Source organism: Huijunlia imazamoxiresistens (assembly GCF_037132455.1).
Lineage (GTDB): Bacteria > Bacteroidota > Bacteroidia > Chitinophagales > Chitinophagaceae > Flavisolibacter > Flavisolibacter imazamoxiresistens.
The window spans coordinates 1-57,671 of the sequence record NZ_JBBBEI010000001.1; the positions used below are offsets into that span (position 1 = coordinate 1).

The window sequence follows — 57,671 nt, forward strand, 5'->3', positions numbered from 1 at the left end:
AGTGGCTTCGTTTGATAGATCAAAGCTACGCCGCTAAACCGGGCAGTAAAGGTTGGTTTCGGTGAACACGGCAGAGCAGGGGTTGAAACCGGGCGCATGCACCTTTTTTTGCATACAAGGCCGGTGAAACCCTTTTTTCCGGGGTTGAAAAAGAAATAGCTGGACGCTTTTTCAAGGCATCCAGCTATTTATATAATATAGTTTATTGTATTTTAATTGTTCAGCTCTTACCTCGTAGTTATTTACGCTACCTGGACGAAGTTCCGGCAATCCAGCTGCTGTTCCCCGTACCAGCGGTAGGCGACCAACTGGCCGCCTTTGGCGATGCTGTAGTCGAGGCAGGCCACGTTGGGCGCCTGCAGGAGCGGGGAGGGGCCCGACAGCCAGTAGTGGCCGAAGAAAACCGGCGGCGCATCCGCGGGATAGCCGGCAAAGGCCGCAAGACCTTCCACGGGTTTTTCCCTCAGCTCGTCGTGGCAGTTGAACAGGAAGTTGCCGTAGCAGGCCCCCGGGGCCTCCATCCACCATTTGATGCGCGCCCGGGTACGGTAGTGGCCGTCCTTGTCGGCAAAGGCATGCTCGGGCGCCAGCGACAGCTCTTTTCCCTTCAGCAGTTCGTTGATCACTTCGTGTTCCATTGTTCCCTTTTCGTGCGAGCCGATCAGCAGGGCTTCGGACAGGGTGGCATGGCCCCGGCCTTTCAGCCAGCCCACATGGCTTTCGTCCCAGCAGGCGTGCACCGCCCGCAGGCCCGGAAGGTCGGCAAACAGGGGCAGCGTCCGGAACCAGTCCAGGTACGAGCGCCAATCTCCCAGGTGGTCGGCGAACTGTTGCAGGGTGGCTGCGTGCTGCTGCCGGTGCTTTTCGTTGTGCCGCCGCAGGTGGGTACCCCCGGGTACTTCAAAGTCGTAAGCCAGGGCATTGTATTCGTGGTTACCCATCAGGGCCAGCCCTTTGCCGCCTTCCACCATCTGCCGGATAAGGTACAGGGTTTCGCGAATAGCCGGCCCGCGGTCGATATAATCGCCGGTAAACAGGGCCGTCCGCTCCGGGTGTTGCCAGCAACCGTTTCGCCGGGTATATCCCAGCCGGGACAGCAGGGCCTCCAGGGCCGGTGCATGCCCGTGCACATCCCCGATAATATCGTACATGTTCGTTATGGGTTTTGGATAAGAAAAAAGAGGTCGGCCCTGCACGGGCAGGTTGCCGGCAGGCCGGTTGCTAAAATAAGGACTGCCGACCAGTATACGTGGTGTAGCCGGGAAATCCCCCCTGGATTTGCTACAAATCCTGATGAGCTTTAAGTAAATTTAGAGACCCAAACCAACGAACATGAAAGTCCTCCTTTTCGTGCTGTTCCCCCTTGCCTCCTGCGTCACCGCCCACCACGTCAGCACCAGCCATGTACCCCCGCTCTACGAAGGCGCCCATACCGTGCTGCTGGTGGAGCGGCTGCCCGGTGAAGCCCAGGCCAACCACCGGATCAGGGAACTGCTGGCCCAGAACTATCCCTTCCGCTACGAGATCGCTTCGCGGGCGGAGATCTTGCGCAGCCTCAGCCTTTACAGGGATACCACGGTCTACCGGTTTGCCATGCTGAGCAATGTTTCGGAAGGCACAACGCTGCGCTCCGCCAGCCTGGTGCAGGACCACTCCCTGGTCGACTACCATATATATGACCGGGCCACCCGGGTGCATTACCCGGCCACGGGCTACCCGGCAGCCTTTGCCGAAGTGCCGTTTGAAACCCTGATGAATACGGTGCTGAAAGCCCTGAAGGAACGGGCGAAGAAGAGTCCCGCCACCCCGGCCTATTCGGTGCGCTGAGGGGACCGTTCTATAGAGTTAACCCGGCCGCAAGCCAAAAGGCCTGCAGCCGGGAGTTAAGGAGCGGGCGGCTGGAGGAAGGCCGCCCCGGTGGTTTTTCCCGGCCGCTCCCCGGTCCCGTGGTCCGGAAGAGGGGAGTCACTCCTGCCTGCCGGCCGGCAGCCCGAAGCAGAAGCGGAATAAGGTTTGTTGCAGCAGGGAAGGGGCCTTCCTTCCCGCCAGGGCGGAAGAGCGGGGGGTGTATTTCAGGGTGAGCAGGTCCGACCCGCTGACCCGGCCGGTACTCCGCCCGGTAATGTACACGTTGCCCCGGGCGTCCACCGCCAGGGCGGCGGCCTTGTCCTGCCCGTTGCCGGTCCCGGCAAAGGTTTCCGACCACAGGCGGTTGCCCTGCGCATCATACATCACCGAGGCGAGGTTGCCGCCGGCACCCAGCCCATCGGCCTGCCCGGTGACGTAGCAGTTTCCCTTCCCGTCCAGGGCCAGGGCCGTAGCCCCGTCGATGGAATTGCGGGAGCCGTTGAACCGCCGTACCCAGCATTCGTTTCCTTCCGCGTCATATTTTATGGTGGCATAATCGGCGCTGTTGGTGGTACCGTCGGCCTTGCCCGTTACCCACACGTTCCCCGCCGCATCCACGGCCAGGGCGGTGGCCTCGTCATAGCCATTGAGCGGGCCGTTGAACCGCCGGGCCCACACTTCCCGGCCCTGGTAGTCGTATTTTACGGTGGCGTAATCCGCCCCCGTTTCGCAGCCATAGCTTTTCCCTGTTACATATACATTGCCCGCCGCGTCTACGGCCAGGTCCCTGGCCGCGTTGCTCCAGCCGCCCCTGCCGGCATAGCGGGCTGCCCACAGCTGTTCGCCCCGGGCGTTGTATTTCAGGGTGAGGTAGGTGGAGGCCTGGTCGCCCAGTTGTCCCGAGCCGGTGACATATACATTGCCCGCGGCGTCCACGGCCAGGGAGGCGGCCCGTTCCATGCCGCCGGCCGCGCCGTTGTAGCGGGCCACCCATTGCTGGGCGCCGTTGCGGTCGTATTTGATGGTCGCATAGTCGCGGTTGTAGTGGTTGCCTTCGCTGCTGCCGGTAACATACACATTGCCGGCCGCATCCACGGCCAGGGCCACGGCGATGTCGTTGGTAGCAGACGGACCGTTGTAGCGGGCTACCCATTGGAGCCCGCCGTTACGGTCGTATTTGATGGTGGCAAAATCTTTTTCGGAGGCGCTGCCGTAGCTGGCGCCGGTTACGTACACGTTCCCCTGCTCGTCGGTAGCCACGGCGGTGGCTTCGTCGTTGCCGTTGCCGGGTCCGTTGTAGCGTTTTTCCCATTTGGGACTGCCATCGGCATTGTAGCTGATGGTCAGGTAGTCGGTAGTGCCCTCGCCGGCACTGTTGGTCAAAGCGGTGGCCCATCCTGCCGCTGCCACCGTGCCGGAGGGATGTACGGCCAGGGCGGTGGCTTCTTCAGCCCCGTTACCCATACCGCTTTCCCTGCCTGTCCATTGCCGGCGGCCTTCGGCCGAATATTTTACCAGCAGGAAGTCGTCGCCGCTGCCCTTGCCGGCGCTGACGCCCGCCATGTACACGTTGCCGGCGGCGTCCACCGAAAGGGCCAGCCCGGCATCCCCGCGGCCGGCAGGGCCGTTGAAGCGGACCTTCCACTGGCAGGCGCCCTGTGCATCGTATTTAAAGGTGGCGGCATCGCCGTTTTCCGGCTCGCCCGAGGGGGCGCTCCGTCCCGTTACGTAAACGTTTCCTGCCGCATCCACCGCCAGGGCCGCGGGTTGGTGCCAGGCGTCTCCCGCCGCATCGCTCTCGTGGCGGGCCGTCCACAACAGGGCGCCGACGCTGCTATAGGCCACCAGTGCCATGCTGGAAGCCGACTCGCTTTCATCACTGGCGCCGGTTACGAACACGTTGCCGTTCCGGTCCGCAGCCACCGCCAGGGCGGCATCGGTCCCGTTTTGCGGACCGTTATACCGGGCCGTCCATAACTGCCGGCCCGAAGGATCGTATTTAACGGTAAGAAAGTCGGAGGCCGAGCCCCTGCCTTCGCTGGCGCCGGTGACATAGACATTGCCGGCGGCGTCCACGTCCAGGGCGGTGGCCTGGTCGTAACCGTTCGCAGGGCCGTTGACGACCTTTTCCCAGAGCAGGTCGCCGGCAGCCGTGTATTTCAGGGTGGCATAGTTGCCTTCGCTGGTGCCGGTGACGTATACATTTCCCAGGGCATCCACGGCCAGGGCGCGGGCTTCATCGTCCTCGCCGAGGGCACCGTTGTAGGTGCGTACCCACTGCTGGCGGCCGTCGCGGTCGTACTTCACCGTGGCATAGTCGGCGCCGGAGGCCTCGCCGGCACTTCTGCCGGTGACATATACATTTCCCCGGCCATCCACGGCCAGCGCCAGGGCTTCGTCGTGGCGGCCGCCGGCGCCGTTGAAGCGGGCCGTCCATTGCTGCAGGCCGTTTTTGTCGTATTTGATGGTGGCGTAGTCGCCCTGTTCGCGGTAGTCGTTGCTGGTGCCGGTAACATATACATTGCCGGCAGCGTCCACGGCCAGCGCCAGCGCCCTGTCGGCGCCATTGGCGGGACCGTTGTATTTTTCCCGCCACAGCAGCCTGCCGTTGGCGTCGCGTTTGACGATCGCATAGTCGGCGCCGTTTTCGGCGCTTTCGATGGTGCCGGCAGTGAGCACGTTGCCCCAGGCATCCAGGGCGGTGGCGCAGGCCTGGTCGGCCGATTGGAGGCTGGCGGCATTGTAACGTTCCGCCCACTCGCGGCTTAATTTATTCGCGGTAAAAAAGAATTGGTTAAAGGCCAGGAAGGGAAGCAGGAAGAGGCATCCCGACAATAGTAGCAGGGACCATCGGAAATCCTTTTTCATGGCATTGAATTTTTGGTTCAGGAGGTGCGGGTGTTTCCGGGGCAGGTGAAACAGAGGGTTTCCAACGGGAAGTGGCTGGTGGTAGAAGTTACAAGGGTGTGGATGGTTCGGTTAGGTTGCGGAAAGAATCGGTTGCCGGGGCGGACCGGCCCTTTTTCAGGAATGGGAAAGTTGCGAATGGAAGTTCAAGGTAAACAAAAAGGATCTCTGCAAAAAGCTCAGCCGTACAAATTAATTCAAAAGTTATTTTGCGGATACGGGTTTTTGCTGAGGGTGACCTGGGTATTCCGGGGTAAGCCGCTCTCTTCACGACCTGCAAAAAAAATCCCCTCACGTGGAGGGGAATTTTTTTGCAGGCCGGGCGGTTGACAGCAGTTAGTTGGCGGCCTGTGTTTTCTTAGGGATCGGATCAGATAACGGATATAAATGATTGCAGCACAAAGGTACCGGTGCTCCGGGCACCGGTGCGGAAGAATCGGTGGAACCGCTCAATTGCCCGTCAGATGCCGCCGGCGCTGAGGCCTGCCCGTAATATCCTTCCAACTTCCTATCTTGAACGCATGGAAGCAACCCACACAAGCCGCCGTTCTCCTTTGCTCCAACAACTGGAGGAGGCCGCTGCAGGTTTATTTTTTATCAGCGAATCGGATTACCCTTTTGAAACGGTTTTTTGGGAGGAGGCCGGCCCGTTGCCGGAAGAAAAATTAAAGGAGCTGGCCGGCAAGGGTCCGGACGCTGTGGTGGAGCAGGTGACGGCCGACTATTTTTTCCGCAATGCCGTTACGGTGCCTCCGGGTGCCGATCCCGGCCAGCAGGAAACCGCCCGCCGGTTTGCCCGCCTGCTGCAGGTATTAAAGGAGGCGGTGTCGGGGCTGGTGGTCTACCGCATCGGCCGCATCCAGGTCGATGCCTTCCTGACGGGCCCCCTGGCCGACGGCAGCGGGTACGGCGGCCTGCGAACGAAGCTGGTAGAGACCTAGGTTAATGGGCAGGGCCGTTGTCGACCCGCGCTTCCAGGGAAGCCTGCAGCCTGGCGGGCAGGGCCGACAGCAGGTCGTAGCCCGTGGCCGTTTCAAGGGCGTCGACCGAGGTGCGGTAGCGGCTCCAGTCGGCATCGATGGTATGGGTATTGGGGGTGTTGACGGCAATCACGCGGGTGGCTTCCGTTACCCGCTGCAGGTCGTCGGTTCCCTGGGGCAGCACCACGATCACTTTCCAGATGCGGTTGGGTACCGTGATCTTGCCGGCGGCCAGGGTGGTTCTGACGCCGTTGCTGCCGGTGCCCCCCGTGCCGGCGACGCCCATAATGATATAGAGTTCGTTGCCGTCGTCCACCAGCTTGCGGCAATAGCTTTCCAGGTTGGCCCAGGTGGTTTGGTTGTTGTTGGGGGCCTGCGGGATCATATTGGTCATCAGGAAGGTGGCGGCATTGTCTTCTTCCGTGCGGGTGCGGTCGGCCGAAGGGCAGTTGTGGCCGCGGTCGAAGCCGCTGCCGGTATAGTCGGAGGTTTGTACGCGGTACCAGCCGCCGGGCAAGGTCAGGTCGGGGCGGAAATTGTCCTGGCGGGGCGCACTGCCCAGGGACGATGGGTCGAGGCGCCAGCTGACCCAGTTGGGGGTGCCCCGTTCGCGGTTATAGGAAAGGGCGTACTGGGGCTTTACCATCAGGTAGTTAGAAAAAATGGTGGAGTCGGCGACGGCTTCGCTGGGATTGCCCAGGGTAAGGTGTACCGAAACGGGAGAAACCGGCGGCTGGCCGGACTGCTGTTTGCGGCAGGAAAGGACCAGTAAGGTAACGAACAGTACCCAGCACAGGGCGGCGGAATAAAAGGGCTTTCTCATAGACCGAAAGTAGAAAAACGAAGATGCGGCAAAATCGCTGCATCTTCAACTTTTTACTTTGGGGAACTCCAAAGGCGGCGTTAAAAAAATGCCGTTTATTCGGTGGCCACCACGAAGGTGATCGGTTGCTTGCGGTAGGCATTCACATTGTGGCCGTTCTGGAGGGCGGGGGTCCAGCGGGTGGCTTTTTTCATCACCCGGATGGCTTCTTCCTCCATGCCGAAGCCGTGGTTGGTGAGCGCCCGGATGTCGCTGACGGCGCCTTGCTTGTCCACGATAAATTGAATGATGACGGTATAGGAGCCTTCCGCCGCCCCATTGTCTACGGGCACGCTGGCATTCAGGTTTCTTCTGAGGAACCTGGCCCATTCGGCGGCACCGCCGGGGAATTCGGCCTCAATTTCCACCTTGGTCATAACGGTTTCCTCATCGTCTGCCTTTGCCGCCGGGGCAACAACAACGGACCTATGGTCTGCCACCGGTGGCACCGCCGCGCCGACGTCGTCTACTCCGTCCACTTTCATAGTACCGATCCGGGCGTCATTCAGGTCGTCCATTTTCGGGGGAACGTCTGTTTCTTTCACGTCTTTGTCGTTGGTGATGACCGGGGGCGTGAATATTTCCATTTTCACCTGGGGTACTGATTTTTGCACGGGCGGCGGCGGGGGGGGCGGTGGTTCGGGTGTTTTTTCCTTGGGGGTCATGTCTACCTCAGACAGCGTAATACCATCTGTCTGGTTGATGGTATGCGTACCGGCATTCATCGCCTGGGAGATGTACAGGGCGGCAAAACCGCCCAGGATAAGCCCTCCTGTTACCAGCAGGGCCAGTTGAATGCGTTTGTTGTAGGAGCGGCGCAGCTCGTAGGCGCCGTAGGTTTTGTTGCGTTCCTCGAAGACCAGGTCCAGCAGATCGGCAGTTAAGATTTTGTTTGCTTCCATACGTGGTTTTCCTGTGAGATGCCGCGGTGAGAAGCTTCCATAAATTGTTTTTGGGAAAACTTTTGTGTGGAAAATTGAAAGAAACGTTAGGTCCGGCTAAATGAGGCGCGTGACCCTCAAGTGTTTAAAGGCTCGTGCTTTGATACCCTGCCACAGACCCGACAAACTACAAAAGTCTTAAAGACTTTTGTAGTTTCTTCCGGGCAGCGAAAAGCATCTTCATATCTGTAAAAACTTTAGGGTCACGCGCCTCATTCCGCCGGACCTAACGTTTCTTTCAAGTGTAATGAATGGCAAGGCGGAATGCAGCGCCTATAGATTTTTGTAATAGCACGCCGAACTCTTCGAAGAATTGGAAATATTCGAGACAAACACTCGCTGAGCCCCCTTTTTGCGTGGGCCTGCCGGCCCGGTCTCGCCCCAGGCGAGAGGGCCGGCTTGAATTTTTTGGTTCTTTTTGTTTCCAAGACAAAAAGAACAAACCGCAGCTTCGGTACCCGAAGGAAGAATTCAAACTAAAGACTATTTTTCTCTCTCCCCCAAAAAAACAATTCTAAATTGAGCCGGGAAAAAACCAAAGAAAATTGATCGTTTATGCTTCATCGTCAGGTGTACCGGATGCCCAAAGCCGGTTCCATTAAAAACCTCCGGCTGCAGACAGAAGTGCTGGAAGCTCCGGCTCGCGACCAGGTGTGCGTTCGGGTACATGCCATAGGGCTGAACTTCGCCGATATCTTTTCCATGCAGGGACTGTACCCCGCCACCCCCGCCGGCTCCTATATCCCCGGCCTGGAATTTTCCGGCGAGATCATCGCCCTGGGCGAAGGCGTCACCGACTGGAAGGTGGGCGACCGGGTGATGGGCGTCACGAAGTTCGGCGCCTATGTCTCGCATATCAACATCCACTTCCGCTACGTGGTACCGCTACCCGCCGACTGGGGCTTCGAGCAGGGGGCGGGTTTCCTGGTGCAGGGCCTGACTGCCTATTATGCCCTCACGGCCCTGGGCAACCTCCAGCAGGGCATGACCGTTTTGATCCACAGTGCCGCCGGGGGCGTGGGCCTTATGGCCAACCGCATCTGCAAAAAGTTCGGAGCTTATACCATCGGCACGGTGGGCCGGGCCGGCAAGGCCGATTTCCTGAAGCGGGAAGAAGCCTATGATGCCGTCATTGTAAGAGACAAGGAATTTGCGTCCCAACTGCAAGCCGCCCTGGGCGGCCGTCCGCTGCTGCTGGTGATGGAGTGCATCGGCGGAAAGATACTGGCGCAGGGCTGGAAGGCGATGGCGCCGACAGGCCGGATGGTGGTGTACGGCAGCGCCAGCTTTGCCAGCCACGGGCCGGCACCCAACTACCCGCGGCTGCTCTGGCATTTTTTGCGGCGCCCGAAGATCGACCCGCTGCGCCTGCCCTCGCAAAACAAATCGCTGCTGGGGTTTAACCTGATCTTCCTGTACGAACAAACCGACCTCATGCACCGGATGCTGGCAGGCTTGCAGGAGCTGCAGCTGCCACCCCAGCATATCGGCCATGTCTTCGGCTTCGATCAGTTGCACGAGGCCATCCGCCTGTTCCAGAAAGGCGAAACGGTGGGTAAGGTGGTCGTGCGGGTAGAGGCTTAGCGGTTTCCGTTTTTTTCCGTCAGGTACTTCCAATAATGCCGGGGCATGTGGCGGAGCTGCAGGCTGGTGTTTTTCCGGGCGGCGATGTTGACGCTTTTAAAGTACTGGCGCCAGAGCTGTTGGTAGAGTTCCTCGGTTTCATCGTACAGGGGGGCGGGGTATTTGCCGTTGCCGGAAGTTTCCGAAAAGGCCACTTCCACCTGCTGCACTTCCTGCCCGTCATAGTGGAGGCCGTACCTTCTTTTCCCATCGTAGATCAGCCAGTGCTGGTCGGCATAGCGGGCGGCAAAATGCGGGGCGATAAGGGGCAGCACGTTGCAGTTCGGTTCAATGAGGGCATAATACAGTCCGTCGCCCGTTTTTTGAAACCGGACAAAGGCTTCCATGCGGTGCTTTTCCTTCCACACTAATTTAGCGGCCCCCGTAAGGGCCAAAACAGCGGGATGGCTGAAGTCGGATTCCATGGAAACGGCGGAGCGGAAGGCATACTGTACGTACTGCAACAGGGTGGTTTCGATGCCTGCTTCCTCGGAAAGAAAGGCCCGGTACAGGGCCTGCAGGGCGTCGGCGGACAACTTTTTCTGCAAACCCTTCCACACCCGGTCGCGGTGCTCCTCGCTGAAATGAACGGTATGGACTTTTTCGAAAATGTTGCCCCGGAAATTTTGCGGCGTACAGATGGTGACCTCGTCGAACTTGTAGTCGTACACGTCGAATACGGCGCACAGCCAGCCTTCGAAGCTGCCGTCATAGAGAACGGTTTGCATATCAGAATAAGCGGAGCTGGGGTGAGTAATTGGGCGCAAACTTGCTGCGGGCCCCGGACAGGATAAAGGACCGGATCTGCTGCGGGGTGTAATCGGTGAGCAGGGGCAGGGCGCCTTTCAGCTGGACGAAATAGCGGGCACGGCTGGCCGCGATGTGGAACTTGGAGAGGTGGTCCCAGGTAAGGGTGGCAAAGCGGCGGGCTTCCACGATCTTTTTGGCCGACCCGAGGCCGATGCCCGGAATGCGGCGGATCAATTCGGGGTCCGCCCGGTTGATGTCCACGGGAAACTGGTGCAGGTTTTTCAGGGCCCAGGCCAGCTTGGGGTCAATCTGCATGTCCAGGTGCGGATCGTCGGCGGACACGATCTCGTCCACCGTAAAGCCATAATAGCGCAGGAGCCAGTCGGCCTGGTAGAGGCGGTTCTCGCGCACCATGGGAACCGGGGTGCCCGGGGCCGGCAGGCGGTTGTCGGCGCTGACCGGCACGTAACCGGAATAATACACCCGCTTCAATTGCATTTGCTTGTAAAAAGCATCCGACAGCTTCAGGATCTGCCAGTCGGTTTCGGGGGTGGCGCCGATCACCATCTGGGTGCTTTGGCCGGCAGGGGCGAAGAGCGGCGCCTTTTGCAGCACTTTCTTTTCTTCGCGGTTGGCCAGGATCGCCTCCTTCAGCACGGTCATGGGCCGGATCATGTCGGCCCGCTTCTTTTCGGGCGCCAGCAGCTGCAGGCTTTTTTCGGTGGGCATCTCCACGTTCACGCTGAGGCGGTCGGCATACAGGCCGGCCTCTTTGATCAGCTCTTCGCTGGCGCCGGGGATCGCCTTCAGGTGGATATAACCGTTGAAGCGGTGTTCGGTCCGCAGCTGTTGGGCAATGCGTACCAGCCGTTCCATGGTATAGTCGGCGCTTTTGAAGATGCCGGAGCTGAGGAACAGTCCTTCGATATAGTTGCGGCGGTAAAAGTTCAGGGTGAGGTCCACCACCTCCTGCACCGTAAAAGCCACCCGTTTGGTGTCATTGCTCCGCCGGCTGACGCAGTAGGCGCAGTCGAAGATGCAGTGGTTGGTTAAGAGGATCTTCAGCAGCGATACGCAGCGGCCGTCCTCGGTAAAGGCATGGCAAATGCCCATGCCTTCCGCATTGCCCAGGCCTTTGTTTTCGTTTTTTCGTTTGCTGCCGCTGGAACTGCAGGATACATCGTATTTCGCCGCATCCGCCAGCAGCGCCAGCTTCTCTAACACGCGATCACTCATAGAAAAAGATGAGCAGTAAATATACTAAATAATTTAGTAATCAGGTTGTTAATCGTTCTTTCCTCCCAGCCAGGCATGGAGGGCCAGGGCCACCCCGTTGGTCCAGCCGAAGCCGTCCTGGTTGGCATAGCTGCCGCCGCCACCGGGCAGGGCCAGGTTCACCACGTTGTACTTTTCCATCAGCTTTCCTTCCCGGCGGAACACTTCTTCGTTCAACTCCAGCCACCGTTGGGCGATGGTGCGGGCCAGCTCATGGTAGCCATACCGGTCCAGCCCCATGACCGCCAGCCACTGCAGGGGCGCCCAGCCGTTGGGGTAATCCCATTGCTCGCCCGAGGGGGTCAGCGTAGTGACCAGCCCCCCGGGATATAGAAACTTTTCGCCCAGGATTGGGGCGATGGCGGCCGCCTGCTGCGGGCTGGCCAAGCCGAAGAACAGGGGATAGACCGTGGCCAGGGAGAGGACTTCATTGGGCGTGCCTTTTACAAAGTCGAAGTCGGTAAACAGGCCCCGGGCTTCCTGCCAGCAGTAGCGGTGGACGCCTTCGCGGCGGGCCGCCGCCAGGGCGGTATAGCGGTCGGATTTTTCTTTATGTCCCATAAAGTCGTGCAGCTGCGCCAGCTGCTGTTCGGTGGCATACAGCAGGCTGTTGAGGCAGACCGGCACCATCTGTTCGCACCGGACGGTTGCCCGGTTGCGACCGTCGGCCAGCCAGCGGCTGCTGAAATCCCAGCCCGACTCGCAGACCGCCCGCTGGTTGCGGTAAAAGGCCTTCCGGTCCGCTTCGGGCAGCACCGAGGCGGCCCGCCATTCCTTGTCGTAGGCCTCCGCCCGGGGCAGGGCCACCTCCCCGCCGTCATAACGGTTCAGCACAATGCCTTCCAGGCGTACCGACTTGCCCGCAACGGGTTGACCGGCCGTTACGGCCGCGGCCTCCCCCGTCCAGTAGCGGTATTCCTGTTCCAGGGGCGGCAGGAATTCCAGCACGGAGGGCAGGCCGTGTTTTTGGGCATAAGCCTGGAGCATGGCGGCAAAAAAGGGCGGCTGCGAACGGGAAAGGAAATAGGTGCGGTTGCCGTTGGGGATAAAGCCGAAGCGGTTCACCAGGTAGGCGCAGTTGCGCAGCAGGCCCAGGGCCAGGGCGTCGGCCCCGCTCTCGAGCAGCCCGATAAGGGTAAAATAGCTGTCCCAGTAAAAGAATTCCCGGAACCGGCCGCCCGGCACCACGTAGGGGTAGGGCAGGGGCACCAGGGTAGAGCAGGAGTGGGTGGGCAGCGCTTCCCGGGTGAGGTAGGCCCAGTGGGCCCGGATATGGTCCATCATGCCGCGCCGGGGACCGGGTTCCAACTGCGGCAGCCCGGGCGGGAGGCGGAAGTGCGCCGCCACGAAGGCCGGCAGGGAGAAGTCCGGAGCATTTTTTTCCCTTTCATAAGCCGCTACAATTTCGGCCGGGGGACGTACCGGCAGGCAGTCGACAAAGGTCTTGGAATCGGGAAAAATTTTTTCCAGCTGCACCCGGGGAAACAGCTCGCCCAGGTCGCGTTCGGGAAAATAAAGAGAAGTGGCTTCGGGGTACACGGGCAATACGATTTAGGGATGCAGGAGCCGGAAGGTTCCGACGCCTGTTGCCTACTGCAGGCAAACTCCAAACCAAAAGGAAAGCGATCCCTTCGGCCGCCATTATGGATTCTTGCGCGTATACGTTTTTCCCCCTTTTTTGAACGATTTTTCCTCCCTGTTCCTCCGGCATCCGGGCTAACTTGGAAGGTATTACCGAACGCTAAAAACCACGAGCTATGCCGGCAAGAAATTTTCCTTTCTGTGTGTTGCTGCTGGAGAATGATCCGGAGGAATGCCGTTTGTTTGCGGAGGCGCTGGCCGCGGTGGCGCCCTGTGCCACCCTGAGTTGCCTGACGGAAGGCGGCTGCCTGCTGGAAGCGGTGGAAAACTGTTTTCCTTCGCTGATCGTGGTAGGCCACCGGTATGCCGGGGAAAACGGGGCCGACGGGCTGAAACGGATCCGGAGCCACCCCGTTTACCAGTTCATTCCGGTGGTGCTCTGGAGTCGTTCCTGTGCCTTTCCCCCGGTCGCAAGCCTGACCGGCAGGTAGCTGCCCACCTGTTGCCCGGGCACCTGCTTGCCGGCCCTGCAACCGGCTGCAGGGCGACCGGCGCCTACTCGTCCGTTTCTTCCCCGCCGGCGCCGGTGGGGGGGGCGCCTACGTATTCGGAGGGCGTTTTGCCGAAGAATTTTTTAAACTCCTTGCTGAAATACTTCCGGTCGCTGAAGCCCACCTCCCAGGCTACCTCCGATATGTTCATCCGGTCGTGGGTGAGCAGGAGGGCGGCCTTTTTGAGCCGCAGCGACTTGATGAATTCCCCGACGGGCATATGCACCAGGGCAAAGAATTTTTTATAGAGCACGGCCTTGCTCATCCCGATCTCCCGGGCCAGCCCGGACACGTTAAAATCCGGGTCCCCCAAATGGGCTTCCGCAATGCTCATCAGCCGTTCCATGAATTTTTTATCCACCGAGCCGACCTCCACCCCCGAGGGTTCCAGGAACACTTTCTGGCTGTACAGGGCCCGGTGCAGCTCGCGGGCCTTCAGCAGGTTTTTGATATAGGACCGCAGCACCTGCACGCTGAAGGGCTTGGTCAGGTAAATGTCGGCCCCGCACTCCAGGCCCTCCACCTGCTGCTCTTCGCCCACCTTGGCGGTCAGCATGATCACGGGGATATGGCTGGTGCGCTCGTCGGCCTTCAGGTTGCGGCAGAGGTCGTTGCCGTCCATTTCGGGCATCATCACATCGGTAATGATCAGGTCGGGCAGCTCGCTGACGGCGATCGCCCAGCCTTCCCGGCCGTCGGCCGCCTCCACCACGCTGTATTCGGCTTCCAGGCATACCCTGAGGAGGTCCCTGATCTCGGCGTGGTCTTCAATGATTAAAATTTTGCAGTCGGTCATATGCTGTGGCAATTATATTATGGAAGAATCGGTTGGTCGAACAGGACGTTGGTGTGCTCGAAATGCTTTTTGCCCAGCTGCAGGGTTACGAAAAAGCAGGTTTCCTGCATCCCGGTTTGCGGGTTCGGGCCGCTTTGAAAATGCAGGGTTCCCTGGTGAAGTTCCACCAGGCTTTTGGAAAAAGCAAGCCCGATGCCCGAGCCCGGGTTTTTATTGCCCCGCGAGCTGGCCTGGTAAAAATGGGTAAAGATCTTTTCCTGGCTTTCCGGCGGGATGCCGGGGCCATTGTCGCACACCCGGATCTCGGCGCTGTCCCCGTTTTTGCGGGTCACCTGCATGACTACCTTCCCCTGCTCGGGGGTGAACTTCAGGGCGTTGGACAGGAGGTTGGAGAGGACGATCTCGAGGTGGCCGGGATCAAACCACACCTCGATCACCTCTTCTTCCGCGGCAAAGGTATAGGCGAGCGACTTGCCCGTGGCGGCGGCGGTGAACTTTGCATGGACCGACCGGGCGAAGGCGACCAGGTTGTCCCGGCGCACCTTCAGCTGCATATGGCCGGCGTCCGCCTTGCGGAAGTTCAGCAGGTCGTTGGTCAGCTGCAACAGCCGGTCGGCATTGGTCCGGACCGACTGGAGCAGCTTCTGGTGCAGGGCGGAGGCATTTTCGGCCATCGTCAGCAGCATTTCCAGCGGCGCCAGGATCAGGGTCAGCGGCGTGCGGATCTCGTGGGAGACATGGGTGAAAAAGTCCATCTTCATGCGGTGCAGTTCCTGCTGCTGCTGGTTCACCAGCTGTTCGTATTTCAGGCGGCGCTGCAATTCAGCCCGGGAGGCCAGGAAGCTGTAGATGCCGTAGAATGCCAGCGCCAGGGTAAACGCATAGGTGGCGTAGGCCCACCAGGTTTTCCACGGGGGCGGCAGGATGGTGAGCTGCAGTTTCCGGGGCGTTTGGGTCCACACCCCGTCATTGTTACTTCCCAGTAGCAGCAGGGTATAGCGGCCCGGCGGCAGGTTGGTAAAGCTGGCGGTGGGCGTCTCGGGAAAGGTCCAGTGGTCGTCGTAGCCCTGGAGGCGGTAGGCCGAGCGGTTTTTCCGGGGCTTGATGAAATTCAGCACGGCATAGTCCACCGACACCATGTTCTGGTTATGGTCCAGGATGACCCGGCCGGTTTGGGCCACTTCCTGTTGCAGCAGGCCCAGGGAGTCTCGGGCTGTCACCGGGTGGCCGTTGATACGCAGGCCGGTCAGCTGGATCTCCGGCGCCTGGCGGTTCATTTCGATTTCGGCGGGGTGGAAGGACACCAGCCCTTTAAAAGCGCCGAAAAACAGGCGGCCGTCGGGGGCGCGGTAGCTGGAATTGTTATTGAAAACGTTTCCCGGCAGGCCGTCATCGGTGGTGTATTCGGTCAGCTGCCACCTGGCTTTGTCGATCCGGTACAGGCCGAGGTCGGTAGTGATCCACCCGTAATTGCCGCTGTCGACGACAATGTTCATCACTTTTTTATCTGCCAGCGGCCCGGCCTCGGGCAGCGTTCCCAGCCGGCGCTGCCCCGAATCGAGGTCGAAATAGCAGAGGCCCAGGTTAGTGCCGATCCAAACCCGCCCCCGCTGGCCTTCCGATATGCAGTTGATAAAGTCGGACCGCAATTCCCTTGGGTGTTCCTTTTTCGTAAAGGTGGTGAGCTGGCGGCCGGAGGAATCCAGGCGGTTCAGGCCGTATTTGGTGCCGATCCACACATTCCTTTTGGAGTCTTCGAACAGGCAGATGATGGAGGGGTTGGACAGGCGCAGGCCGGGGTAAGCCGATTCGAAGGTTTCCATCCGGCCGGTCCGGTCGTTGTAGAGGCTGATGCCGTTGGTTTCGGTGCCGATCCAGAGGGTGCCCTTCCGGTCCTGGATCAGGGCGGTAATATTGTCCGAGCGCAGGGCGTTGCGGGTGTTTTTGCGGGTAATATGCCGGAAACGCCGGCCCCCCTGCAGCATCAGGTCGAGCCCGCCGGTATGCAGGCCCACCCAGATCCGGTTGCGGCGGTCGCGCAGGATGGCCTTTACCAGGTTGGAGTTCAGGGAGGCGGAGTCGTTTTCGTCATGGTTGAAATGGGTGAACCGGCCCGTTTTGCGGTCAAAGTAGTTCAGGCCTTCCGCCTCGGTGCCCACCCAGAGGTTGCCGGCCGAATCGGGGGCGATGCCGCGCACCAGGTCGCTGCTGATGCTGTTTTCCTTTCCGTCGCTTTGGTAGGCGGTGAAGCGGGTAGTGAGGGCTTCGCAGATGTTGACCCCGCCGAAATAGGTGCCGGCCCAGACATTGCCCTGGCGGTCTTCGAGCAGGTCGTAGATCGAGTTGAAGTTCAGCGAACGGGGGTTGCCGGGCTGGTGCACATACGACTGGAAGCGGCCGGTAGCGGGCTCATATACGTTCAGACCCTTCAGGGTGCCGATCCAGGTACGTCCCTTCCGGTCGGTGATGATCTTGCGGATGGTGTTGCTCACCAGCCCGTCCGTGGCCCCGGTCCGGTGCAGGTACCGGCCGAGGGGAAAAAAGTCTTTGTCTGCCCGGAACACCCCCGAGCCGACGGTGCCGATCCAGAGGTTTTGCTGGTGGTCTTCCGCCAGGGCGGCGATGTCGTGGCTGGCCAGCTGGCGGCTCAGCCGGGACCAGCCCGGCGGCACGCCCGTATGGCGCAGCAGGAACAGGCCCTCGTCGGTACCGATCAGCAACTGGCCGGCGCTGGTTTCCCGCAGGGCCTGGACCGTACGGGTACAGGGGCGGCCGGCCCCGTCCACCAGGGCCACGGGCCGGGGAGCCGGGGGCTGCCCGGCGGGTTGCTGCAGCAGGCCGTTTTCCGTGCCGATCCAGATGGTGCCCTTCCGGTCCTGATACAGGGCGGAGATGCTGCTGGTTCTGCGGCCTGTTTCGTCCGTTTCGGGCAAGGACAACCGTTGGAAGGAGTCGGCCTGGGCGTGGTACAGGTACAGGCCATGGTTGGTGCCGATCCAGAGACGGTCTTGGCGGTCGGCCAGGAGCCGGTGGATCTTGATGCTTTGCGCGAAAGGGTTATCGCGGTAGAAGGAGCGGTAAATTTTTACCCGGCTGCCGTCATAGCGGTTCAGGCCGTCCATCGTGCCGATCCAGATAAACCCCCGGTGATCCTGGGCAAGGCCGAGCACCGAAACGGAAGAAAGGCCGTTCTCCACCGTCAGGTGGTCGAATACCAGGGACGGCTGCCCCGCCGCGGACGGGGCCCGGGCGATGGCCAGCAACAGCAGGAAAAAGGGCGTCCATAGCGGGCGCCAAAGCACATCGGTGATCATGGATGCCTGTTTTGGAGGAGGCCCCACCCCTGGAAGCTGCCGGGTCCCTCCTGCTCTAAAAATTAAAGAATCAATAGCTGCGTAAAGGTGTTTTCCGAACGGATGACTTTTTCCTGGGATAGCATTGATGTTTCCGTCTGTGGCCGCGCCAGGGGGCCCGGATGCCAAAGATATTATTTCGGCCGGGAAATCGATATTTCCCGGAAATGTTAAAGCAGGATAGTCCGGGACAGTAATAGAAAAATACCCCTAAATGGATACAAATCCTCCCCCGGGGGGCTGGCAGATTTTTTCAGCTTTGCAGTGTAAATGTTCTGAAAATCAATCTTAAAAATCAATAAGCTATGAACTACCATGAAAAACTGCAAAGGATTTTAGAAGATTACCCGATCGGTCAAGCGGCCAAACTGATGCGGATTGCCGAGGGGTCGCTCCGCAGTTACCTCAAACACGACCGCCTGCCTACCCGCTATACCGTAAAACAGATTGAAGCGGTATATAGCGAGTTGTACGAAGCCGAAGACCAACCGGTCAATCCCGGAGGGTCCTCCCAGCAGCAGGCTTCCTTTGAATACCAGCTTTCAAGTTCGGCGAGGCCTGCCGTTCCCCACTATGAAAATGAAGCCCCCTTCCCGGTAGGTCCGGGGGGATGGTGGTAAGGCAAAAACCGGCGAAAAGAAATTTTCGCCGGTTTTTTTTTGCCATCTGGATGTGAGGATCCAGGTGTAAGGGGTTCAAATCGGTAAAGGGTAGGGGGACAAATGTATTTTTTCCCCTGTACCGATTTGGGCCCCTTATCTTGGCTAAGGCGTACCCTGCCCAAAAAAAAGGCTGTGCGAACTTGCATCCACTAACCGGGAATCGCCGGTTGTGCACTCACCCTAAATCTACAGCCATGAGCACCCTTAATAATTTCCATGTTTTGTTGCTGGACGATGACATTGATGACCGCCTGATTTTCCAGGAAGCCCTGAGCCAGGTGGCCCCCCAGGCACAACTGACCAGCCTGTGCGAGTCCCGCGACCTGATGCCTGCCCTGGAGGGACAATTGCCCGACCTGATTTTGGTCGACGCCGACCTGGGTCCGGACAGCAGCGTGGAATGCGTGCAGCAATTGAAGGCGCACCCACGGTACCGGCACATCCCGGTGCTGCTGTGGTGCCGCTCCTGGGTTGGACCCCAGGTAGCCGAGGCGTATACCGCCGGCATTGAGCTTCATTTTGAAAAACCCTGGTCCATATCGTTTTTAGAGAAAGTCCTGGAAGAAATCCTGGCCCGTTTTATTCCGTCCGGGCAGCAACGGGCATAAATCCTATGAGCCAGGATGAGCTTAAATTCTTTGGTTCCTTGTACCTTCGCCTTCCTGCTGTTGCTATGAATTCCCCGGTGCAGCTATCCCTGATTTTCTGCCACCTGATCCCGCCCTGCAAGCGCAAAACCTGTTTTACCACCCTTAACCTTGCAGTTTATGCGGCCGTTGGCCTATCTATACCACCTATGTTGCTGGCTGGCTTTTCTGCTGTTCCCTGGCTACTTGCCGGCTTCCGATGGCGGCATCCGCTACCTGGGCATCGAGCAGGGCCTGTCCAACAATTCCGTTCGCAGCATTCTTCAGGACCGAAACGGCTACCTGTGGTTCGGCACCTATAACGGCCTTTGCCGTTATGATGGGTATTCCTTCCGGCTGTTCTATAATGAGCCGGGTGATTCGCTTTCTCTTCCGAATAATCATGTGTATGCCCTGTACGAGGACCGGCAGCAAAACCTGTGGGCAGGCACCGACAAGGGCCTCGGTGTGTACCACAACCTGAGCGGCCGCTTCCGGCCGGTTTATTTTATTCCCGCCGGCCGGCAGCGACCCGAAAAGATAGGTATGCAGGTGCTGGTCCTGGACGCGGATACATCGGGCAACCTGTTTATCGGCACCAACGGCGCCGGGCTGCTGGTCCGCTACCGGGGAAAGGAAGTCGCCGAACAGTTGCCGGTGCTGGTGCATGGGAAACTTACCTCCAGCTATTTTTTCCGGTCCCTGAAAGTAGACCGGCGGCAACGGGTCTGGCTGGTGGTCAGCCAGCTGGGGTTATGCGTCTATGAGCCTGGAAGCCGGCAGCTGCGCCTGGTGAGTTCGGCCCTGACGGAAGCCTGGGACCTGGAAACGGACGGGCAGGAAACGGTCTGGATCGGTACCCGTAACGGCCTGTATACGTACCGGATCGCTACCAATACCCTGCAGCCCGCCTTCCCGCGGAGCGCCGGGGTACCGGCGTCCGATAATGTGCTCAGCCTGTGCCTGGACCGGCAGCACCAATTATGGATGGGTACGGCCGGCGAGGGCATCTTTGTGCAGGATACCCGCACCGGTGCGCTCCGCCATTTGGAGCCCGCCCTCCCCGGGCAGCAACCCGGGCGGGAAACCTTCACCTGCATTTTTGAGGATAAAGAAGGCCGGAAGTGGTTCGGCACCCTCAAAGGCGGCCTCCGCATCCTGGACCCCTTTCCATCCCCTTTCCGGACCATCGCCCACAACCCGCACCAGGCCAACAGCCTGGTCCATAATTTTGTCTCCGCCTTCCTGGAAGACCGGCAGGGGCGGTTGTGGATCGGAACCGATGGCGGGGGGCTCAGCATCTGGAACCGCCCGGCCCAAACTTTTTCCAACTACCAGCACCAGGAGGGGATTCCCGGTTCCCTGGGCAGCAACCTGGTGGTCGGCCTCTGCCAGGATTACCTGGGGGCGGTCTGGGTCACTACTTTCGGCGGCGACGTCAGCCGCTTCAACGAGACTACCCGTTCTTTTGAATCTTTCCCCTGCATCAACCCGGCCACCGGGGAGGCGGACAAAAACGTACGGTTGCTGTACGAAGACCGGGAAAAGAACCTCTGGGCCAACACCTACTGGCCGGGGCGGCTGTACCGCTTCAACCGCGCCCTCCACCGGTTTGAACTCTATAACCGGCAAACGGACCTTTCCAACCTGCTCACCCTGGCCGGGGACCGCTCCGGTACCCTCTGGGCCGGCAACAGCCACGCACTGATCCGCATTGATTCCGCCTACCGGCATACCCACTATGAAATCGGCACCGCCGTCCGGGACATTTATGAAGATAAAAAAGGCAACCTCTGGGTGGGGACGGAGGGCGGCGGCCTGCTGCGGTTCGACCGCCGGCATGGAAAGATCGACCGGCAGTATACCACCGCCAACGGGTTGTGTAACAATTCCGTGCTGAGGATCCTGGAAAACGGCATCGGCGACTTATGGCTCAGCACCTTTTATGGGCTTTCCCTGTTTGACCCTGCCAGCGGCACCTTTAAAAATTTTTACCAGGAGGACGGCCTGCAAAGCAACCAGTTCAGTTATGGGGCGGCGCTGCGCCTGCGCTCCGGCGAGCTGGCCTTCGGTGGCATCCGGGGCTTCAACCTGTTCCAGCCCGACAGCCTGCGGCTTAATAACAGCCAGGCCCCCCTGCTGATTACCGGCCTGCGCTACAACAACCAGCCGGTATGGGCCGGGAACCGGCTGGTGGCCCGGGTGCGGGGCGACCAGGTAGCAGCCCTCCGGCTGCCTGCCGGGGAAGCGGTGCTTTCCGTGGATTTTGCGGCGCTTAATTTTGCTTCTCCCCAACGGGTGCGGTACACCTACCGGTTGGAAGGCCATCAGCAGGAATGGACGGACCCGGGCAGAGAGCGCACGGCTCATTTTTCCAACCTGGCCCCGGGCCAGTATGTGCTGCGCATCAGGGCCACCCTGCCCAACGGCTCCTGGAACCCGGAGGAAATCCGCCTGCCGGTGGAGGTGGTGCCGCCCTGGTACCGGTCGTGGTGGGCGAACGCCTTGTACATCCTGCTTGCCGGAGTCGTCCTGCTCCTGTACCTGGGGTACCGGGCCTCCCGGCTGCGGCTGCAATACCAGGTGAAAGTAGCCCGGCTGCACACAGCTGCCGAGCAGGCGGAACGGGGGCGGCAGGAAGCCGAGCTGGCCCGGGAAAAGGCCGAACGGGAAACCGAAAAGGTTCGCTATGAAAAGGAAGAGGAAATCCGCGAAAAGCAATTTTCCTTCTTTACCCAGATCTCCCAGGAGTTTCGCACGCCGCTGACCCTGATCGCCAACCCCGTCAAGGCGTTGCTGGAGCAGGACCCGGAGCAACGGTGCGACCGGGAGCGGGCCGAGCTCACCACGGTCTACCGCAACGCCCGCCGCATGCTCAGCCTGGTGGAACAACTGCAGCTGTTCCGCAAGGCTGAAACCGGCCTGGACCGCCTGGCCGCCGCCCCCCTGGATCTCTGCCAGTTGAGCCGCGAGGTGTACCTCTGCTTTGTACAACAGGCCCAGGCCCGGAACATCGATTACCAGTTCGATTGTTCGGAACAACCCCTGGAAATCTATGCCGATGCGGCAAAGCTGGAGATCATTTTGTACAACCTCTTATCCAATGCGCTCCATTTTACACCCCAAGGCGGATCGGTGTCCCTGCGGATTACCGGGCAGGAGCGGGAGGTGGTGCTCGAAATACAGGACAGCGGTCCGGGCGTTCCCCCGGAAGTGGGCGACCGCCTGTTTGAAAAATATTTACATGCGCCCGAGGGGGTTGCCCGCGCCCCGCTGGGCCTGGGGATCGGCCTCTACCTGGTCCGGCATTTCACCGAACAGCACAAAGGCTCCGTTTCTTGCCGGAGCGGGGAAGGCACCGGCACCACCATAACGCTCCGGCTGTTGCGGGGAACGGCCCATTTCGACCCGGGCACGGTGCGGGAGCCCGGGGCGATGGCGCCCGGCTTGCTGGAAGAGCTGGCCTTCGAAGAGGGGGACCTGGAGGAGGTCCCGGCGGCGGGGGCGGCTCCGCTCGAAGAGGTCGTGGACTCCGTGATCACCGATAAGCCCACCTTGCTGGTGGTGAACGACGATCCCGAAATGCGGAAATACCTGCTGCGGCTGCTGCAGGACCGCTACCTCCTTTATGAGGCTGCCGGCGGAGAGGAAGGCCTGGTTGTGGCCCGGAAGCAGTTGCCCGACCTGGTCCTGACCGAGGTGCAATTGGAAGGTAACCGGGGCATCGACCTCTGCAAATCCCTCAAAGCAGACCCGGCCCTGCAGCATATACCGGTGATCCTGCTGACCGCCGATTCGGCACCGGAAACCCTGCTAAAGGGGGTGGAAGGCGGTGCCGATGCCTATGTCGCCAAGCCCTTCGACCGCGATTTCCTGCTGGCCCGCATCGCCAGCCTGCTGAAGGCCCGCACCTCGCTGCAGCAATACTTTTTGAACGAGGTCACGATGAGCCGCACCGACCAGAAGATCCCGGAAGAGTACCGGGAGTTTTTGGAACAATGCATCGAAACGGTGGAGCGCCACCTGGATGACGAGGAGTTCAGCGTCAAAACGCTGATGACCGAAATGGGCATGAGCCATTCCGCCCTCTATAAAAAGGTCAAATCCGTTTCCGGCCAGTCCGTTTCCTCCTTTATCCGCTTCATCCGCCTGCGCAAGGCCGCCGAACTCCTGATCACCACCGGGATGAACATCAGCGAAGCGGCCCGGTCGGTCGGTTTTTTGGAAATGAAATACTTCCGCAAACAGTTTTGTAAGCTGTTCGGGATGAATCCTTCGGATTACATCGCCAAGTACCGCCGGGTATTTTCGGATAAATACACGGTAAAAAAATAATAAGGGGTTCAAACCGGTATGAAGAAGGGGGGACAATTGTTTCTTTTCCCTTGTACCGATTTGGGCCCCTTATTTCGGCTGTAGCGTACCCTGTCCCCAAAGGGGAGCAGTCGACCTTGCACCTACAAACCGGGAACATCCGGTTGTGCACTCACCCTTAAATCTACAGCCATGTTTACCCATACCACTTATGCCAATGTTATGATCCTGGACCAGGACTTCGATGACCGCCAGTTTCTGCAGGAAGCGTTCCTGCATGTCGCTTCCGGGGTGCAACTGACCAGCCTTGCCCATGCCCGGGAGTTGTTCCCGGCCGTGCAGGCGCAGCGGGTGGACCTGATCATTATGGAGGCCCACCTGTTGACCGGCAGCAGCCTGGAATGCATCCGCCAATTAAAAGCCCATCCCTTATACCGGAATATCCCAATCATCCTGTGGAGTACCTCCTGCACCGAGCCCCTGGTGACCAAGGCCTATGCCGCCGGGCTGGAATTGTTTATCGAAAAGCCCTGGTCCATTTCCCAATTGGAAGAGATTATCGTCGGCATTCTGGACCGTTACCTGGAGCCTCAGCTGCAACGGGCGTAAAGCTGCTCCGTCGCCAAATCCTGCACCTGAACCCCTAACGGTACACCTGGTCCTATGCTACTGATCCTGTTACCCATATCCTGCGAAAAAACCTGCAACCCGCATCGTTACATAAGTAGATAAGTAAAGGTTGAGGCCGCCTGTTTTTACAGGGGGCCTTTTTCATGTGCCTGCACGCAACTTTATTCCGGCCGAAGGAAAAGGATATAAGCGGTACAAGCAGGTGGGGGTTAAGGGGGACAGCTGTATATTTCAGCCCGTACCAATATGAGCCCCATAATTCGGCTATTCCGTACCCCGGCCGGAAGCAGCGGCATACGAACTTGCACCCTAGGGAGCCCACCGGTTCCCGTTCATTCAAAACCTTTTGTTATGTTCTCCGAAAATAAACCATCCTACATTTTATTGCTGGAAGATGACCGGGACGACCAGTTGTTTTTTGAAGAAGCGCTGGGCCAGGTCGCTCTTACCACCCGGCTGATCAACATTACCCATAGTGACCAACTGTTCGCGGCCCTGCAGGCGCAACTGCCTGACCTGATCGTTATTGACCCGTGGTTAGGCCTGGGCAGCGGCCTGGAAAGCGTGCAGCAGTTGAAAGCCCACCCGCTGTACCGGCACATTCCCGTAATTATGTGGAGTACTTCCCGCCTGGAACCCGTCGTTTCCCAGGCCTATGCCGCCGGCATGGAACTGTTTTTCGAAAAGCCCTGTTCCCTTTCCCTGCTGGAAAGTATTCTCCTGGAAGTTTTCGACCGGTACCTGCCCTCCAAACGCCAGTGTGCCTAGCGCTTCCGCCTTTGCCCATGGTTTTTTCAGGTTCACCTAGGGCAATTGGCTCCTTTGAGGGAGCTGCCTTACCTGCTCCAAGGCGTGATGGGCCAGGGCTTCCGCTTCTTCCGCCGAAGGAGCTTCGGTATAGACCCGGATGATGGGCTCGGTATTGGAGCTGCGCAGGTGGATCCAGCTGCCGGGCAGGTCGATTTTCAGGCCGTCGGCGGTGTTGCGGGGTACGTCCCCGTAGTGCGCTTCCAGGGCGGCCAGCAATTGGGGCACGTTCGTATCCGGGGACAGCTCCAGTTTTTTCTTCGCCATGAAATAGCCGGGGAATTTTTGCCGGAAAGCGGAAAGGGAGCCGCCCTCCCGGGCCAGGGCGCTGAGAAAAAGGGCGGTGCCTGCCAGGGCGTCGCGGCCGTAGTGCAGGTCGGGCACGATGATGCCGCCGTTGCCTTCGCCGCCGATGACGGCCTGCACTTCCTTCATTTTTTGCACCACGTTCACCTCGCCCACCGCCGAGGCAAAATAAGCGCCTCCATGGCGGAGGGTAACGTCCTTCAGGGCGCGGGTGCTGCTCAGGTTGCTGACCGTGTTGCCCGGGCGGTGCCCCAGGATGTAGTCGGCCACGGCCACCAGCGTGTACTCTTCGCCAAAGAGGCTGCCGTCCTCGCACACAAAGCACAGGCGGTCCACGTCGGGGTCCACGGCGATGCCCAGGTGGGCGCCGTGCCGGCTTACGGCCGAGCACAGCTGCTCCAGGTGCTGGGGCAGGGGCTCGGGGTCATGGGCGAACTGGCCGGTGATGGCTTCGTTGATGACGACCACGTTGGCCACGCCCAGGGCTTTCAGCAGGGGCGGCAGGGCCAGGGCGCCGGTGGAGTTCACGGCATCCACCACCACCGTAAAGGCCTTTTGCCGGATAGCGGCGGTGTCCACCAGGGGATACTGCAGCAGGCTGTCGATATGCCGGCGGATATAGCCGCCGTTGGCGCTATAACGGCCCAGCCGGGTGACGGGGGCGAAGTCGAAATTTTCCTGCCGGGCTTTTTCCAGGATATAGGCGCCGTCTTCGGCGCTGAGGAACTCGCCCTTGCCGTTCAGCAGTTTCAGGGCGTTCCACTGGGCCGGGTTATGGCTGGCGGTCAGGATGATGCCGCCGTTGGCCGCTTCCCATACCACCGCCATTTCCACGGTGGGGGTGGTGGACAGGCCGGCATCAACCACATCGATGCCCATGGCCAGCAGGGTGCTGGCGGTGAGCTGGCTCACCAGGCTGCCGCTGATGCGGCCGTCGCGGCCGATGACCACTTTGCGGCCTTGGTGCTTTTCCTGCAGCCAGGTGGCATAGGCCGCTGTGAATTTTACGATGTCCAGGGGGGTAAGGTTCTCGCCCGGCCGGCCCCCGATGGTGCCCCGGATGCCGGAGATGCTTTTGATCAATGACATAAAGGATTAAGAAGAAAGGGATGAATAAACGGGTTTGGTTTGCGGTTGAGCCCCGGCCGGGGCCGCCTTGCCGGCCGCATGGCCTTTGAGGGCATAGTACAGGATGTACCCGTAGCAGGGCAGCAGGCACAGCTGGAAGGAGGCCTGGTTGGAAAAAATGCCCTTGTCCTTCAAAGCGGTATAAAGCAGGGGCAGCAGGGCGCCGCCGGCAATGCCCATCACCAGCAGGGCCGAGCCGGTTTTGGTAAACCTTCCCAGGCCGCTGATGGCCAGCGGGAAAATGGCGGGCCACATCAGGGCGTTGGCCAGTCCCAGCAGGGCAATGAAGGTGATGGCGGTATAGCCTTCGCTGAAATAAACGCCCAGGCTGAACGCCAGGCCCAGCACGGCCGACAGGGCCAGGGCCGCCGGCTGCGACAGGTAGCGGGGGATGGCGAAAATGCCCCCCACATAGCCGGCCAGCATGGCCACCAGCGTAAAGGAGGTGAAATATTTCGTCTGGTCCAGCGGCATGCCCAGCTCCTTGCCGTACACGCCGATGGCGTCGCCCGCCAGCACTTCCACGCCCACGTATAAAAACAGGCAGAGCACGCCCAGCACCAGGTGCGGAAACTGCAACACGCTGGTTTTTCCCGCGGCGGCCGCCGGGGCGGTTTCTTCTTTTTCCAGTTCAATTTCCGGCAGCGACGACCGTTGGATCATCAGGGCCAGCAGCAGCAATACCACCGCCATGACTACATAAGGAGGGACTACCCGGGAGGCCAGCTGCTGCAGCAGCGCTTCTTTTGCCTGCGGCGCCGTGGCGGCGGCCAACTGGTCCTGCACGGCGCCGGCGCCTTTCAGCACCAGCACGCCCAGCACGATGGGGCTGAGGATGCCGGCGATCTTGCTGCAGATGCCCATGAGGCTGATGCGGCGGGCGGCGCTTTCCAGGGGGCCGATGATAGAGATATAGGGGTTGCTGGCCGTTTGCAGCAGGGCCAGCCCGGCGCCCTGCACGAACAGGCCGGTGAGGAACAGGCCGAAGCTGCGGGCGTTGGCGGCGGGGATGAAGACCAGCGAGCCGGCGGCCATCACCAGCAGGCCGAGGGCCATGCCGTTGCGGAAGCCGGTTTTTTGTAAAATAAGCGAAGAGGGCAGGGCCAGGAAGAAATAGGCCATGTAAAAGGCAAAGGTCACCAGGATGGCCTGGATGTCGTTTTCCAGCTGGCAGGCCAGCTTCAGGAAGGGGATCAGGGTACCGTTCAGCCAGGTGACAAAGCCAAACACAAAGAACAGGATCCCGATGATCACGATCGCGTAGTTGTTGTTTTTCGGGGGTACTTTCATAATGGAGCCGTTGATTTTCGGCACAAGGTAGGGCGGAGTTTCGTCCCTTTTTCCGCCGGGGGCGCACAAACGATTGCACGAATTTCCGGGAGCACCGGGGCAAAAATGCACAACCGTTTGCACGGTTTCCGCACCGTTTTGCGGCCTAAGTTTGGGAAGTCAATCCCAACCTCTCCTCAAAAATTCCTGTTATGATCACCGAAGTCCTGATACCCAGTAAGCTGGTATCCTACGAAAAGATCCCCACCAGCATCCATGCCTCGGAGCAGCAGGCCTGCCGGGCGGTGGCCGAAGAAATGGCCCGCCTCATCCGCGCCAGACAGGCCGCAGGCGCCCCGGCCGTGCTGGGCCTGGCTACCGGCTCCACGCCCAAAAAGGTCTATGCCGAGCTGATCCGCATGCACCGCGAAGAAAATTTGAGCTTTCACAACGTCGTGGCCTTCAACCTCGACGAATATTACCCCATCGCCCCGGGCGCCCTGCAAAGCTATAAGCGGTTCATGGACGAAAACCTGTTTTGCCATATCGACATTCCCCCCGCGAACTGTTTCATTCCTTCCGGCGACTGCCCCCAGGAGCTGGTGAAGCTGCAGGGCGAGGAGTACGACCGCCGCATCGAGTCTTATGGCGGCCTCGACTTCCAGCTGCTGGGCATCGGCCGCAACGGCCATATCGGCTTCAACGAACCCGGCTCGCACGTCGGTTCCCCCACCCGCCTGATCACCCTCGACCCTATCACCCGCTTCGACGCGGCCTACGAGTTCGGCGGCATGGCCAACGTGCCCCGCAAGGCCATCACCATGGGGGTGGGCACCATCCTGAAGGCCAAACGCATCGTATTGCTGGCCTGGGGCGAACGCAAGGCCGGCATCATCAAGCAGGCCGTGGAAGGACCCGTAACCGAATTCGTGCCGGCTTCCTACCTGCAGGGCCACGGCAACGTGGAATTCGTGCTCGACCAGGCCGCCGCCGCCGCCCTCACCCGCTGCAAAACCCCCTGGCTCACCGACGAAGTGGTGTGGAACCGCCACATGATCAAAAAGGCCGTGACCCACCTGGCGCTGGCCACCGGCAAACCCATCCTGAAGCTGACCAACAACGACTATAACGAGAACGGCCTGAGCGACCTGCTGGCACTCTACGGCAAGGCCTACGACATCAACATCGAGGTATTCAACTGGCTGCAGCAGACCATCACCGGCTGGCCCGGCGGCAAACCCGGCGCCGACGATACCCTGCGCCCCGAACGGGCCACCCCCGCCCGCAAGCGGGTGCTGCTCTTCAGCCCGCACCCCGACGACGACATCATTTCCATGGGCGGCACCTTCCAGCGCCTGGTGGACCAGGGCCACGAAGTGCACGTGGCCTACCAGACCTCCGGCAACATCGCCGTGGCCGATGACGAAGCCTTCCGCTTTATCGAGTTCGTGCAGGACTACAACCGCCGCTTCGGCATCCACAGCCCCGAGGCCGACGCTATTTACCAGGATGCCCGGGCGTTCCTGCTGCAAAAAAAGAACGGGGAAAAGGATACCGAAGCCCTGCGCTGGGTAAAAGGCCTCATCCGCCGCGGCGAGGCCCGCAATACCTGCCGGTTCGTGGGCGTGCCCGGGGCGCAGGTGCACCACATGGACCTGCCCTTCTACGAGACCGGCACCATCGAGAAAAAGCCCATCGGCGAGGAGGATATCGCCCGCATCATGGAGCTGATCGAGCGGGTGCAACCGCACCAGGTGTATGCCGCCGGCGACCTGGCCGACCCGCACGGCACCCACAAGGTGTGCCTGGACGGCATCTTCGAAGCCATGAAGCGCCTCAAAGGAAAAGCATTCATGCAGGATTGCTGGCTGTGGCTGTACAAAGGCGCCTGGGCCGAATGGGAGATCGACCTCATTGAAATGGCCGTGCCCATGAGCCCCGACCAGGTGCTGAAAAAGCGCCACGGCATCTTCAAGCACCAGTCGCAGAAAGACGGCGTGGTGTTCCAGGGCAGCGACAGCCGCGAGTTCTGGCAGCGGGCCGAGGACCGCAACAAGGCCACGGCCGACCTGTACAACAAGTTGGGCCTGGCGGAATACGAGGCGATGGAAGCCTTCGTGCGCTGGCACTACTAATTGCCATGAGGAACGCCTGCCGGTTCGCCGGCAGGTTATTTTTACCAACCAACTGAATTACAAAAACAATGAAAGAGCTGAACGTCACTTTTTTCGACCAGCTATCCTACCCCGACGAAATGGACCGGGTGGCGGCCTGCCTCGACGGGACCGGCCGCCATGCCCTGGCCGAACGGCCCTGGCCGGCCTTTCCCTACCAGCCGGAGGTGGCGTTTTCCCTGGGGCATTCGGGCGATTGTATCTTCATCAAATATGTGGTCACCGAAGCCTGCATCCGGGCGGTGCACAGCCAACCCAATGCGCCGGTGTACCAGGATTCCTGCGTGGAGTTCTTTATCGCCTTCGACGAGGGCGGCTACTACAACTTCGAGTTCAACTGCATCGGCACCTGCCTGGCGGGTTTCGGGCCCTCGAAGACGGAGCGGGAAGCCCTGCCCGAAGAAGTGCTGGCCCGGATCCGCTACCAGGCGCTCCTCCGCAACGGGGCCGCCGGCGAAGGGATCCGCTGGGAGCTGACGGTGGCCCTGCCCCTGGAAGTGTTTACCCGCCACCCCCTGGAGGCGTTGGGCGGGCGGGCGGTACGGGCCAACTTTTACAAGTGCGGCGACCACCTGCCCCGGCCGCATTTCGTGGCCTGGAGCCCGATTCGTACCGAAGCGCCGGATTTTCACCGGCCGGAATTCTTTGGAAGCCTGCGCTTTGCCTGATTTCATTTAAAAAAATCATCACTTTGCACGTACATAAACGGACTGCCATGGACCAGAAGCTGCCGACCATCAAGGAAATCGCCCGCAGGCTGAACGTATCGGTTTCCACGGTTTCGCGGGCGCTGAGCGACCACCCCCGCATCGGGCTGCGCACGAAGCAGCGGGTGAAGGAGCTGGCGCAGGAGCTGCAGTACGAGCCCAATGCCCAGGCCATCTTTTTCAAGCAGAAAAAAACCTACGTCATCGGCGTGATCCTGCCCTACATCCGGGAAGAGTTTTTTTCCGAAGCCATCAGCGGCATCGAAACCGCCGCCATGGCGCACGAATACACCATCCTGTTCGGCCAGAGCTTTGACGACCCCGGGCGCGAGAAAAAGGTGGTGGACGCCATGCGCAAGCAGCGCATCGACGGCCTGATCATCTCGCTTTCGAAGCACACCCACCAGTTCGACCACCTCCAAACGCTGGAACAGCGGGCGATCCCCGTGGTGTATTTCGACCGGGTGCCGCCCTTTGAAAAGGCGCATAAGGTGTACTGCAATTTATTCCAGGGAACGGTGGACCTGATCAACTGGCTGTTCGGCCGGGGGCTGCGGCGCATCGCCCTGCTCAACGGCCCGGACAAGCTGCCGGCCAGCAAGGAGCGGCTAAAGGGGTATATCGAAGGCATTTCGCGTAAAAAGCTGAAGGTGGACATGCAGCTGGTGCAGAATACCGACCTGTCGAAGGAGGGTACCCGCGAGGCGGTGCACCGCCTGCTCTCGCTGAAGCAACGCCCCAATGCCCTCATTTCGTTTAACGATTACGTGCATATGGACGCCGTTCAGTACGCCGCCCAGCAGGGCATCGCCATCAACCGCGACCTGGCCTTCGTCAGCTATGCCAACCTGCCCATCACCGCCTATACCGCCCACCCGCCCCTGGTGTCGATGGAGCAGTATCCCTACGGCCAGGGTGAAAAGGCCATGGAGCTGATGATCCGCATCCTGGCGGAAAAAGCGTCCGGCCAGCCGGTGCAGGAGGTGTTTTACCAGGAAGAAGTGCCCGCCACGCTGGTGATGCACCAAAGCAGCTTTCTGTAAGCGTTCCGGGGTTTTTTGTGCACTCGTTTGCACATGCATCATCCGGATTCCCGTGCTAATATTGTGGGGCGGTTCCGGAAGCAGGCCCCATTCTAAAAACAACGTCCTGCCGGCCCGGCGCCCTTCAGGCGTTCCCATACGGGACCCCGATTTTTTAACGCATTTTACCCAACGAAAACTCCTAACACTTATGTCCACCGCTGTATTGTCGGCTTATGGATTTAAAGCAGCAGAAACGGAAGCCGTGCCCTTTGGTAGCGGCCTGATCAACCATACCTGGAAACTGCGCCATGCCGGCGCCGACTATATCCTGCAACGGGTCAACCAAAACGTATTCCCTTATCCCGACCACATCGCCGATAATATCCGGGCGGTAGCCGGTTACCTGGAGCGGCACCACCCCGGCTACCTGTTCCCGGCGCCCCTGCGGACCCCCGATGGCCGCGACCTGGTACAGGTCGAGGACGAAGGCTATTTCCGGCTGTTTGCCTTTGTACCCGGCGCGCAGGCCCGCACGGTAGTGGAAGGGCCGGAGCCGGCCTTTGAAGCCGCCGCCCAGTTTGGCCAGTTCACCCGCCTGCTGTCGGGCTTTGACGTGCGGCGCCTGCAGCCTACCCTGCCCCACTTCCACGACCTGTCGCTGCGGTTCCGCCAGTTGGTAACGGCTGTGGAAAACAGCGACGGCGAACGCCTGGCCGAATCCCGCGACGAGATCAGCTACCTGGTCTCCCTGTCCGCCCTGGTCCGCCAATTCGAACGCCTGCGCACCCATAATGCCTTCCGCCTGCGGGTGACCCACCACGACACCAAGATCAGCAACGTGCTCTTCGATGCGGCGGGCAAGGGCCTGTGCGTGGTGGACCTGGACACGGTGATGCCGGGCTACTTTTTCAGCGATGTGGGCGACATGATGCGGACCTACCTGTCACCCGTAAGCGAAGAAGAGCAGGACTTCGACCGCATCGAAGTGCGCGACGAGGTGTACCAGGCCATCATCGCGGGCTACTGCAGCCACATGAAGGACGAACTGGCCCCGGAGGAAAAGGCCCACCTGTTCTTTTCCGGCAAGTTCATGGTCTTTATGCAGGCGCTCCGCTTCCTCACCGACCACCTGAATAAGGATAGTTACTACGGCGCCCGCTATCCCGGCCATAACCTGGTGCGGGCTCGCAACCAGGTGACGCTGCTGCGCCGCCTGATCGAAAAAGAACGCCCTTTGTCCGCCTTCCGGGGCTAATACATCCAATAAAACAGAAAACCAAAAAACATGAAAGAGCAAACCGTTATGGTCACCGGGGGCCTGGGCTACATCGGCTCCCATACCGTGGTGGAATTGCAGCAGAAAGGCAGTACCGTGGTGATCGTGGACAACCTGAGCAATTCCGAGGCATTTATATTGGACCGGATCGAAGCGATCACGTCGGTGCGCCCCGTTTTTTACCGGGCCGATGCCGGCGATGCCGCTACGCTGCGCCGCATTTTCCAGCGGCACCGCCCCGAAGTGGTGATCCATTTCGCGGCCCACAAGTCGGTGGGCGAGTCGGTGGCGCAGCCCCTGAACTATTTCCGCAACAACCTTGGTTCGCTGCTCGGCGTGCTGGAGGCCATGGAGGCCGGCGGCACCTCGAAGCTGATCTTTTCTTCCTCCGCCACGGTTTACGGCCAGCCCGGCGCGCTGCCCCTCACCGAGACTTCACCCTTCCGCCCGGCCCTGTCGGCCTATGGCAGCACCAAGCAGATGGGAGAGGAGGTGCTGGAAAAGGTGTGCGCCGCCGGCGGCATCCGCTCCATCTCACTGCGTTATTTCAACCCGGTGGGGGCGCACCCCTCGGCGCTGATCGGCGAGCTGCCCCGCGGCATTCCCAACAACCTGTTTCCCTACGTGACCCAGACCGGCATCGGCAAGTTGCCGCAACTGACGGTGCATGGCGCAGACTACGACACCGCCGACGGCTCCTGCCTCCGCGACTACATCCACGTGGTGGACCTGGCCCGCGCCCACGTACGGGCCTGCGAGCGCCTGCTGGAAGGCAGCGGCCCCGCCGGCAATGAGGTGTTCAATATCGGTACCGGCAGGGGCACGACGGTGCTGGAGGTGATCCGGGCGTTTGAGCAGTGCGCCGGCCGGCCGCTGAACTACCGCATCGGGCCCCGCCGCCCGGGCGATGCCGCCGCCGTTTACGCCGATACGCAACGGGCCCGCCAGGTGCTGGGCTGGCAGGCGGGGCACCAGCTCCCCGACATGATCCGCTCGGCCTGGAAATGGGAACAGGCCCTGGCGGCAAAGCAGCCGGAAGCGGAAGGGGCCGCTAAAGAAACAGGGCTGTTTTCCTAATGGCCCCTTCAGCTATTTTTCCCCCTAAACAGATACGATTGTCTCCCTTGAAATTGCTGAGTTCTTGGCACTTTTACTTCGGGAGATCACCCATGGTTTCCCGGGCGGAACGTAAGGAGGAGCAGCCATCAGGCAGGGCCAATTTCCCTTAGTTCCTTAAAAAATCAAACAGGCCGCCTGTTCTCCCGGGGACAGGCACGGGGTCCTTTTGCCTGGGGACAAACGGTTTCAACTAAAAAACTACACAATCCAGATTACATGAAAAGAAGATTGCTTGCTTCGATGATGGTCTTTGGCAGCCTTGTGGGCGCCGCTCAGAAGACCACGATCAGTGGGAAGGTGACCGGCCCCAACGGGGAGCCCCTGCAGGGCGTGTCGGTGACCGTCAAAGGCGGCACCGCCGGTACCACCACCAACGAAAAAGGGGTATACATCCTGCCGGTAACCGGCAAGGGCGTGTTCCTTGTCTTTTCCTCCTCGGGCTACGGCCAGCGGGAAATTTCCGCCGGCAACAACTTTACCATTAACGTGGCGCTCCAGGAAAAGGTCACGGAAGCGGAAGAAGTGGTGGTGGTCGGTTACGGCACCGTGAAGCGCAAGGACGTGACCGGCTCCGTGGGCAAGATCAACATGGCCGAAATGAGCAAGGCCCCCGTGCGCTCCTTCGACGAGGCGCTGGCCGGCAGGGTGGCGGGCGTGCAGGTGACCTCCTCCGACGGGCAGCCGGGCTCGGCCACCAATATCGTCATCCGGGGCGCCAACTCCCTGACCTCGAGCAACGCACCGCTCTACGTCATCGACGGTTTCCAGGTGGAAAATCCCAACAGCAACGCGATCAACCCCAGCGATATTGAATCCATCGAAGTGCTGAAGGACGCCTCCGCCACCGCCATCTTCGGCGCCCGCGGCGCCAACGGCGTCATCCTCATCACCACCAAAAAAGGAAAGGAAGGCCCCCCGGTGGTTTCTTTTACCGGCACGTACGGCCTGCAGAACAACATCCGGACCATGGAGATGATGAGCCCATACGAGTTTGTCAAGTACCAGCTCGAGGTCGATACCACCGCCGTGTCCAACAGCATGTACCCCAGCCCCCGGCAGGTGTACCTGGCCAACGGCAAATCCCTGGAAGAATACCGGCAGGCCAAGGAAATCGACTGGCAGGAACTGGTGCTGCGGCAGGCGCCCATGTCCAATTACAACCTCTCCATCACCGGCGGCAACAAGCAGACCAAATACGCCCTTTCCGGCTCCCTGCTCGACCAGCAGGGCACCCTGGTCAACTCGGGCTACAAACGCTACCAGGGCCGGATCGTGCTCGACCAGAACATTAACACCCGGCTGAAGGTCGGCATCAACACCAACTTCAGCAACCTGGTGCAGTCCGGCGTCAGCCCCTCCCAGACCTCCTATTCGGCCATGAACAACATCATGGTATCGGTTTGGGGCGGACGGCCCGTTTCGCCCAACGTGACCAGCGGCATGGAAGACCTGCTGTTCGACCCCAGCATCGACCCCGCCAACGATTACCGCGTGAACCCCGCCGTGAACCTGAAAAACCTGGTGCGGGACAACATTACCCGCAACCTGACCGCCAACGCCTACGCGGAATACCTCATCCTGCCCCGCCTGAAATTGCGCGTGACCGGCGGCTACATGGACAACCAGTTGCGCCAGGAGCAATTCAACAACTCCCTCACCCAGTACGGCAACCTGCGGCAGCCCAACGGCGTCAACGGCTCGCTGACCTTCCAGCAGTCCTCCTCCTGGCTGAACGAGAATACCCTGGCCTGGGATACGAAGATCAACGACCATAGCCTCAACCTCCTGGGCGGCTTTACGCTCCAGGGTGATAAATCTTCGCGCTACGGCATGTCGGCCATCCAGCTGCCGAACGAAAAGCTGGGCATTAGCGGACTGGACGAAGGCGTGCTCCAGCCCCTGACCGCTACCAGTTCGCTCTCTTCCATGTCCTCCTTCCTGGGCCGGATGAACTATTCCTACAAATCCAAATACCTGCTGACGGCCTCCTTCCGCGCCGACGGCTCCTCCCGGTTCAGCGAAGCCCACCACTGGAGCTTTTTCCCCTCCGCGGCCCTGTCGTGGCGGTTTAAGAGCGAAGATTTTTTGAAAAACCTGGACGTGCTGAGTGACGGCAAGCTGCGCCTGAGCTACGGCCATACCGGCAACAACCGCGTGGGCGACTTCTCCTACCTGACGGCCTTTGGCCTGCCCATCGGCAACAACTATGTCTTCAACAACAGCTACGTCGCCGGCATCGTGCCGACGGGACTGGGCAACAAAAACCTGAAGTGGGAAACCACCCAACAGGCCAACCTCGGCCTCGACCTGGGCTTTTTCAACCAGCGGCTGACCCTGGGGGTGGACGCCTACCAGAAAAAGACCGTCGACCTGCTGCTCTATGCCTCCCTGCCCCCTTCGGTGGGTTACGACAAGGCATATAAAAATATCGGCAGCGTGCAGAACCGGGGCCTGGAGCTGACCCTGGGGACCGTCAACGTCACGGGCCGCGATTTCTCGTGGAACACCGGCTTCAACATTTCCTTTAACCGCAGCAAGGTGCTGGCCCTGGCGGAAAATGAAGAATCCCTGAAAAGTACCGTTGCCTGGGACCAGGGCTGGCAGAACACTTCGGCTTATATTGCCAAGCTGGGCATGCCCATGGGCCTGATGTACGGCTACATCTGGGACGGCGTGTACCAGTACGCCGATTTCGACCGCACGGCCTCGGGCGGCTATATCCTGAAGGACAACGTACCCACCAACGGCAATACCCGCAACCTGATCCAGCCCGGCGACATCCGGTACCGCGATCTTACGGGTGACGGCGTGGTGAATGCCTCCGACTATACCGTCATCGGCCGCGGCCTGCCCGTGCATACCGGCGGCTTCACCAACAACTTTTCCTACAAGGGCTTTGACCTGAACGTGTTCTTCCAGTGGTCGTACGGCAATGACCTGTACAACGCCAACCGCCTTATGTTCGACGGCAACGCCATGGCCCGGGCCAACATGAACCAGTTCGCCTCCTATGCCCACCGCTGGACGCCCGAAAACACCCAATCCACTATTTTCCGGACCAAAGGGTATTACGGCGGCGGCTATTCTTCCTTCATTGTGGAGGACGGCTCCTACCTGCGCCTGAAAACCGTGTCCCTGGGGTACAACGTAGCGCCTAAGATCCTGAAGCACGCGAAAATAAAGTCCCTGCGGGCCTATGTGTCGGCGCAGAACCTGCTGACCTGGACGAACTATTCCGGCATGGACCCCGAAGTGAACGCGTATAATTCGGCCCTCACCCCCGGCTTCGACTTCTCTACCTATCCCCGGGCCCGCACCACCACCCTGGGCGTAAACCTTTCCTTCTAATCCATAAAAACCATTTGACAACATGAAACGTTCTCTTTACATATCCCTGCTGGTGGCCTCGGCCCTGGGTTATACCGGTTGCCAGAAGTTCCTGAACACGGAGCCCACCGATACCCTGACCACCCAGGACTATTACGATTCCGAAACCAAGCTGACCGGCGCCCTGGCCGGCGTGTACGATATCATCGGCTCGGCCTACCTGTACGGCGATTACCTGTTTTCCGAGATCGGCGCCAGCACCGACGAAGGGTTTTATGCCCGTTCCGGGACCACCACCGGCATCATGGTCAACAACTTCGATTTTACCAACGACCGCGTCCGGGGCCTCTGGGCCGATTGTTACCGGGGCATCGACCGGGCCAACAACCTGCTGGCCAACAGCCACCTGGCCAAAATGGAGGATAAGAAGCGCCAGGCGATCGTGGGCGAAGCCCAGTTCCTCCGCGGCTACTACTACTTCCTGCTGGCTACTTATTTCGGCGGCGTGCCGCTGCGGCTGACGCCCACCACCACGCCCGAGAACCCTTCCCAGGCGCGCGCCTCGGTAAAAGAGGTGTATGACCAGATCCTGAAGGATATGACCGAGGCCGAAGGCAAGGTGGCCCCCTCCTCGGCCATCGGCTACGCCAGCCGCGTGTCGAAGACCGTGGTGCAGGGCGTGCTGGCAAGGGTATGCCTCCATATGGCCGGTTATCCCCTGCAGGATAAAAGCAAGTATGCCGACGCCCTGGCCTGGGCAAAAAAAGTAAAGGAGTCGGGGGAACACGCCCTGCTGACCAGCTTTGACGCCAGCCTGACCAACAGCGCCTACAGCCAGATCTTCATCAACCATGCCCGCGACGTGTACGAGGTGAAGGAAAGCATGTGGGAAGCCGACTTCAAGGGCAACCGCACCGACGGCTATACCGAAACCGGCCGCGTGGGCAATACCATCGGCATTACCATGACCTCCACCACCTTCATGGCGGATACCGGCTACAGCTACGGGTTCATCAAAGGCACCGGCAAGCTGTATAACCTGTACGGCGCCGGCGACCTGCGCCGCGACTGGGTGCTGACCACCTACACCTACAACGCCACCACCGGCGCCCGGGTGCCCATTGCCGCCGGCACCAATGCCTATGGCCGCGATGCCGCCAAGTGGCGCCGTTCCTTTGAGGTGGTGAAGCCCAAGAACCAGAACCATTCGCCCATCAATTACCCCATCCTGCGCTATTCCGACGTGCTGCTGATGCTGGCCGAGGCCGACAACCAGGCCAATAACGGCCCTTCCGCCGAGGCCTATGAAGCCGTCAACCAGGTGCGGCGGCGGGCCTACGGGCTGCCCCTGGGCACCGCCAGCGCCACCGCCGACCTGGCGGCCGGCCTGACGAAAGACCAGTTCCAGCAGGCCATCGAGGACGAACGCGCCCGCGAGCTTTGCTTCGAGAGCCTGCGCCGCCAGGACCTGGTGCGCTGGGGCAAGCTGGTGCAGGTGATGAATGCCACCGGGGCCGATATGGCCACCAACGGCGGCGGCAGCGCTTATGGCGCCCTTGGCGGACGGAACATATCCCAAAAGCACCTGTTGTTCCCCATCCCCTCCAGTGAAATGGCCCTGAACAAAGCAATGATCCAAAACCCGGGCTGGTAATCAGCCTCCATCCTCCTTCAGAATAACGATTCACGATCAATACAACTTTTATGCGCATCAACCCTATACTTGTTGCAGCTACACTGGTTTCCCTGGGCCTGGCGTCCTGTGCCAAACAAATGGAGCTGAAATCCCTTTCCTTTGAAGTGGCCGCCGACAGTGCCTCCTACAATGCCGGCAGCACCACCAACTTTACCTTTTCGGGCAACCCCGACTACCTCACTTTTTTCTCGGGCGAGCCGGGCAGGAACTACGCCTTCAAAGACCGGGTGCAGGCCGCCGGTACGCCGGTGCTGAACTTCAAGTCGGCCCTGAATGCCGGGGCGCAGCCCGGGTCGCTGGCCCTGCTGGTGTCCACGGACTTCGCCGGCGGCGTGAACGCCACCTCCGATCCCGCGGCCCTGGCGGCCGCCACCTGGACCGACATCACCAACCGGGCCACCCTGGCTGCGAATGGCACGGCCGTCTCTTCGGGCAACATCGACCTGTCGGAATTCGCGGCCGCGGGCAAGCCGGTGTACATCGCCTTTAAATACAAGGCCGACGCCGGTTCCATCCAGAACAAGTGGACGCTGACCAGCCTGTCGCTCCGCAACAACCTGGCGGACGGTTCTTCCTTCGCCATCGATTCGATGCCTACACTGACCACGGTAGTGAATTACGGCAATACCGGCACGATGCCGGGCTGGGCGGGCAAAACCGTCGCCAACAGCTACAACTGGGCCCTGGCCGCCGCCAGCATGACCATCACCGGCGCCGCCACCGCCGCCGCCGCCACCGCCCCGGCCGAGGCCTGGGCCATCACCGGACCGGTAGACCTGAAAAAAGTAACGCCGGACGCAGGGGTAGTGGTGAAGTCGATGGCGGATTTCAAACCCAACTACCTTTACAACTATGCGAAGCCCGGTGCCTACCCGGCCGTATTCGTGGCGTCCAATGCCAATATAGAAAAGGGTGAATCGGTTACCCGCAGCCTGACCATTACCGTGAAATAATCCCAGAACCCTTACCATGAAACCAGGCAGAAGAAAACAACAATGGTGGCTGGCGGCCGTTTGCTCGCTGGGGGCGCTGCTGCCCCTGGCCGCCGGGGCACAAGCCTATCCCTACGATACCCTCATGAACCGGGTAAGGCGGCAGGTGCTGCTGTCGCCCGCTGCCGGCGACAGCCGGGTGGACGGCTGGCTGTACAGCCAGCAGCCCGACGGCAGCTGGACCGACGTGGCCTACGGGGATTCGTCGGGAGTGAACTGGAAGCCGGCGGAACACCTGGCCCGCCTGCGGGTGCTGGCGGCCCACTACCTGGCGGGAACCGGCAACGGGGCCCGGCAGCAGGAACTCCATGCCGCTATCGCAAAGGGGCTGGCCTGCTGGTTCCAGAAAGACCCGCAAAGCCACAACTGGTGGCACAACGAGATCGCCACCCCCCAGGCCCTGGGCGAGCTGCTGATCCAGCTGCGGGGCGGCCGCCAGCCGCTGCCCGCCGGCCTGCAGGATTCGCTGCTGCGGCGGATGAACCGGGGCGACATGCGGAAACAAACCGGCGCCAATAAGACCGACGTGGCCCTGCATTGCTTTTACCGCGCCCTGCTCACCGAAAACAACGTCCTGCTGAAAGAAGCGGTGGACCAGCTGTTCTCGGTCATCGGCATTCATTATCAAAAAGAAGGTATCCAGCCGGATGATAGCTACCTGCAGCACGGCCCCCAGCTCCATATTTCCAGCTACGGCGGTGTATTCCTCGACGGCGTGCTGCCCATGGCCAACTATGTCAAAGGAACGCCCTATGCGCTGGACGCCCCCAAGCTGGAGCTCCTTTCGCGCTATTACCGGGAAACCTACCTGCGCACCATCCGGGGCGGCTACATCGACTTTAACGTGGAAGGCCGCGGCATCAGCCGCAAGGGCATCCTGCACAAAAAGGGCGAAAAAGCCCGCCTGGAGCTGATGGCGGCGCTCGACCGCACCCATGCCCGCGACTGGAAAGCGGCCGCCCTTCGCACCGGCGGCGCCACCCTGCCCGGTTACAAAATACAACCCTACCACCGGCATTTCTGGTGCGGCGACTACACCCTGCACCAGCGCCCGGCTTATTCGTTCAACATCCGGCTGGCCAGCACCCGCACCCGCCGCACGGAAGCCGGCAACGACGAAAACCTCCTGGGCCGCTACCTTTCCGACGGCTCCACCAACATCCAGGGAAGGGGCGGCGAATATTTCAACATCCTGCCCGTATGGGAGTGGGACAAGGTACCGGGCATCACCATGCGCGATTATGCCGCCGACCGGCCTACCGGCACCGCCTGGGGCGAACCGGGCAGCACCGCCTTTGCGGGCGGCGTTTCGGACGGCGTCTACGGGGCCACCGGCTTCGAGCTGGACCACGACAGCGTAACGGCGAAAAAAGCCTGGTTCCTCTTCGACAAGGAAGTGGTCTGCCTGGGCGCCGGCATCAGCAGCCCCGCCCCGGAACCCATCACCACCACGGTCAACCAGTGCTGGCGGAACGGCGAAGTCGCCACTTCCGCTGCCTTCGGCGGTTTGATAAAGGGTGCCTCCTGGGTGCTGCACGACGGCACCGGGTATTATTTCCCGCAGGGCGGGCAGCTACGGCTCACCACCGGCAGCCAGGAAGGCAGCTGGCAGCGCATCAACCGCGCGCAGCCAAAGGAAACCGTAAAGGGCGATGTCTTCAAGCTGTGGCTCGACCACGGCGCCCGGCCGGCCAACGCGGACTATGCCTATATCGTGCTGCCCGGCATTTCCAGCGCCCGGAAGCTGCGGGCATTCGATGCCTCGTTGCTGCAGGTGCTGGCCAATACCCCCGGTGTGCAGGCGGTGTACCACCAGCAGCTGGATATGCTGCAGGCCGTGTTCTACCGGCCCGGTTCGGTGCGTACCCCCACCCTGGAGGTTACGGTCGACAAGCCCTGCGTGCTGCTGGTGAAAAATACCCGTTCCGGCGAACGCAGCCTGCAGGTGGCCGACCCCACGCAGCGGGAAGCTTCGGTAAAGATCACGGTGAAGGACAACCGTTCCGGCAGTGACGAAAGCCGGGACGTCGCCCTTCCGCAAAACGGGCTGGCCGGCTCCTCCGCTTCCTGGCCCGCAGGCCCCGGGCCGGCCGCCCCCTAAATATTTGTTTCACTCATTCGTATGCTGCAAGATGAAAAAATCATTGATCCGGGGACTGCTGGCCGCCGCCTGCATTCAGGGCGCCTACGCCCAGGCCCCGATAGCCCCCAAAGAAGTTTTTACCCAAACCCAAAAGGTGGCCGACTGGCAGTTGAAGGTGCTGCAGGCCTCCAAAGAATGGAAGTACCCGTCCACGGACTGGACCAACGCCGCCTATTATACCGGTGAAATGGCCTGGGCGCGCCTGTCGCGTGAAAGCAAGCACCTGCAGTTCCTCAAACAGGTGGGCGAGGACAACCACTGGAAAGGAGGTCCCGAGCGCTTCTTCGCCGACGACTACTGCATCGGCCAGACCTATGCCGAGCTGTTCCAGCTGTTCCGGGACTCCGCCATGATCCGCGAAATGATGGCCATCGGCAACGACCTCATCGCCCGGCCGCATACCGAGTCGCTGGAATGGAACTTTGCCGGCGGCCTGCACAACCGCGAATGGGCCTGGTGCGACGCCCTGTACATGGGCCCGCCCATGCTGGCCTGCCTGGCCACCGCCACCGGTGAGCGCCGGTACCTCGACATTGCCAATAAGCTGTGGTGGCGCACCGCCGATTATCTCTACGATCCCTCCGAACAGCTGTTCTTCCGCGACAGCCGCTTTTTTACCCAAAAGGAAAAGAACGGCCGGAAAGTCTTCTGGGGACGCGGCAACGGCTGGGTGATCGCCGCCACCACCCGCATGCTGGACAACATGCAGGCTAACTACCCCGACCGCCCGAAATACGAAAAGCTGTTCGGCCAGCTGGCCCGGCGCCTCGCTGCGCTGCAGCAGCCCGACGGCACCTGGCACGCCAGCCTGCTCGACCCGGCCAGTTATCCCGTGAAGGAAACCAGCGGCACCGCCTTTTTCGTCTATGCCTTCAGTTGGGGCGTCAACCACGGCCTGCTGGACTACGCGACCTATTTCCCCGTCATCCGCAAAGGCTGGGAAGCCCTGAACGCCTGCGTGCATCCCGACGGCAAACTGGGATTCGTGCAGGTGCCGGGCGCTGCGCCCGAAAAGGTGACCTTCGAGGATACCGAAGTGTACGGCGTGGGCGCTTACCTGCTGGCCGGAACCGAGCTGTACCGGATGATGGTGCAACGGGAAAAGGCGCCGCTGAAAGTGGAGGCCCGCAACCCCACCGCGCTGGACCGGGCCGAAGAACTGATCGAATTGCCCATAGCGAAGATCCGCGCCGCCGGGGTGGATCCCCGGAAAGCCGTGGTGATCGATGTGCGGACAGGCAAGGAACTGCCCTCCCAGCTGGTGTACAAGGGGGCCAAAGCGCCCCGGGCGCTGGTGTTCCCCGGCGGCCTGGGCGGCGGCGGCAGGGCCTGGTTTTTTATCGAGGCGCGGGAGCATGAGGCTTACCGGCCCCGCACCTTCGGGCGCCTGGTGCCCGAGCGCAAGGACGATTTCGCCTGGGAGAACGACAAGGTGGCCTTCCGCATGTACGGCCCGGCCCTGCAGGCTTCGGGCGAGGTCAGCAGCGGCATCGACGTCTGGGCCAAGCGCACCCGCGAGCTGGTGATCAACAGGTGGTACCAAGCGGACGACTACCACAAGGACCAAGGCGAAGGCCTGGATTTCTACGGGGTGGGCAAGACCCTGGGCGCCGGCGGCATCGCCCCCCTGGTTCAAAACCAGTTAGCGCCTTCCCAAAACTTTATTTCCTGTAAGGTCCTGGACAACGGCCCGCTGCGCACCACCTTCCAGCTGCATTATGCCCCCTGGAAAGCCGGAGGCCACACCATCAGCGAGGTGAAGACCATCACCCTGGATGCCGGCAGCTACCTGAACAAAGTGGAAGTAGCGTATAAAACGAAGGCCGCTTCCTTGCCCGTGGCGGTGGGCATCGCCCAGCTGCCCGGGCAGGGCGCCCCCTGGAGCGACGTGGTGGGGAAGGAGAGCGGCCTGCTGGCCTACCGCCATCCCGCCGATCCGGCGCATGGCGTGCTCATGGCCGGGGCTATCGTTCCCGGGGCCTGCACACCGCGGCAGCTGCCGCTGGCGGAAGCGGACCACTACCAGCATACGGGGCACGCGGTGCTGACCACCACCTATACGAAAGACCGGCCCTTTACCTATTTCCAGGGCGCCGCCTGGGATAAGGAAGGCGGTATCCAAAGCTTCGAATCCTGGCAACTTTATTTGCAGCAAAAACGTGCGGCCCTGCAGCAGCCCCTGCTCGTCACCCTGCTGAATTGACCGGGCGTGGGCGCCACTTTTTTCGATTCAGTTTCATTCAGCAAGCAGCCCCTGGTTTCCACCAGGGGTTTTTTGGGGGAGGGCCATGCCCTGCATCCGCTATCCATTCTAACGGCAGGCTGCCGCCTATTCCTGAAAAAGAAATTGCCCCTAAATGCAGAAGAATGTTCCCCCCGGAGCCCGCTAAATCACTGCAGTTTTGCCGGAGCACTTACCCCAAATCCTTATTTATTCCCCTCCAAAAAAACAATATGCGACGTTCCCTCCGTTTGTTGTCCGGCCTGCTGCTGCCGGCCCTGTTCTATGTTTCCACGGCCTTTACCGGTAAAGCGGAAGAAAAGAAAGAAGACAAGAAATTCATCGGGGAGGTGTTCCGGGTGGCCGAAAAACAGTATGCTGCCGTATTGGAGCAGTCAAAAGACCTGGCCCGCTATCCCCGCACCACTACCCCCGAAGGCGTGCTGAAGCACGTGCCCATATCCGACTGGACGGGCGGCTTCTGGCCCGGCAACCTGTGGTACCTGTACCAGTACACCGGCAACAAAAGCTGGGAGGGGGAAGCGGTGAAATGGACCGAAAGCCTGGAGGCCAATAAATTCAATACCAGCCACCACGACCTGGGCTTTATGATGTACTGCAGCTACGGCAACGCCTACCGGCTGCTGCAAAAGCCTGCCTATAAGGACGTGCTGGTGCAGTCGGCCCGATCGCTCCTCAGCCGCTTCAACCCCCGCGTGGGCTGCATCGAGTCCTGGAACTCCCGCCTGTCGTGGGACGGCCGGTCGATGTGGCACTTCCCGGTGATCATCGACAACATGATGAACCTGGAGCTGCTGTTCTTTGCCTCGAAGGTGACCGGCGACCCGCGGTACCGCCAGGCGGCCGTCACCCATGCCGAAACCACCCTCAAAAACCACTTCCGCCCCGACTACAGCTCGTACCACGTGGTGAACTACGATACCCTCACCGGCCAGGTGCTGCACCGGCAAACCTGCCAGGGTTATTCCGACAACTCCACCTGGGCGCGCGGCCAGGCCTGGGCCATCTACGGCTATACCATGACCTACCGCGAGACCGGCGACAAAAAGTTCCTGGAGGCGGCCCGCAAAATGGCGGACTTTTACATCCACCACCCGAACCTGCCCGCCGACAAGGTGCCCTACTGGGATTTCAACGTGGACCAGCCGGGCTATACTCCCGACTGGGCGTACGCCGCCCGCAAGCGGGCCTATACGCCCCGCGATGCCTCGGCGGCGGCCATCGTCAGCTCGGCCCTGTTTGAGCTGAGCGGATACCTGGGCCGCAAGGGAAAGGCATACTACGATTTTGCCGTGGCCAGCCTGCGGTCGTTAAGCTCGCCGGCCTACCTGGCCGCTCCCGGCACCAACGCGGGCTTTTTGCTGAAACATTCGGTGGGCTCCTTCCCCCACAACCAGGAGATCGACGTGCCCCTGGTGTATGCCGACTATTATTTCCTGGAAGCCCTCCTGCGGTACCGCAACGCCCGGTAGGCGGCGGCTGTTCCGGCACGGATCCTTCCACATTATTTCCGTTAACTTTCTTTGTCGTATGAAACTATTTACCAGGCTTCTGGCCCCCTTCCTGGCGCTGGGCGCGGGTACCGCCCCTGTTTGGGGCCAGCAGGCACCGGCCTCCCGGCTGTTCGCAGACTATCAGCAAGACAAGACCCGGTCGGTGCTGCCCGATTTTTCCTATGCCGGCTACCACTACGGCGAAAAGGCCCTGCCCCGGGTGAAGGGCTACCCGGTGTTCGACGTAACGGATTTCGGGGCCCTGCCCGACGATTCGCTATCCGACCGCGAGGCGATACAGGCGGCCATCCGGGCGGCGAATGAGCGGGGCTCGGGGATCGTGTTTTTCCCCAAAGGGCGCTTCCTGGTCAACGAGGACAGCGCCGCCACCGGCGGTATTCTGTCCAAAGGCGGCAACATCGTTTTCCGCGGCAGCGGTTCGGGGCCCGGCGGCACGGAGCTGTTCATGCGCCATGCCCTGCTGCCGGCCCATCCCAAAAATATGTGGACGGGACCGCCGATGTTCACCTTTACCGCCAATGGCAGCGACCAGCGGATCGGGGAGGTGACCCGGCCGGCGGCCGTGGGCGCCTTTGAGATCGCCCTGGGCGCCACGGAAAAATTGCAGGAGGGCGATTGGGTGGCCCTGAAGCTGCTCGACAACGCGCCTGCGCTGCTGCAGGAAGAACTCGCTCCCCACCGGGCCGACACCTCCTGGTCGTACCTGGTGAAAAAAGGCGTGGATGTGTGTATGTACTACCAGGTGGTGCAGGTGGGTAAGGGAAGGATCCGGCTGCACGCCCCCCTGGCGTATCCCGTCGATCCGCGCTACCGGTGGAGCGTGTACAAATTCGCCCAGGCCGGTGAAGTGGGCATCGAGGATATCGCCTTCGTGGGCAACTGGAAAGAATCGTTTGTGCATCACCGTTCCTGGAAGGACGACAGCGGGTTTAACCTGCTCAGCCTGTCGCGCTGCACCCATTCGTGGATGCGCAACTGCCGGTTCACCGATTGCACCAATGCCGCCGTGGTGGGCCAGAGCGCCAACGTTACCGTGCTGGACTGCCGCATCACCGGCAATGCGGGCCACCAGGCCATTATGTCCAATCATTCCACGAACGTGCTGCTGGCCCGCTTAACTGACGAGGCTTCGCAATGGCATTCCTTCGGCGCCTCGCATGGCGCCGTCAACACGGTGCTGTGGCGCTGCACCTATCCGGCCACCACCTGTTTCGAATCCCATGCCAGCCAGCCCCGCAATACGCTGCTGGACAACGTTACCGGCGGCCTGATGCGGAACAGGGGAGGGGGCGCCATCGAGAACATGCCCAACCACATGAAGGGCCTGGTTTTCTGGAATTATACCCAGACCAACGCCCCGGTAAAAGATTTCCAGTTCTGGCCCGCGGAGGATGTCTGGTGGAAGATTCCCCAGCCCGTGATCGCCGGCTTCCGGGGCAACGGCACCAGTTTCCGCCGGGAGCAGCTGGGGGCCCTGGAAGGCCTGGACAGCCTGGTGGCGCCCCTGTCGCTCTACGAGGCGCAGCTGGAGCTGCGCCTGAAGCAGCGTTTCTCCTGGCTGGCCCAAAAGCCATAACGTCGTCCTGGGCCAGGGATACCCCTCCAAAGGGAGCCGCAAGGTTACGCTGCACGGCCCGGCGCAGGTCAGGAGCCATAGTATCCACAGATTTTTAGAATTGTTTGTTATGATGAATAAGCTATTGTTCTCTTTAATTTTTTGCGGCGCTTGTTTTGTTGCTGGCGCCCAGCAAAAGCCTAATGTTATTGTTATTCTTGCCGACGACCTGGGATATGGCGATGTCAGCAGTTATGGGGCGACAAAACTGCATACCCCCAATATTGACCGGCTGGCGCAAAGCGGCCTCCGGTTTACCAATGCCCATACCACTTCCGCCACCTGTACACCTTCCCGCTATGCGTTGCTGACGGGTCAATATCCTTGGCGGAAAGCGGGCACGGATATTCTGCCCGGCGATGCCGCCCTGATCATTCCCACCAATATCACTACGCTGCCGAAGCTGTTTCAGCGAGCCGGCTATGCCACCGCTATCGTCGGCAAGTGGCACCTGGGCCTCGGGAATTCGGTCACGAAAAACTGGAATGAAGAAATTAAGCCCGGACCCAACGAGGTAGGCTTCGATTACTCCTTTATTTTCCCGGCGACGGCCGACAGGGTGCCCACCGTGTTTTTACAGGACCGCCATGTGGTGGCGCTGGATACGGCCGATCCGATCCAAGTGGATTATCAACAGCCCGTGGGCAGCGATCCTACCGGGAAAGAACAGCCGGAATTGCTGAAAATGAAATCCTCGCCCAACCACGGCCATAACAACACCATTGTCAATGGCATTGGCCGCATCGGCTATATGAAGGGCGGCCACACCGCCCGGTGGACGGATGAAGAGATGCCGTTTACCTTCCTCTCGAAGGCCAAAACGTTTCTGGAAGCTCATAAAAGCAAGCCGTTCTTCTTGTATTACGCCCTGACCGAGCCGCATGTACCCCGTATGCCCGGCACCATGTTTAAAGGCAAATCGGGCCTGGGTTTCCGGGGCGATGCCATTTTACAGCTGGACTGGGCAGTGGGTGAGCTCCTGAAAGAGGTAGAAGCGTTGGGATTGGCAAAAAATACGCTGATTATCTTCAGCAGTGACAATGGCCCGGTGCTGGATGACGGGTATGTGGACGGGGCCGTAACCCAATTGAACGGCCACCGGCCGGCGGGTCCGTTGCGGGGCGGCAAGTACAGCGCCTTTGAGGCGGGTACCCGGGTTCCGTTTCTGATCAGCTGGCCGCAGGCGATCCGGCCGGGCGTTTCTTCGGCCCTGGTGTCCCAGGTGGACCTGCTGACCTCCTTTTCCCGGCTCCTGAATCAATCCCTTCCTGCCGGCGAAGCCCCGGACAGCGAAGACCTGCTGGGTGTTTTCCTCGGGAAAACACAAAAGGGCCGTACCCTGTTGATCGAACATGCGGGGGATGCGAAGAACGGTTCGGATACGGCAACAGCCCTAAATACCGCTTTCCCGCCACTGACAAAGAGCGCATGCATTTTAAGCCTGGTCAGGGGCGACTGGAAATATATTTATCCCTCTGACCGGCCGGCGTCCAACCAGTTGACCGGTACGGAAACCGGTTCCGCTCCCGTTCCGCAACTGTACAACCTGAAGCAGGATATCGGGGAGAAAGAGAATGTGGCTGCTCAATATCCCGAGATCGTTCAGGAAATGGAAGCATTGTTAAAGAAGGAAGTAGCGGGGAAATAGCCCGGAAACCCTATATAGCTGCAGTCAGCCCGTTCCACAAGCTGCGCTACATGGGGTTGCCGGCTACTACTGCTGCCTTGTTCCTTCAATTCTTTTAATCCCTTCCGGCCTTCGCGGAATACAGAATTCTCCCTTTTTGAATAGGAAATTCACCCTGCTCATCCGGTTGCCGGGGGGACATTAGCAGCATTAAAACGATTGCAATGGCCATTTTAAAAAAAGTCACCAGGGCCTGCTTCCTGACCGGCATGACCCTTCTTTCCCACTCCTCTTTCAGCCAGACCTTCCCCTTCGACACGATTATGAACCGCATCAATGCGGACGTGCACGCGGCCGGCGGGTCGGTTTCCGGCCTGGACAGCCGGGTAGCCTCCGCCCAGGCTACCCTGATCCAAAACGACAGTGCCTGGGCAGATGTCAATTACACCACCGGCGATGGCAACCACCTGGTACGCCTGCTGGATTGTGCCCGGGCCTACACCCGCAGCTCCAGCACTTATTACGGCGATACCGCCCTGTACAACCGGGTGGTGAAGGCACTCTGGTACTGGTACCGGAAAAATCCCGTACATCCCAACTGGTACTTTAACGAGATCGCCTACCCGCAGGACCTGGGCCGCATCCTCATCGCCCTCCGGTATGGCAAACCGGGGCTGCCCGCAGGCATCGAAAGCCTGCTGGTGGAGCGGATGGCGAAAGGAAATCCCTATGCCCAAACCGGGGCCAACAAAACCGATATCGCCCTGCATTTCCTGTTTCGTTCCTGCCTGCTTCAACGCCCGGCCTTACTGGATTCCGCCGCCCAGCAGTCCTTTGAACCGGTGAAACAGGTCAGCTCCGGCGAAGGACTGCAATACGATAACTCCTACTTCCAGCACGGCAACCAGCTGATGATCTCCAGCTACGGGGGTGTTTTCCTGAACAATGCCTATACCGCTGCCGGCTACCTGAAAGGAACGCCTTACGAGCTGTCCGCCGCCAATCTGGAGCTGCTGTCCCGCTTTGCCCAATGGACGCATAACAACGCCATCCGGGGCCGCTATTTCGATTTCAGTTGCACGGGCCGGGCCATCAGCCGCCTGAACGGCCTGCAGCCCGGCAATTACAGCGTGAAGCAGCGCTTTGCCGACCCCGCCAACACGGCGGCCTGGGATGCCAGCAACGCCCGCCTGACGCTGAAGCAGCCCGCTTCCTACCAGGTGGCGCCCCTGCACCTGCACTACTGGCGCGGCGACTACGACCTGCACCAGCGGCCCGGTTACCTGTTTACCGTGCGCACCAATTCCACCCGCACCTACCGGACCGAAAGAGGCAACAATGAAAACATCCTGGGCAAGTTCCTGCCCGATGGCGGCACGGCTATCCTGCGCACCGGTAACGAATACTTCAATATTTTCCCTGTTTGGGAATGGGACAAGGTACCCGGCGTCACCGCCCGTGATTTTGCTGCCGACCAGCCCATCACCGTGGACTGGGGCGAGCCCGGCACCACCGGCTTTGTGGGGGGCGTGGGCGACAGCCTGTACGGTGCCAGCGTTTACGACCAGAATTACAACGGGGTAAAGGCAAAAAAATCCTGGTTCTACTTCGATAACGAAGTGGTGTGCCTGGGCGCCGGCATCAGCAGCACCCAGCCGGAAACCGTCACCACCAGCCTGAACCAGAGCTGGCTGAGCGGCAATGTCTATACCTCCCAGGGAGGCACCGTAACGGCCCGGGACGCCAACACGGTCAGCAGCCTGGCGGCTCCCCAGTGGGTGTGGCACGACAGCACCGGCTATTTCTTTCCCTCCGGCGGCAATATCGTGCTGTCCAACCGGGAACAAAGCGGCAGCTGGTACCAGATCAACCAGAGCCAGCCGGCCAATACCGTTACCGGGAAGGTCTTTAAACTATGGTTCGACCAGGGCGTGCAGCCGGTAAATGGCAAATACGCCTATATCGTGGCCCCCGGCCTGGCCAATGTGGCCGCCATGCAGCAGTACCCCGTCCACCACCTGAAGATCGTCGCGAATTCGGATTCGGTCCAGGCGGTACGGCACCTGCAGCTGAACCAGATGCAGGTGGTCTTTCATAAGGCGGGGACGCTGACCGACGATTCGGTAACGGTTTCGGTGGATAAGCCCTGCATCCTGCTGCTGCGGCAGCTGGACGCCAACCAGGTGGTCGCTTATGTGGCCGACCCGGCGCAAACGCAAACTGCCGTGACCCTTTCGCTGGAGACGCCGGCCACCCGGGGCAAAAAATACATCGTGGTATCCCTGCCCCAGTCGCCTTATTCCGGTTCCGCCGCCAAAGTGATTTTTGACCGGAACAGCCCCGGTAAGATCATCCCCGTTCTGCCTCCCAGCGCCCCGGTAGTGGCCGACGCCTATGTACGGGACGGCGCGTCGGCGGCCACCAACTTCGGCACGGTCACCAGCCTGCCGGTGAAGGCGGATGCCGCGGGCTTCAGCCGGGAGGCGTATTTCAAGTTCGATTTTCGCGAAGCCCGCGGAAAAGTGGATACCGCCCTTCTGCGCTTGTACTGCAACGGGGGCAATACCACGGCAGGCACCACCCAGTGGAACCTGTACCGGGTGCAGGACAACAGCTGGACCGAAACGGGGCTCAACTGGAACAACCGGCCCCTGGCCGGAAGCCTGGCGGCCAGCCGCCAGGGCCAGTCGACGGCCGGGTACGTGGAATGGAATATTTCCTCGCTGATGGACAGCATCCCCTCCGACAGCCTGCTGTCCTTCCGCCTGGTATCGACCCTCCTGGGTTCCACCACCGATGCCAATTTCGCCTCCCGGGAAACTGCCGATGTCAGCCGGCGCCCGGTGGTGCTGCTGAAGTACAACAAGCCGCCCACCGTTACCCTTTCCGCCCCTGCCAATAACGAGGTCGTGGAAGCCGGATCGACGCTGACCCTCCGGGCAGATGCCGCCGATGAGGACGGCGGGGTGAGCCGGGTGGAGTTTTACCAGGATACGGTCCTGATAGGAGCGGACCTGTCGGCCCCCTTCAGCCTGGGCTGGCAGGGCGCGGCCCCCGGCCAATACGAGCTGTACGCAAAAGCCTATGACCATAAAAATAGCTGGGCGGTCTCCAGCCTGGTCACTGTCACGGTGAACGCGGCGCCTACCGTGCGCCTCCTGGCCCCGGCCAGCAGCGATACGGTATTGGAGCACAGCAATCTTTCCCTCGTGGCCGAGGCCTCCGATGCTACCGGAACCATTGCCCGGGTTGACTTTTACCGCAACGGGATCAAGGCCGGCGAAGCGCCAAACGCTCCGTACCAGTTCGCCTGGAAGGATGTCGCTCCCGGAACTTATTTGCTGAAAGCCGTGGCGGTGGACCAATACGGAAAAGCAGGCACCTCGGAAGAAGTGACCCTGCTGGTGCGCGATACCACGGCTCCCCGTTTTACCTTTCCCGGCAATAGCCTGCCCGATATCCACCTGGGCGCCTGTACGGCAACCGCCGCCTGGGCCGTCCCCGGGGCTACGGATAATTGCCCGGGCGTTACGGTGCAGCAGACGGGCGGGCCCGAACCGGGGGCTACCTTTGCGCCGGGCAGCACCACCGTCATCCGCTACACCGCCACCGATGCTTCCGGTAACCGGCAAACCTGTTCGTTTACCATATCCCGTGATGCCGAAGTGATGCTGACCACCTCCAATTCCAATCCCCAGCTGTACTTCGGTTATACCGAAGACCAGACCGCGGTGCTTACCGCTGCCGGCAGTGGCGGGAAGGCGCCCTACACGGTCAGCATCGGCATGAACCGCGCCCTGATCTCCGATTATAAAAACGAAGCCGGCGACGAGAACTGGACCAGCACGGCAGGCCTGTTTCAGGCGGGCGCAACGGTTCAGTCTTCGATGACCCAGGCCGCGGCCGGAAGCCCGCTTTCCGTGCAGGCAACCCTGCTGGCCCCCGCGGAGATCACTGCCACCGTTACCGATGCCAACGGCTGCACAGCCAGCGCTACCACGGCCATCAAGGCGGAAGATGTGCGTTGTTTTGCCGGCAGCCAGGTGAAAGTGGCGCTGTGCCATGTTACCGGGAATGAAAAGAAACCTTTTGTTGCCCTCTGTGTGGATTCCGCCGCCGTTAATGACCACCTCCGGCACGGCGATAACCTGGGCAACTGTGCACCTGCTTCCGTAAAAGGAGCCCTGGACGGAGAGCCGGCGGCCGGTGAAGCCTTCACCCTCCAGGCGTATCCCAACCCTTCCAGGGGGGCGTTCACCCTCCGGCTGCAGGCGCAACCTGCCGCCCCGGTGCGGGTAACCGTTTATGACCGCAACGGTAGGCGGGTGCTGCAGCAGCAGGTTGCCGCCCAAACCATCCGCCTGGGCGAAACGCTTCCGGCAGGACTGTACCTGGTGGAGGCCGTACAGAATAACCTGCGGAAGACCGTGGTGGTTGTCAAACAGTAAAACTAAAAAAGGGTCCGCTGACCCGGTGGTGGTTTCCCGCTGCCCGGCGCCGGGAAAAGAGGGCCTATTGCCTTCTTTCCCGGCTTGCCCGGAAGCTCCGTAGCATCAACGACTTTATTGATCACGTATAAATCGAAAAGATAAAAATGAAACGTTCTGGTATCCTGATGGCGATGGTGTTTGCCGGCCTGGGCCTAAAGGCTCAAAATCCTGTTATCAAAAAGTTGCGGGGCGGCAAGTACTGCGCCTTTGAGGCGGGTACCCGGGTGCCGTTTCTTTTCAGCTGGCCGCAGGCGATCCGGCCGGGCGTTTCTTCGGCCCTGCTGTCCCAGGCGGACCTGCTGACCTCCTTTTCTTGTTAAAGAAGGAAGTAGCGGGGAAATAACACGGAAACCCTATTTCGCTGCAGCCAGCCCATTTTCCGGGCTGGCTTTTTTAGGTGGCATTTAACCGGACTCATACGTTTTTCTCCCCAAATGGATACGTTTCTCCCCCGGCCGGTTCCGCGACTTTCGACATCTTTACCCTGCGATTACGGGGAATAACCCCTGCGGCCTGCCATATGCTCCTCAAAAAAAGGAAAACGGCGACAGCTTCCTCCCTGCCGGGGAACCTGCTGCCGGCTTCCACCCTGCGCCTGTTCCAGCTATGCAGCCTCCCGTCTGCGGTTCTACACGTTTATCGTTGCCCATAACCACAAGAAACGAACCTCCTGTTTGTTCCGCTCAGGTTTTTCACCCCTATGCGTATCCGGATGCTCCTGTTCCTGAAGGGGCAAGGGGCTATGTTGCTGAAGAGCCGGGACGGGCCCGTCCGAATCAGGGCTCCCCCATCTGGACGCGTCCGGATTTCTTAAAAATGTAAAGCAATACATATGAAAAAAAAGCTGCCTCTTTTCTTGTTATCGTTAGGTTTTATCCTGCAGGTCTCGGCCCAGGAGCATACTGTCAACGGCACCATTAAAGACGAAAACAATCACCCCCTGCAGGGGGTGACCATCTCGGTCAAGGGTACCGCTCAGGTGACCACCACCAGTGAAGCCGGGACCTTCGCGGTGAAAGCCCCGGCTGGGGCCACCCTCGTGATCACCTATGTCGGCTACCAGAAACAGGAAGTGAAAACCTCCGGCGACCAGTTGCAGGTAGCCTTGGCCCCTGCCGGGGGAAAGCTGGACGATGTGGTGGTGGTGGGTTACGGCCAGCAGAGCCGCAAAGCCCTGACCACCTCCATCGCCAAAGTATCGGGTAAGGACATCGGCATCCAGCCGGTAAGCACTCCCGGCGATGCGCTGGCCGGCCTGGCGCCCGGCGTGCAGGTACAGTCGGGCCGCGGCGGCTCCCCCGGGGCGCCTCCCGTGATCCGCGTACGGGGCGTGGGCTCTATCGGCGGCAGCAACGACGTGCTGTACGTGGTGGACGGCTACCCGCTGCAAAACGCCAGCAACTTCAACCAGATCAATCCGGCCGACATCGAATCCATGGAAATCCTCAAGGATGCCGCCTCCGCCGCCATCTATGGGTCGCGGGCGGCCAACGGGGTGGTCATCGTTACCACCAAAAGAGGAAAAGCCGGTAAGGTAAGGTTTGATGTCAACGCCTACCGCGGTCAGCAGACTGTGGCCAAAAGATATGAGATGATGGACAAGGAACAGTACACTGCCTTTGCCAAAAAAGTGGCTGCCATCCGCAAAGTGCCTTATCCCCAGCTCCTCGACAATCCCTCCGCCCTGCCCGATACCGACTGGCAGGACCTCATTTTCCGCGCCGCCCAGGTGGAGGACTATCAGCTGACGGCCACCGGCGGCAGCCCGAATACGCGCTACCTGCTGTCCGGTGGGTATTTCAACCAGGAAGGCACCCTGAAGGGTACAGGCTACAAACGCTATACTCTGCGGTTCAACCTGGATGCCGACCTGAGCCAAAAGCTGAAGGTAGGCGTCTCCATGGCGCCTTCCTTTAGCCAGCAGTTACGGGTGCCCGCCACCGGCCAGTGGAACAATACTACCGACGGCGATATCGGCCGCAGCCTGCCCAACGTGCTGCAGGGCGCCTACCTGATGCCCCCGGTGATCGCCCCGCATACGGCCAACGGCGATTATGGCCAGCCCAATGCCGAAACCGCCACCGCCCAGTACGGCTTTTTCCAGACCAACCTGTTCAACCCGCTGGCCACTATCGAAAGGGTGAAAAACCGGGTGCGGAACTATTCCTTCCTGGGCAACTCCTTCCTGGAATGGTCGCCGGTGAAAGACCTGAAGCTGAAAACCTCCCTGGGCGCCACCTTCGACTATGCCAGCCAGTATGGCTACATTCCCCCGGACGTGGCCACCAACGATGCCGGCGCCGCCAATATCAGCACCCCGGTGATCAGCAACGTCTGGTCCGTGGAAAAAGGCAAAACCGAGATCGACTGGCTGTGGGAAAATACGGCCCACTACAAGCTGAGCCTGGGAGCGGAAAACCAGCATAACCTGACCTTCCTGGGGTTTGCCTCGGCCCAGCGCTATTCGGCCCGCTCCGTGTCCACCAACGGCAAGATCGGTACCTATAGCAACCAGACGGTGCAGAACCCCTCGGCTTCCACCGACCTGCAGGGGGGCCTTGGCTACGACGAAAACGCCTTCGTGTCCCTTGGTGGTAGGGTGACTTATGACCTTTGGAAAAAATACCTGTTTACCGCCGCCCTCCGCCGCGACGGTTCTTCCAAGTTCGGCCCCGACAACCGCTTCAGCCTGTTTCCTTCCGTTTCCGCCGCCTGGAGGGTCATCGACGAGGCCTTCCTGAAGGATGCGAAAAGCGTGCTGAGTGACCTGAAACTGCGCCTGAGCTATGGCGAGACCGGCAATGCCAACATCGGCAGCTTTACCTGGGCCAACAGCATCCGGTCGAGCAACTACGTGTTCGGCAGCGCTCGTAATACCGGCGCCCAGCAGTCGGGCCTGGCCAACCATGACCTGACCTGGGAAAAGAACCGGCAGTACAATCTGGGCCTGGACCTCGGCCTGCTGCACAACCGCGTGGTGCTGGGCGCTGACTACTACCTGCGCCAGACCGGCGGCATGCTGCTGGACCGCGACCTGCCGGGCATCTATGGCTACGCCCTTACGTCCCGCACCAACATGGGCAGCCTCGAAAACCGGGGCCTGGAGCTGAGCCTGAACACCAACCTCCCCCTGGGAAAGATCAACTGGAATGCCGACTATAACTTCAGCACCAATGCCAATAAGGTCACCAGCCTAGGCGGACCGGCCGCCCTGCCTTCGCAATCGGGTGTTTTCGGCTGGGGCAATATGTACCAAGTGGTGGTAGGCCAGCCCCTGGGCAATATCAACGGCTTTATCGTGGAAGGCGTCTTTAAAAATGCCGCCGACCTGGCTAAATATCCCCAGTGGAACGGCAACGGCAACCTGGTGGGCGACTGGCGCATCAGGGATGTCAGTGGCGACGGCAGGATCACCGAGGCTGACCGCACCCTTTTGGGAAATGCCCTGCCCCGCTACACCTACAGCTCCACCCAGCGCTTTTCGTATAAAAACCTCGACCTGACCGTGATGCTGCAGGGCGTGGCCGACGTGTCCATCCTCAACGGTAACTACCGCCAGCTGTACTACGGCGTCGTGGGCCTGGGCGGTAACGTGAACATGCCGGTGGATGTCATCGATAATTTCTTTGACCCCGCTAATGCCGACAAGGACGTGAAATTCCACCGCGTGGCCGGCAATACCGGAGTAACCATGAACAACCAGGCGACCAATTATTCCGTCCTGGACGCCTCCTTCCTGCGCGTCCGCAACTTGACGCTGGGTTACCGGTTGGCGCCCGCGCTCACCTCGCGCCTGAAGTTGCAAAACGCACGGGTGTACCTGACCGGGCAAAACCTGTTCACCTTCACGAAGTACCCGGGTGTGAATCCCGAGGCCAGCGTGGCCGGCAACGGCAGCGGCGACTCGCCCTTCCTGCCGGGGATCGACCACGGTTCGTACCCCGCCATCCGGACGGTTACACTGGGCGTAAATATTGGTTTCTAAACATTTAAAAAAAAAGTTATGCTGTTCCCGAAAAATAAAATGATGATAGCCGCCCTGGTGCTGCTGGCATCCTGTAAAAAAAGCTTTGTCGAATTGACCTCCCCGACGGCCCTGCCCCCGGAGAATTTCTATAAAACGGAAGCGGACATGAAGTCGGCCCTCACCGGTGTGTACGGTTCCCTGCGCACCATTTACAACAGTTATTACCTGCTCAACGAAATGCCGTCCGACAATACGCAGTCCTATTCGGAAAGCGAGGCGGGCATCGGCATCTGGGATAAAATGACCTGGAATGCGGCCACGGCCGATATCTCCGGCATCTGGAACAACCATTACAATACCATTGCCCAGTGCAACCTGGTACTGGAAAAGATCGGGGGCGTTTCCTTCGGCAATGCCGCCACCAGGGCGCAATACATAGCCGAAGCGAAATTCGTGCGGGCCCTGATGTATTTCAACCTGGTGCGTTATTTCGGCGGGGTGCCCCTGGTTACCAAGGTGATCACCAACGATGCCGATGCCTTCGCGTA

37 protein-coding genes (1 of these 37 running past the window's edge) are annotated in these 57,671 nt (G+C 60.5%); 26 read left to right on the top strand and 11 right to left on the bottom strand.

The window, feature by feature from the left end; genetic code table 11:
• Positions 1–242: 242 nt before the first annotated feature.
• Positions 243–1,151 carry a metallophosphoesterase gene (locus V9K67_RS00005; RefSeq protein WP_336719122.1) on the bottom strand — a complete coding sequence of 303 codons (909 nt, stop codon included), beginning with the start codon at positions 1,149–1,151 and terminating at the stop codon, positions 243–245.
• Between the two features lie 181 nt (positions 1,152–1,332).
• Between V9K67_RS00005 and V9K67_RS00010 the strand changes: the two genes are divergently transcribed.
• Positions 1,333–1,827, top strand: a complete 495-nt coding sequence (locus tag V9K67_RS00010; RefSeq protein ID WP_336719123.1) for a hypothetical protein — start codon at positions 1,333–1,335, stop codon at positions 1,825–1,827.
• A gap of 138 nt (positions 1,828–1,965) precedes the next feature.
• Here the strand turns inward: V9K67_RS00010 and V9K67_RS00015 are convergent, their stop codons facing one another.
• Complete coding sequence (locus tag V9K67_RS00015) at positions 1,966–4,716, bottom strand: SBBP repeat-containing protein (RefSeq protein WP_336719125.1); 2,751 nt, start codon at positions 4,714–4,716, stop codon at positions 1,966–1,968.
• A 560-nt stretch (positions 4,717–5,276) separates the two neighbouring features.
• Here V9K67_RS00015 and V9K67_RS00020 point away from each other — a divergent pair.
• On the top strand, positions 5,277–5,696 hold the full coding sequence (locus V9K67_RS00020) for a nuclease A inhibitor family protein (RefSeq protein WP_336719128.1): 420 nt from the start codon (positions 5,277–5,279) through the stop codon (positions 5,694–5,696).
• A gap of 1 nt (position 5,697) precedes the next feature.
• On the opposite strand, the gene V9K67_RS00025 is transcribed toward V9K67_RS00020, so the two are convergent.
• Together V9K67_RS00025 and V9K67_RS00030 are read right to left on the bottom strand one after the other, a co-directional pair.
• Positions 5,698–6,558, bottom strand: a complete 861-nt coding sequence (locus V9K67_RS00025) for a DNA/RNA non-specific endonuclease (RefSeq protein WP_336719130.1) — start codon at positions 6,556–6,558, stop codon at positions 5,698–5,700.
• Between the two features lie 95 nt (positions 6,559–6,653).
• A complete protein-coding gene (locus V9K67_RS00030; protein ID WP_336719132.1) occupies positions 6,654–7,499 on the bottom strand; it encodes an energy transducer TonB in 846 nt (281 codons plus the stop codon).
• Between the two features lie 594 nt (positions 7,500–8,093).
• On the opposite strand from V9K67_RS00030, the gene V9K67_RS00035 reads away from it, so the two are divergent.
• On the top strand, positions 8,094–9,122 hold the full coding sequence (locus V9K67_RS00035; protein ID WP_336719134.1) for an alcohol dehydrogenase catalytic domain-containing protein: 1,029 nt from the start codon (positions 8,094–8,096) through the stop codon (positions 9,120–9,122).
• Here the strand turns inward: V9K67_RS00035 and V9K67_RS00040 are convergent.
• The 3 genes from V9K67_RS00040 to V9K67_RS00050 are packed head-to-tail and all read right to left on the bottom strand — an operon-like array spanning position 9,119 to position 12,725.
• Positions 9,119–9,889 carry a TIGR03915 family putative DNA repair protein gene (locus tag V9K67_RS00040; protein WP_336719136.1) on the bottom strand — a complete coding sequence of 257 codons (771 nt, stop codon included), beginning with the start codon at positions 9,887–9,889 and terminating at the stop codon, positions 9,119–9,121. The genes V9K67_RS00035 and V9K67_RS00040 overlap by 4 nt on opposite strands.
• Position 9,890: 1 nt before the next feature.
• On the bottom strand, positions 9,891–11,147 hold the full coding sequence (locus V9K67_RS00045) for a putative DNA modification/repair radical SAM protein (protein ID WP_336719138.1): 1,257 nt from the start codon (positions 11,145–11,147) through the stop codon (positions 9,891–9,893).
• Between the two features lie 48 nt (positions 11,148–11,195).
• Positions 11,196–12,725 (bottom strand): trehalase family glycosidase, encoded by a 1,530-nt coding sequence (locus V9K67_RS00050; protein WP_336719140.1) that lies wholly within the window; start codon positions 12,723–12,725, stop codon positions 11,196–11,198.
• 218 nt (positions 12,726–12,943) lie between these two features.
• Here V9K67_RS00050 and V9K67_RS00055 point away from each other — a divergent pair, with 218 nt between their 5' ends.
• The gene (locus V9K67_RS00055; RefSeq protein ID WP_336719142.1) at positions 12,944–13,258 is read left to right on the top strand and encodes a hypothetical protein; all 315 of its coding nucleotides are present in this window, start codon (positions 12,944–12,946) and stop codon (positions 13,256–13,258) included.
• 64 nt (positions 13,259–13,322) lie between these two features.
• On the opposite strand, the gene V9K67_RS00060 is transcribed toward V9K67_RS00055, so the two are convergent.
• The gene (locus tag V9K67_RS00060) at positions 13,323–14,114 is read right to left on the bottom strand and encodes a response regulator transcription factor (protein WP_336719144.1); all 792 of its coding nucleotides are present in this window, start codon (positions 14,112–14,114) and stop codon (positions 13,323–13,325) included.
• A 17-nt stretch (positions 14,115–14,131) separates the two neighbouring features.
• Positions 14,132–17,428, bottom strand: a complete 3,297-nt coding sequence (locus tag V9K67_RS00065) for a ligand-binding sensor domain-containing protein (protein ID WP_336719147.1) — start codon at positions 17,426–17,428, stop codon at positions 14,132–14,134.
• A gap of 344 nt (positions 17,429–17,772) precedes the next feature.
• Here V9K67_RS00065 and V9K67_RS00070 point away from each other — a divergent pair, with 344 nt between their 5' ends.
• From V9K67_RS00070 to V9K67_RS00090, 5 genes are all read left to right on the top strand, one after another.
• Positions 17,773–18,087 (top strand): hypothetical protein, encoded by a 315-nt coding sequence (locus V9K67_RS00070; RefSeq protein WP_336719149.1) that lies wholly within the window; start codon positions 17,773–17,775, stop codon positions 18,085–18,087.
• A 236-nt stretch (positions 18,088–18,323) separates the two neighbouring features.
• The gene (locus tag V9K67_RS00075; protein ID WP_336719151.1) at positions 18,324–18,737 is read left to right on the top strand and encodes a response regulator; all 414 of its coding nucleotides are present in this window, start codon (positions 18,324–18,326) and stop codon (positions 18,735–18,737) included.
• Positions 18,738–18,962: 225 nt separating this feature from the next.
• Positions 18,963–23,090: a hybrid sensor histidine kinase/response regulator transcription factor gene (locus V9K67_RS00080; RefSeq protein WP_336719153.1), complete on the top strand. Its 4,128-nt coding sequence runs from the start codon at positions 18,963–18,965 to the stop codon at positions 23,088–23,090.
• Between the two features lie 171 nt (positions 23,091–23,261).
• The gene (locus V9K67_RS00085) at positions 23,262–23,678 is read left to right on the top strand and encodes a response regulator (protein WP_336719157.1); all 417 of its coding nucleotides are present in this window, start codon (positions 23,262–23,264) and stop codon (positions 23,676–23,678) included.
• A 372-nt stretch (positions 23,679–24,050) separates the two neighbouring features.
• Positions 24,051–24,467 carry a response regulator gene (locus V9K67_RS00090; protein ID WP_336719159.1) on the top strand — a complete coding sequence of 139 codons (417 nt, stop codon included), beginning with the start codon at positions 24,051–24,053 and terminating at the stop codon, positions 24,465–24,467.
• A gap of 36 nt (positions 24,468–24,503) precedes the next feature.
• Here V9K67_RS00090 and glmM read toward each other — a convergent pair whose 3' ends face one another.
• Both glmM and V9K67_RS00100 read right to left on the bottom strand, forming a co-directional pair.
• Positions 24,504–25,901: a phosphoglucosamine mutase gene (gene glmM, locus V9K67_RS00095; protein WP_336719162.1), complete on the bottom strand. Its 1,398-nt coding sequence runs from the start codon at positions 25,899–25,901 to the stop codon at positions 24,504–24,506.
• A gap of 6 nt (positions 25,902–25,907) precedes the next feature.
• Positions 25,908–27,230: a sugar MFS transporter gene (locus tag V9K67_RS00100; RefSeq protein ID WP_336719164.1), complete on the bottom strand. Its 1,323-nt coding sequence runs from the start codon at positions 27,228–27,230 to the stop codon at positions 25,908–25,910.
• A 191-nt stretch (positions 27,231–27,421) separates the two neighbouring features.
• Between V9K67_RS00100 and nagB the strand changes: the two genes are divergently transcribed.
• From nagB to V9K67_RS00185, 17 genes are all read left to right on the top strand, one after another.
• The gene (gene nagB, locus V9K67_RS00105; RefSeq protein WP_336719166.1) at positions 27,422–29,344 is read left to right on the top strand and encodes a glucosamine-6-phosphate deaminase; all 1,923 of its coding nucleotides are present in this window, start codon (positions 27,422–27,424) and stop codon (positions 29,342–29,344) included.
• A 68-nt stretch (positions 29,345–29,412) separates the two neighbouring features.
• The gene (locus V9K67_RS00110; protein ID WP_336719168.1) at positions 29,413–30,051 is read left to right on the top strand and encodes a carbohydrate-binding family 9-like protein; all 639 of its coding nucleotides are present in this window, start codon (positions 29,413–29,415) and stop codon (positions 30,049–30,051) included.
• Positions 30,052–30,098: 47 nt separating this feature from the next.
• Positions 30,099–31,133: a LacI family DNA-binding transcriptional regulator gene (locus V9K67_RS00115; RefSeq protein WP_336719172.1), complete on the top strand. Its 1,035-nt coding sequence runs from the start codon at positions 30,099–30,101 to the stop codon at positions 31,131–31,133.
• A 190-nt stretch (positions 31,134–31,323) separates the two neighbouring features.
• Positions 31,324–32,370, top strand: a complete 1,047-nt coding sequence (locus V9K67_RS00120) for a phosphotransferase enzyme family protein (protein ID WP_336719174.1) — start codon at positions 31,324–31,326, stop codon at positions 32,368–32,370.
• Positions 32,371–32,400: 30 nt separating this feature from the next.
• Positions 32,401–33,468, top strand: a complete 1,068-nt coding sequence (gene galE, locus V9K67_RS00125) for a UDP-glucose 4-epimerase GalE (protein ID WP_336719177.1) — start codon at positions 32,401–32,403, stop codon at positions 33,466–33,468.
• A 258-nt stretch (positions 33,469–33,726) separates the two neighbouring features.
• Complete coding sequence (locus tag V9K67_RS00130; RefSeq protein ID WP_336719178.1) at positions 33,727–36,858, top strand: SusC/RagA family TonB-linked outer membrane protein; 3,132 nt, start codon at positions 33,727–33,729, stop codon at positions 36,856–36,858.
• A 22-nt stretch (positions 36,859–36,880) separates the two neighbouring features.
• On the top strand, positions 36,881–38,491 hold the full coding sequence (locus V9K67_RS00135) for a RagB/SusD family nutrient uptake outer membrane protein (RefSeq protein WP_336719181.1): 1,611 nt from the start codon (positions 36,881–36,883) through the stop codon (positions 38,489–38,491).
• Positions 38,492–38,541: 50 nt separating this feature from the next.
• On the top strand, positions 38,542–39,486 hold the full coding sequence (locus V9K67_RS00140; RefSeq protein WP_336719183.1) for a DUF5017 domain-containing protein: 945 nt from the start codon (positions 38,542–38,544) through the stop codon (positions 39,484–39,486).
• Positions 39,487–39,502: 16 nt separating this feature from the next.
• Complete coding sequence (locus V9K67_RS00145) at positions 39,503–41,626, top strand: polysaccharide lyase 8 family protein (protein ID WP_336719184.1); 2,124 nt, start codon at positions 39,503–39,505, stop codon at positions 41,624–41,626.
• Between the two features lie 31 nt (positions 41,627–41,657).
• On the top strand, positions 41,658–43,871 hold the full coding sequence (locus tag V9K67_RS00150) for a BT3233 family polysaccharide utilization protein (protein WP_336719185.1): 2,214 nt from the start codon (positions 41,658–41,660) through the stop codon (positions 43,869–43,871).
• Between the two features lie 251 nt (positions 43,872–44,122).
• Positions 44,123–45,382 (top strand): glycoside hydrolase family 88 protein, encoded by a 1,260-nt coding sequence (locus V9K67_RS00155; RefSeq protein WP_336719187.1) that lies wholly within the window; start codon positions 44,123–44,125, stop codon positions 45,380–45,382.
• A gap of 58 nt (positions 45,383–45,440) precedes the next feature.
• Complete coding sequence (locus V9K67_RS00160; RefSeq protein ID WP_336719189.1) at positions 45,441–47,000, top strand: DUF4955 domain-containing protein; 1,560 nt, start codon at positions 45,441–45,443, stop codon at positions 46,998–47,000.
• Positions 47,001–47,109: 109 nt separating this feature from the next.
• The gene (locus V9K67_RS00165; protein ID WP_336719191.1) at positions 47,110–48,687 is read left to right on the top strand and encodes a sulfatase family protein; all 1,578 of its coding nucleotides are present in this window, start codon (positions 47,110–47,112) and stop codon (positions 48,685–48,687) included.
• Between the two features lie 203 nt (positions 48,688–48,890).
• Complete coding sequence (locus V9K67_RS00170; protein ID WP_336719194.1) at positions 48,891–53,114, top strand: polysaccharide lyase family 8 super-sandwich domain-containing protein; 4,224 nt, start codon at positions 48,891–48,893, stop codon at positions 53,112–53,114.
• Between the two features lie 146 nt (positions 53,115–53,260).
• Positions 53,261–53,476 carry a hypothetical protein gene (locus V9K67_RS00175; RefSeq protein WP_336719196.1) on the top strand — a complete coding sequence of 72 codons (216 nt, stop codon included), beginning with the start codon at positions 53,261–53,263 and terminating at the stop codon, positions 53,474–53,476.
• A gap of 512 nt (positions 53,477–53,988) precedes the next feature.
• Positions 53,989–57,141 carry a SusC/RagA family TonB-linked outer membrane protein gene (locus tag V9K67_RS00180; protein ID WP_336719198.1) on the top strand — a complete coding sequence of 1,051 codons (3,153 nt, stop codon included), beginning with the start codon at positions 53,989–53,991 and terminating at the stop codon, positions 57,139–57,141.
• Positions 57,142–57,159: 18 nt separating this feature from the next.
• Positions 57,160–57,671: the 5' end (the start) of a RagB/SusD family nutrient uptake outer membrane protein gene (locus V9K67_RS00185; protein ID WP_336719200.1), read on the top strand. Its footprint extends 937 nt past the window's final position; the window shows 512 of its 1,449 coding nt (coding positions 1–512); it begins with the start codon at positions 57,160–57,162; its stop codon lies off the right edge, out of view.

Excerpts from the sequence above, each read along its gene's own strand:
- V9K67_RS00015 (WP_336719125.1), bottom strand. The coding sequence starts at position 4,716 with ATGAAAAAGGATTTCCGATGGTCCCTGCTACTATTGTCGGGATGCCTC.
- V9K67_RS00060 (WP_336719144.1), bottom strand. The coding sequence starts at position 14,114 with ATGACCGACTGCAAAATTTTAATCATTGAAGACCACGCCGAGATCAGG.
- V9K67_RS00055 (WP_336719142.1), top strand. The coding sequence starts at position 12,944 with ATGCCGGCAAGAAATTTTCCTTTCTGTGTGTTGCTGCTGGAGAATGAT.
- V9K67_RS00165 (WP_336719191.1), top strand. The coding sequence starts at position 47,110 with ATGATGAATAAGCTATTGTTCTCTTTAATTTTTTGCGGCGCTTGTTTT.
- V9K67_RS00155 (WP_336719187.1), top strand. The coding sequence starts at position 44,123 with ATGCGACGTTCCCTCCGTTTGTTGTCCGGCCTGCTGCTGCCGGCCCTG.
- V9K67_RS00005 (WP_336719122.1), bottom strand. The coding sequence starts at position 1,151 with ATGTACGATATTATCGGGGATGTGCACGGGCATGCACCGGCCCTGGAG.
- V9K67_RS00085 (WP_336719157.1), top strand. The coding sequence starts at position 23,262 with ATGTTTACCCATACCACTTATGCCAATGTTATGATCCTGGACCAGGAC.
- V9K67_RS00145 (WP_336719184.1), top strand. The coding sequence starts at position 39,503 with ATGAAACCAGGCAGAAGAAAACAACAATGGTGGCTGGCGGCCGTTTGC.
- V9K67_RS00160 (WP_336719189.1), top strand. The coding sequence starts at position 45,441 with ATGAAACTATTTACCAGGCTTCTGGCCCCCTTCCTGGCGCTGGGCGCG.
- V9K67_RS00180 (WP_336719198.1), top strand. The coding sequence starts at position 53,989 with ATGAAAAAAAAGCTGCCTCTTTTCTTGTTATCGTTAGGTTTTATCCTG.
- V9K67_RS00140 (WP_336719183.1), top strand. The coding sequence starts at position 38,542 with ATGCGCATCAACCCTATACTTGTTGCAGCTACACTGGTTTCCCTGGGC.
- V9K67_RS00115 (WP_336719172.1), top strand. The coding sequence starts at position 30,099 with ATGGACCAGAAGCTGCCGACCATCAAGGAAATCGCCCGCAGGCTGAAC.
- V9K67_RS00150 (WP_336719185.1), top strand. The coding sequence starts at position 41,658 with ATGAAAAAATCATTGATCCGGGGACTGCTGGCCGCCGCCTGCATTCAG.
- V9K67_RS00120 (WP_336719174.1), top strand. The coding sequence starts at position 31,324 with ATGTCCACCGCTGTATTGTCGGCTTATGGATTTAAAGCAGCAGAAACG.
- V9K67_RS00030 (WP_336719132.1), bottom strand. The coding sequence starts at position 7,499 with ATGGAAGCAAACAAAATCTTAACTGCCGATCTGCTGGACCTGGTCTTC.
- V9K67_RS00175 (WP_336719196.1), top strand. The coding sequence starts at position 53,261 with ATGAAACGTTCTGGTATCCTGATGGCGATGGTGTTTGCCGGCCTGGGC.
- V9K67_RS00135 (WP_336719181.1), top strand. The coding sequence starts at position 36,881 with ATGAAACGTTCTCTTTACATATCCCTGCTGGTGGCCTCGGCCCTGGGT.
- V9K67_RS00025 (WP_336719130.1), bottom strand. The coding sequence starts at position 6,558 with ATGAGAAAGCCCTTTTATTCCGCCGCCCTGTGCTGGGTACTGTTCGTT.
- V9K67_RS00045 (WP_336719138.1), bottom strand. The coding sequence starts at position 11,147 with ATGAGTGATCGCGTGTTAGAGAAGCTGGCGCTGCTGGCGGATGCGGCG.
- V9K67_RS00020 (WP_336719128.1), top strand. The coding sequence starts at position 5,277 with ATGGAAGCAACCCACACAAGCCGCCGTTCTCCTTTGCTCCAACAACTG.
- V9K67_RS00130 (WP_336719178.1), top strand. The coding sequence starts at position 33,727 with ATGAAAAGAAGATTGCTTGCTTCGATGATGGTCTTTGGCAGCCTTGTG.
- glmM (WP_336719162.1), bottom strand. The coding sequence starts at position 25,901 with ATGTCATTGATCAAAAGCATCTCCGGCATCCGGGGCACCATCGGGGGC.
- V9K67_RS00075 (WP_336719151.1), top strand. The coding sequence starts at position 18,324 with ATGAGCACCCTTAATAATTTCCATGTTTTGTTGCTGGACGATGACATT.
- galE (WP_336719177.1), top strand. The coding sequence starts at position 32,401 with ATGAAAGAGCAAACCGTTATGGTCACCGGGGGCCTGGGCTACATCGGC.
- V9K67_RS00010 (WP_336719123.1), top strand. The coding sequence starts at position 1,333 with ATGAAAGTCCTCCTTTTCGTGCTGTTCCCCCTTGCCTCCTGCGTCACC.
- V9K67_RS00090 (WP_336719159.1), top strand. The coding sequence starts at position 24,051 with ATGTTCTCCGAAAATAAACCATCCTACATTTTATTGCTGGAAGATGAC.
- V9K67_RS00035 (WP_336719134.1), top strand. The coding sequence starts at position 8,094 with ATGCTTCATCGTCAGGTGTACCGGATGCCCAAAGCCGGTTCCATTAAA.
- V9K67_RS00040 (WP_336719136.1), bottom strand. The coding sequence starts at position 9,889 with ATGCAAACCGTTCTCTATGACGGCAGCTTCGAAGGCTGGCTGTGCGCC.
- V9K67_RS00070 (WP_336719149.1), top strand. The coding sequence starts at position 17,773 with ATGAACTACCATGAAAAACTGCAAAGGATTTTAGAAGATTACCCGATC.
- V9K67_RS00110 (WP_336719168.1), top strand. The coding sequence starts at position 29,413 with ATGAAAGAGCTGAACGTCACTTTTTTCGACCAGCTATCCTACCCCGAC.
- V9K67_RS00170 (WP_336719194.1), top strand. The coding sequence starts at position 48,891 with ATGGCCATTTTAAAAAAAGTCACCAGGGCCTGCTTCCTGACCGGCATG.
- V9K67_RS00065 (WP_336719147.1), bottom strand. The coding sequence starts at position 17,428 with ATGATCACCGATGTGCTTTGGCGCCCGCTATGGACGCCCTTTTTCCTG.
- nagB (WP_336719166.1), top strand. The coding sequence starts at position 27,422 with ATGATCACCGAAGTCCTGATACCCAGTAAGCTGGTATCCTACGAAAAG.
- V9K67_RS00100 (WP_336719164.1), bottom strand. The coding sequence starts at position 27,230 with ATGAAAGTACCCCCGAAAAACAACAACTACGCGATCGTGATCATCGGG.